Raw genomic sequence first — 57,671 nt, 5'->3', positions numbered from 1 at the left:
GCACCGCCTCGGCGTAGTCCTCCTCGGCGAGCAGCCGGCGCTCCTCCAACTGCGCCACCCGCCGGGCCAGCGCCGGCCGCAGCGGCAGGTCGGACAGCGAGTCCCCACGCCACAGGCCCAGCGCAGCGGAGAGCTCGGCCTCGGCCCGGTCCGCATCTGAAGCGGCGAGAGCGTCGCGGCCCCGTGCCGCCGCGGCGTCGAACAGGTCCAGATCCCGCTCGCCCGGCCCCACCCGGACCAGGTAGCCGCCGGCCGCAGCGGTTATCCCCTCCCAGGGCGCCCCGCCGCCCAGCGACTGCCGCAGCCCGCGTACGTAGGTGCGCAGGTTCGCCGCGGCCGACGCCGGCTGTTCGTCGCCCCACAGCATCGCGGCCAACTCGTTGGAGCCGACGACCTCATTCGGGCGCAGCAGCAGGGTGGCCAACAGGAGACGTTGCTTCACCGAGCCCAGCGGAACTGGCTGGCCTTCGCGGTACACGCGGAGCGGACCGAGGAGGTCGAAACGCACAGGCACCTCACATGTGGCGCTGCTATCTGTCACCAGGTGCACCGCACCCGGATGACGGGGGCGGATCGGTGATCTATACGCCAGTTGTGCGGCGATTGTACGGGCCCCACCGTACCGTTCTACCGTCCGCACTGCCCAATCGAGCTTCATGCCCTGGATGCGCAACGACGCGCGAAGCCCAAGCGGGACCGTTTAACCACCCTGCGCGGCCACCGTCGCCTCGTCCTGCCGGGCCGGCTGCGTGGCCGGCCACCGGAGAGCCGACCTGCCCAGCATGTCCTTTTGTCATCGTTCCGACAAGTAACCGAGGAGATTGATGTCTTCGCACCGCTTCATCTGCCGCCTACTCCGTCAAGCCGCCGTCCCAGCCGTCGGCGTAGCGTTAGCCCTCGGCATGAGCGCCACGCCGGCCGCGGCGAGCGGCTCCTACAGCGGCCGGGCGTTCGTTTACGGCAGCGGCGGGGTATCTGATGACTTCGATGACGAGGGCGTCGTCAACGTCACCACGCACCGCTCCTCAAACGTTGCCTGTCTGTGGCAGACCATTCTTTGGGCAAATGGTTACCTGCCCTCGTCCGGGATTGATGGCGTCTTCGGCGACCAGACCGATGCCGCAACGAGGAATTTTCAGCGCGACAAGGGCCTCGTCGCGGACGGCTCCGCCGGCCGGAACAGCTGGACAAAGGCGGGCGACAGGATCTCGCAGCACGACAACCAGAACGGGTGGCTGTATGTGGTGTTTGACGGGGTGACGGGTTCTAGGAGCCCGTACAGCTCGCACGATTTCGTGTTGCAGCGTTCGCCCGACGGGAATTACAGGTTCTACCCGCCTCAGAGCGGGGGCCCCTATTGGGCCGCCTACAACTCCCGCACCTGCTGACCTCGCCCTCGCCTGAGCCACGGTAATCCGGGCCTTCGTGGGGCCCCGCCGGCCCCGGGACGCCCAGACACATCATCCGACCGTGCTCTTACCACCTGCATTTCGGCGAGGCAGACGTTGGCAGTGACCGAGTTGGATGGTCTCGAACGGCCGCAACGCAACCACGGTCAGGCTGGGCACCGATGAGCCGTCTCGCCGAGACTCTCAGCGCCGCATGGTAAGCGGCAACTCAGCGCGGCTGCGCGGGCACGTGGCAGGGGGCAGCGGCCCGCGTAGTGCGCGGCAGGGGAGCGCCAGGTACCTGGGTCCACGTCGGCCTCCTGGGTGCTGTACGCAGGTCGGCGTGCTGGCGTTCCACTGGAAGTCGGCGGCCTGGGTGGTGACGCCCAGGCCGCCGACGCAGGCAAGGCCGGGCATGTGAGGGCCCGGCGTGCTCGGCTTGCCTTCGACCGCCGTCGGAGACTGCTATGACAACATGATGGAATCGTTCTGGAGAACTCTGCACCTAGAGATCCTCGATCGCAAGAAATGGAAGATCCGCGATGAGCTTGCCAACGCAATCTTCGAATGGATAAATTGCTGGTACAATCCGGTAAGACGCCATTCCAGCCTCGGAATGCGCAGTCCCATCGAGTTTGAGAAGCTCCGCACCCCGTCTGATCACGACCGTTGACCCCACACCTCGGGTGTCCGGCCTACGGGGGGAAGCTCACCCAGCGCGACTGAGTCCGTATCTCGCGACCCGAACCCAGGACCTCTGACGGTGATCAACCGACAGTCGGCTCAACACCCTCCCCGGCCTGGATCTCCAGCACAGCATCCACGCCCGTGACCGCGAGCAACCGCGTAACTATTGGCCGACCTGTACTCCTCGGGGAGCGGCGGCGTGCAGACCGTGGGCCCAGTTGCGCAGCCACGCCGCGGCAGGGGCGACGTTGCCGAACATGTCGTGACCGAGCTCCGGGCGCACGGACGAGGCGCCGGTGGTGAACAGGATCGTGCACGCCGCCGTCCACCTGACTCGTCGGCTGCGCGCCGGCATGGCCGCGAGGGTCGTACATCACCGGATCGCGGCGTCCTCGAACCCAGACGCAGCCAACCCGCCGTTCGTTCACTGAGGGCGGTGATGGTCATCGATCCCTGAGGCACGTAACCTGGGAAAGCGGTCATGTACACCGCCACGTGATGGCCATTCGTTGAACGCCGGCCGTGACACTGCGTCGCAGATGGCCTTCCCCACGGTAGACGTGGCGGTTGACCTGATCGTCTGGCACTCCAGACCCGAGGAGGCAACCCTTGCTAAGCAGAATGGCAGCGATCCTGTCCACCCTGGCACTGACCATCGCGATGGCGGCATCCGCCGCACCGGCCGCGGCGGCACCCGCCATCGAGTATGTCGCCACGATAAACGTCGGCAGCGGCAGCAACGTCGAGTACTTCCGGATCCACCTGGTCCAGGCCACCGACATCACCGCCGCGTTCGCGAACATGAACAAGCAAAGCAACCGGCATCCGAACGGTCGCATCGTGCGCACCGGGCCCGAGCTCAACATCGGCTACAGCTGGCACATCGACCCGAACGACGTGAACTTCGTCGACGTCAGCATCGCGGCCTGCGACCGCCGGCCATCCGAAGTGGAACGCGGCGCGCTCGCCAGCGGCCGGTACTGCCCCTGGTCCGCGCGGGTAGTCCAGATGACTCCCCTCCTCTAGCGACGGACCGGCGTCAACCAGCCTGGGCGAGCCCGGGGCCGAGCACGGCCATTAACACCGGCCCAACCCGCGAGGACCTCCATGGCCACCAGCCCGACCCAACACGACCACAACCAACCACTGCCACTACTGCTCAAAATCGGCGAGGACTTCCTCACCACACCAGCCCAGCCATCCGCGCGGTCGGGGCCGTGGGTCTGTCAAACCAATGGCTCTGGCACAGAGACGGTGGTGGGGTCTGTCCTTAGTGGTCGGAGGCGGTAGGGCACACTCCGTGCTGGTGTGCCTCCGACGTGATCAAGATGTTGTTGCCGCAGCTGTCGACGTTGTTGATCGACGAGGTCGTGGAGGATGGCGGAAGGCTGGTCGTACGAGCCAGAACGTCATCGGTCGCGGTGGCCTGCCCGCAGTGCGACCGACCGTCGCAGCGGGTGCACGGGTATCAAGTTCGCCGTCTGGCGGATCTGCCGGCCGCTGGCCACGCGTCCCCGGTTCTGGATTCGAACTCCTGCCTCAACTGGAGGCCGTATTTCGGGCCCTCGCTGAGCAGGGCCAGCAGGGCGTGCCGGAGTGTCATACCGAGTATGATACTCAGTATATGTCCTCGTCATCATGAGCGGCAGGCTTTGCATGGAGGTGCAACAAATTCCGGATATTCTCCGCGCGGTGCGGTTCTTGGGTTGTGAGTGACGAATCGACGGCTCTACCTTTCCTGCCGTTCATGCACGTGGGAAAGGGGTCCTCGTGACCGGTCGGAAACGCCATGTCGGATTGCTGCTGTGCGCGATCCTGGCCGGTGGTGTCCTCGTAGCTTCGCCGGAATCCGCGCAGGCGGAAGAGCTCCCGGCGGTGCCGTGTCCGGAGTTCGACGGTCCACCGGCCGCGGACGACGAGTTCACGGCCTACCAATATGCCTTGGCCTGCGACGTGGACGTCGAGGTGATGAGCCTGCGCGACGTGGACCGCCAGGTGTTCGCCACCCCCGAGGACGAGGGCCGGCTGAAGGCCCACGTGGCGGTCGAACCCACCTGGGTGAAGAACGCCGCAGGCACCTGGGTGGACATCGACCCGACGTTCGTCGCGCGGGCGAACGGGTCCGCGGCCTCGGCGGCGACGCTGATCGGGATTACCGCCGGTGCCGGAGGTCAGAGCACGTTCGTGACCGCGGCCGATCCCGGCCGCGGATCGCTGTCGCTGACCTGGCCACTGGGCGCCCTGCCGACCCCGGTGCTCAGCGGATCGGTGGCCACCTACCCGGAGGTGCGGCCCGGGATGGACCTCGCGGTGCAGGCCGAGGCGGCGGGCTTCTCGTGGGTCCTAGTGCTCAAGACCCCCGAGGCGGCCGACGATCCGATCCTCAAGGAGATCGCCATCGGGATCCAGTCGGACGGGCTGTCGGTCGTCGAGGACCCCGAAACCGGCCGCATCGATGTCGTCGACGGCGCCGGTGAAGTGGTGTTCGAGGCCGGTCAGGGCATCATGTGGGACTCCACACCGCCGAGCGGACAGACCGCGGGCGCGTCGGCCTTCTCCACCACCACCGAGACCGCGGCGGCCGAGGACCCCAGCCAGATCGGCGACGTCGCGGTGGACGTGACCAAGAGCGGCATCACCCTCAAGCCGGACGTGCGGATGCTCGCCGACGACTCGCTCACCTTCCCGGTCTACATCGACCCGCCGTTCACCTCGACCCGCAAGGCGTGGGCCAACGTGTACGCGGGCTCGCCGAGCAAGGGCTGGACCGGTGATACGAGCTGGCCACGGTCGGGCGGCATGCGGGTCGGCTACAACACCTGGAGCGACTGCGGTAACGGCTGCGGACTGTGGCGGTCGGTCATCACGCTGAACGTCGGGAAGCTGAAGGGCAAGTACATCGACACGGCTGCCGTGAAGGCGTTGCAGACCCACACCGGCGGCTGCGGCACCTACGGGTTGCAGCTGTGGCGCACCAAGCAGATCTCCAACGGCGTCTCGTGGAACGGTGTGAGCTGGCTGTACGGCAGCCAGTTGCAGACCAAGAACCTGCCCTCGTCCAACGCGGCCGGCGGCTGTTCGGGTACCACCAACGAGTGGGTGTCGTTCGATGGCGCGAACATCAAGAAGCGGATGCAGTCGGCGGCTGACGAACGCGACGACACCATCTCGTTCGGCTTCCGTTCGTCCAGTGAAGGCGACCGTAACGCCTGGCGGCGTATCCAGACCAAGTCGGTACGCCTGGAGGTGACCTACTACATCTATCCGCCGAAGCCGGACCAGCTGGCGATCGACGGCGACGACTGCGTCACGAGCCCGTCCGCTACCCGGTGGGTGACCTCCCGGAAGCCGACGCTCTCCCTGCGGGCGAAGTCGTCGGAGTCCGAGTCGGTGTACGTGCGGATGCGCATCCGCAAACAGGGTTCGGACACCGACTTCGCCGCGTACCGGACCCCGGACGCGGTCGCGGCGTACTCGCCGCTCAGTTGGCCGTTGACCACCTCGCTGCCGGACGGGGCATACACCTATTCGGCCCTTTCCGAGGCAAGGCAGTCGCCGGCGGTGAACTCCGGCTGGACCGCGCCCTGCTACTTCAAGGTGGACGCCACCCTGCCACTCCAGCCGACCGTGGCCGCACGGGAAGGCCCGTACACCGAAGGCCAGAACGTGACGTTCACGCTCGCCTCGTCGGACCCGGTCGCGGGCGGCGTCTCCTCGGGGCTGCGCAGGTACGAGTACTCGTGGAACTCGCCGATCTTCAGGCAGTCGGCGACGCCGTCGTCGCCCACGATCACCCGCGTGGCCTCGGCCGGACGGCACGTGCTCTACGTGCGGGCCGTCGACGGCGCGGGCAACCGGTCACTCACACGGGTCCACACCTTCTTCGTCGGCAACAACATCGTGGCGGCGCCAACGGGCATGTGGCGGTTTGAATCCGAGGCGTTCGACGACTCCGGACTCGACCACCACCTGACGATGGCCAAGGGCAGCGGGCCGCTGTACGGTCCCGACAACACCGGCCGTGCGGCGTCTGCGGTGGAACTCGACGGCGGCTCGTGCCTGACCGGCAAGGCCCCGGTACGCACCGACGCGGCGTTCAGCCTGGCGCTGTGGGTGCGGATGGACGCCGAGCCGGAGGCGTACGCGAAGATCCTGACGCAGGGCAACACGGCGCATTCGGCGTACCAGATCCAGTACTCGACCGCGACCAAGATGTGGTCCTTCTCGCTGCTGAACACGCCCGGCACCGACGCCGACTGGATCAGCGTGAGCGCGGTCAGCCCGGTCGCCTTGGGCCAGTGGCTGCACATCGCGGCGGTCTACGACCCCGACGGCGACCGGCAGCGGCTGTACTTCAACGGCAGCCTGGCCGCCGCGCAGGGGGTCCGCTTCGCGCCGTGGAACGGCAAGGACACGTTCAGCGTCGGGTGCCTGCGGAGCAGCGGCGGAGGGACCGGGCACTTCCTGGACGGCGCGATCGACGGACTCGGCATCTGGCAAGGGGTGCTGTCGCCGACGCGGATCCAGCAGTCCATGACCGATCTGCCGGAAGGGACGGAACTGGCCCGCTGGGAGTTCCGCAACGGTGGCGAGGACACCTCGCGCTACGACCACCCAATCGTCATTCCCGCGAACGTCACCGCCGGCTACGACCGGTTCAACCGTCCCCGCGGCGCGGTCGACCTGGGCGGCCAGAGCTGCCTGGAACAGCCGGGTGCGACCGTCCCGATCGACAGGTCGTGGTCGGTGTCCACCTGGGTCAAGATACCGGCGGCCACCGGCACCCACACCCTGGTGTCGACGATGAACGACACCGCCACGGCGGGCTTCGAACTGCTAGCGAAGCCGACCACGACCGGCGGCAACCTGCAATTCTCCGTCATGACCACCAACGCGGGCGGTGTCCGCAGCGGGGCGGCTTTCGGAAGCGTGGCCCCCGGCGGGTGGCACCACGTGGCGGCCGCTTTCGACCTTGCCGCCGGTGTCCGGCGGCTCTATGTGGACGGTGAGCTCGTGGTGTCCTTCGCGTGGGGCAACTTCGCGGCGCCCAACGCCGGTCACGTCCTCATCGGATGCACGAAGAGGATGCTCGGCGAAACGCTCCGGCGAACGGACTACCTGCGCGGCTCACTGCAGGACGTGCGGCTGTGGCGTGGCCCGCTCGACGCCGACGACCTCGTGGCGATGATGGGGTATCCGCCACCGGACTTGAGCGGCCGATGGCGGCTCGCCTCCGGCGCTGGCACCGATACGTCGGGCAAGTCCCACAACGTGGTCCTAGAGGGCAGGACCCAGGTCACCGACGGAGCCAGGTGCGAGCCGGACAACGCGATCGAGCTGACCGGCGCCGGCTCCCTGGCGACCACCGGTCCCGTGGTGGCGACCGACGATTCGTTCACCGTCTCGGCCTGGGTACGCCTCAGCCGCCTCGACACCGACATGACCGTCGCGTCGGCGGTCGGCCAGCAGGCCACCGGATTCCTGCTGCGTTACAGCGCGAGCCTGCGTCAGTTCGGGTTCGTCATGATGAACACGGACACCGCCGACACCTCGTGGCTGACCGCGTACGGCGGTCCGGCGCCCGCCGTCGACACCTGGTACCACCTGGTCGGCGTGTATGACATCGCCGGCGGGAAGCTGCACTTCTACACCAGCGGCCAGCTGATCACGACCCGGGACGGCGGCCCGGCGACTCCCTGGAACGCCACCGGTCCGCTGGTGATCGGCGCCACCGGAATCGCCGACGGATCACGGGCGCGGCGGCTTCAGGGCGCCATTGACGACGTGCTCGTGTGGCAGGGCGCGCTGCCCGCCGAAGCCATCGCCGACATGTCGGCGGCGCCGATCCCCATGTGCGTCGACTGATGACGGGCCGACTGATGAGGAGCATGACCATGTCTCGCAGGCTTGTCGCTGGACCGGTCGCCGCCGTGCTGGTCGCGGCCCTGATCGTGACCGGCTCCCCGGCTGCCGCCGAAGACGGGTTCTCCCGCAGCCCGCAGCCGTTCGACTCCACCCCCGTGCAACCGGTGTCCGGCGCCGGTTCGGCGTTCCAGGACACCGCGGCGAACTGGAACGGCGGCGCGGCCGACGCGGTGGGCGCGTCGGGCAGCGGCGACTGGACCGCCACCGATCTGTCGCACGCGGGTTCGTGGACGCACGGCGGATCGTCCGGCGAGTTCACCTACAGCTACGGCATGCGGACCCCGCCGGCGGCCGGGCCCACGCCGGGACTGAGCCTGGCGTACTCGTCGGCGTCGCACGATGGGCGGACGTCAGGGACCAACAACCAGGCGTCGTGGATCGGCGACGGCTGGAGCTACTCGCCCAGCTTCATCGAGCGCACCTACGTGTCGTGCGGCGCCGAGTCCGAAGAGGACGGCAACCAGGGTAACGACCCGACCGGCGACTTCTGCTGGGAGGGCGAATCGCCATCGCTGACCATCTCGCTCAACGGTGCCAGCGGCTCGCTGGTCCGCGACGACGAGACCGGCAAATGGCGAGCCGCCGCCGACGCCAACATGCGTATCGAGCCGGTGGGCAGTGCGGCCAGCGCCAGCGCCGCGTCCACCGAGCGATGGGTGGTGACCACGACCGATGGCACCAAGCACCATTTCGCCTCGGTCGCGTCGAGCCGACTGACCGTGCCCGTGTTCGGCAACCACTCCGGCGAGGCGTGCTACAAGTCCGGCGACTTCAAGGGTTCGCGGTGCGACCAGGCGTACCGGTGGCTGCTGGACTCCAGTGTGGACGTACACGGCAACCTGATCCGCTACACCTATGGCACCACCACCGGCCGGTACGCCGCGGCGGTGTCGGCCGACACGACCGCCACCTACCTCCGGGAGGCCTGGCTACAGAAGATCGAGTACGGTCTGCGCAACGGCTCGACCGCTGGTCCCACCGCCAAGGTCGAATTCACGACCGCCGACCGCTGCCTGTCGGACTGCCGTGACGCGAGCAACAAGCCGAAAAAGTCCAACTGGCCGGACACTCCGTGGGATCTGGACTGTAAGTCGAGCACCGGCTGCGAGACGTACTCGCCGGTGTTCTTCTCCACCAAGCGGCTGACCGGCGTGACCACCTACGTCGCGAACGGGACCGGCTTCCGCAAGGTGGACTCCTGGGCGCTGACCCACAAGTTCAAGGACTACGGCGACGACGAGCAGGTCGTGCTGTGGCTGGCCACCGTCCGGCACACCGGACACGTCGGCGGCACCGCGACCGAGCCGCCGGTCGCGTTCGGCGGCACCTTCTACGAGAACCGCGTCGACCTCGGCGAGGCGTGGCCGGCGGTCTGGCGGCCCCGGCTGACCTCGATCAAGAACGAGGCCGGTGGCGTCACCACGATCAACTACTCGGAGCCGGACTGCGGCCGCGGCAACGTGCCCGCCGACCACCACGCGAACAGCCGCCGCTGCTATCCGGTGAAGTACACCCCAGAAGGGCTCAATGAGCCGGTGGACGCGTACTTCCACAAGTACGTCGTGCGGTCCGTCGCCGAGGCCGACGCCTCCGGCGGCGGCGCCGTGGTGTGGCGCTTCTACGACTACTCCACGGCGGGCGGTGGCGTGTCGGCGCTGTGGGCCTGGAACGACGCCGAGTTCGTCGAGGACGACGACCGGGACTGGAACCAGTGGCGCGGGTACGCCGAAGTCACCACCCGCGTCGGTGACCCGGCCGACGCCGGGGCGCAGCAGCGGTCGCGCACCCGCTACTTCCGCGGCCTGAACGGCGACAAGCAACCCAGCGGCACCCGATCGGTCAGCGTGACCGACTCGGACGGCAACACCGCCGTCGACCACCGGTCGCTGGCCGGAATGGTGTGGGAAACCGCCACCTACGACGACACCACCATCATCGGCTCCACGACCACCCGGTACTGGCACTCCCGGACCGCGGTCCGCACCTATGACGGCGGGAAGGTGGAGGCGTTCCTCACCGCCGCGCAACGCGTCGACTCGCGCACACACCTGACCGGATCGTCGTGGCGGCGCACCCGCACCCAGAACACCTTCGACGCGTACGGGCGGGTGCTGACCGCAGAGAGCAGCGGTGACCTGGCAGTCACCGGCGACGAGAAGTGCGAGCGCACCACGTACGCCGACAACACGTCCGCCTGGCTGCTCGGCTCGGTGGCGACGATCGACGCGGTGTCGGTGACCTGCTCGGCGACGCCGAACCGCCCGGCGGACCTGCTCGGTTCGGTGCGCGCGTACTACGACGGGAACACCTCGTACACCGCCGCTCCGACGCGGGGCCTGATGACGAAGGCCGAAGCGCTCGACTCCTGGAACAACGGGGCCGTGTACGTCACGACCGGCTCGTCGACGTTCGACGCGCTCGGCCGGGCTCGGACCGCCACCGACGCACTGGGCGCGACCACGACGACGACGTACACCCCGGCCGGGGCAGGGCCGGTGACGCAGACGACGGCGACCAACGCCGCCGGGCACGTCATGACCACCACGCTGGAGCCCGCGTGGGGCGCGACCACCAGGACGGTCGCGCCCAACACGGGTTCGACCACGGTCACCTACGACCCGCTCGGCCGCACGACGGCGGTGTGGACCCCGGGCCGGGATCCGGCGACCGTCGGGGCGACGAAGCTGTTCAGCTACAAGGTGTCGCAGACCGAACCGTCGGCGGTCACCACGAAGACGCTGCTGCCCGACGAGACGTACCTGACCGCGGTCACGCTCTACGACTCGCTGCTGCGCGAACGCCAGACGCAGGCCCAGACCTACGGCGGGCGGCTGATCTCGCAGACCGTCTACGACTCGTACGGCCGCACGAAGGTCAAGTCGGGGCCGGTGTTCAACAACCAGTCGGGACCGACCACCGCCCTGGTCTGGATCTCGGCGACCAACGACGTGTCCCGCACCGAGTACGCGTACGACCAGGCCGGGCGGGTCAGCGACGAGATCTTCCTGATCAAGGGCACCGAGCAGTGGCGGACCAGCCATCGCTACGGCGGCCACAACTCGCAGTGGATGACAACGACGATCGCGCCAGAGGGCGGCATCTCGACCGCGACGCTGAGCGACGCCCAAGGGCGCGCGGTCGAACTGCGGCAGTATCACAACCGCGACGCCACCGGCGACTTCGACGCGACCACCTACGCGTACACGACGAACGGGAAGCTGAAGCAGGTCACCGACCCGGCCAAGAACACCTGGCGGTTCCGGTACGACCTGCGCGGACGGCAGACCGTCGTGGACGACCCGGACACCGGGCTCACCACTCGGGCGTACAACGTGGCCGGGCAGCTCACCTCCACCACCGACGCCAACGGCGCCAAGCTGTCCTACGCGTACGACACGATCGGGCGGCCGACCAAGGTGTGGCAAGGTGCCGCGAACACCGGCCAGCCGCTGATCGAACGGACCTACGACGGCACGACCCGCGGCATCGGCCACCCGTACGCGTCGACCCATTGGATCGACGGCCAGGCGTGGAAGAGCGAGATCCGCAAGTACACCCTCGACGGCAAGCCGCAGCAGGTCTACACCTACCTGCCGGCCGCGGCCGGCGACCTGGCCGGGACCTATTGGCAGTCCTACACCTACTACCCGAACGGCTCGTTGCTGACCTCGACGGCGAGCGCCGCCGGTGGGCTGGCCGAGGAAAGCATGAACTACTACTACGACGCGATGGGCCAGCCCACTCGAGTGACCTCCAATGGCGACGACTTCGGTGAAGGCCACGTCTACGTGGACGCGGCCGTCTACTCGCCCTACGGGCAGCTGTTGCAGCGGCGGCTCGGCGACCCCGACGACGTCGGCGGGATCAGCGGGCAGGCCTGGCAGACCTGGATCTACGAGGAGGGCACGGGCCGGCTGCGCGAGTTCTACTTCGACAAGGACGCCGCCGACTCCGAAAGCGCCACGAACAACGGCGTCGCCGCCTTGTCCTACAAGTACGACGACGCGGGCAACGTGCTGTCGATCACCGACAACCCCGTGCACACCTCCCCGGAACTGGATCCGGAGACCCAGTGCTTCCAGTACGACCACCTGAGCCGGCTGACCAAGGCGTGGGCGCAGGCCGGGACGAGCGCGTGCGCGTCGACCCCGACCGCAGCGGCGGTCGGCGGGCCGGGCGCGTACTGGTCGAACTACGAGTACGACCTGACCGGCAACCGGGTCGCCGAGACAAAATGGAGTCCGGCCGGGTCCGTCAAGAACCAGTACGCTTACCCCAAGCCCGGTCAGGACCACCCGCACGGGCTCACCTCGGTGTCACCCACGACGGGTGGCGCGTCGACGGCGTTCACCTACGACGCCGCCGGCTACACGACGAAGATCCAGCGGGGCAGTGAGGTCGACTCGCTGAGCTGGACTGCGGCCGGGCGGGTCGCGACGATCGCGGGCGGCGACGGCACCACGAAGTTCTTCGACGGCGCCGACGGCAACCGGCTGCTGCGCGTCGACCCGAACGGCGACATGACGGCGTGGGCAGCCGGCTACGAGCTGACCTACACCGCGGCGACCGGCACCGTCGCGGCGACCCGCTACTACCAGCACGGCGGTGGCGTCGTCGGAATCCGCGTCGGCCGTGGCGACATCCAATGGCTGGCCAGCGATCACCACGGCACCGGCCAGTGGGTCGTCAACGGCGACACGCTCACCGCCACCGTGCGCCGTTACGACCCATTCGGCAACCCGCGGTCGGCCAGCTCGTCGGGCTGGCCCGATCAGCGCGGCTTCATCGGCGGCATCGACAACGCCGACGTTGGGCTCACCACGATCGGCGCCCGCGAGTACGACCCGACCGCGGGCCGGTTCATCTCCGCCGACCCGATCGCCAACTACCTCAACCCACAACAGCTCAACGGGTACGCGTACGCGTCAAACAACCCGATCGCCAAGTCGGACCCGAGCGGCCTTTACGAGATGGCCTGCAACGCGGACTTTGGGTGCAAGGATGCGGGCGGCCCTGGCCCCAACACCCCCGCCGGAACCGGCGGATCGGGCGGCGACTCCACCTACAACCCCGGCCCGGACGGCTGTAGCGGCAGCGCGTGCTCGGACAGCATGTCGCTCGCGTGCCAGAGCACTGCGGACATCATGGGCAGCATCAACGGCTCGTACTCGTGTCCCCGGGACGACACGGAGGTTCCGTACAACTCACTGGAGATTCCGGACTGCGAGTTCGCGGGAGACACCGAGGAATGTGATCGCTACTCCAGCGCCGAGTCCGCGGTGTGGCTCTGGACCGCCCTGTCGTGCTGGTCCCACTTCGCGGGCAAGACCAACGGGCTGGCCTGCGATCTGTACAACCACTACATCGAAGCGACCGGCGCCGACTACTACCTCCTCACCGTGGACATGCTGATGGAGGCGCCCGAGTTCAGCGGCAGCGTCAACGGCACCCTCCACGAGATCGACCAGATGGCCCGGGACATGTGTGCGGCCCCACCGTGCTCGTACTCGTTCGACTCCGGCTGGATCGCGATGGAGTTCCAGGAGGACCAGAGCGAGGGGTTGTACTACGGCCTCCGGGGGATGACCTACCAACTGGAGGGCTCGGTCACGGTGACAGGTGATTCGACGACCGTCACCTACACCACGACCGCGTACAAGTCCTGGAACTTCGACCCCGACGAGCAACTGCAGGGGGTGCCCTTCGCTCCCATCGCCGACGCGGCGGGGTATGGGCTGGCGCAGGAGTTCGCCGTGGTCAGCCGCAGCACCTGGGATACCGTGCGCTTCTCACCGCATTCATAGGCCCCGCCCTGAACCCACCGGCCCCGAGCCCAGCCTGTGGGTTCCGATAATAGGGTGAGCGCTATGCGGCCTGCGTGTATTCGTGGATGACACCGCCGAGTCGATCTCGACGAAGGACGCGGACGCTGCGCTCACCAGCGGGGTGGGGGATCCGCCTCTAGGAGGCGCTGGCCGCCGCGGCCGTGGCTACCGCGGGAGAACGTCGTACCCAGCGCCGGAGCAGGATCGCTGCGCCGCTGACCGTGAGGATCAGAGCGACGATCGCCAGGGATGCCTGGGACATGAGCACGGAGAGGTCGTCTAGGGAGCTACCACCTAGATAGCCGGCCAATACGTACGAGGTCGACCACGCCAGGCCCGCCGGCACGCTCCACCGTGCGAATCCCCAGGCGGAGGTTTCCCCTTCGCCGACTAGGCGGGGTACGAGAGTCCGGGCACCCATGATCCAGCGGGCCAGGAAGATCGTCCGGCCGCCGTGGCGGGCGACCAGCCGCGCGGCACGCGGGCGGTGGACGGTCCCGATGGACCGCTGGATTCGGCCGTACAGGCGGGTCCAATACCGGTTCGGCTTGCCGCTGGCCAGGTGGCCAACGGCCGGGGACTGCTGCGTGGCTGGCCTGCGTCGTGCCTGCCGTCGTCCGGCGAGGTAACCGATCGCGTCACCGCAGATGACCGCCGCCGCCGCCGCCGTTGCCAACACTACGGGCAGCGGAACCACCCCGGTGTAGGCGAGAAATCCCAGTACCAGTGCCGCGGTGACACTGGGAAGGACGACGCCGGCGAGCAGCGCCGGTTCACCGATGAGGATCGCCGCCGCGACAACCAGCTGGATCGGTGCGGGCGGGGTCGTCAGGATACTCAGGACGCTGGTCATAACGGTTCACTCCAATGTGGCCGGTCGGGCATAGGCGTCCGTGCCACAAGACGATCATCGGTGTCGTCTTGTGTGGGTGCAGGACATATCAGGGGCCCTACGCCGCCTGCGGCTGCTTCGGCTCCGTCGGTGCGGGCGTGTCCAGGACTGAGCGGGTGACCAGCTTGGCGATCGCGGTGACGAGTCGGCGGGGGCGTCGAGGTGTCAGGTGCGCGTTGAGGGAGTTGCCGAGGCCTGGTACGACGTACGCCCGGTCGCGGTCGAGGGCGGCGAGGGCGGCGTGCACGACCGTGTGCGCGGGCATCATTTTCCCGCCCAGGGCGGCTCGTTCGCCGACTGTGTCGAAGAAGGAGGTCCGGGTCGGGTCCGGGCAAAGCGCCAGTACACGTACGCCGCGGCCGCGGTATTCCGATCGCAGCGCGAGGCTGAAGTTGAGCACGAATGTCTTGCCCGCGCTGTAGGTGGCGAAGTAGGGCGAGGGTTGGAATCCTGCCGTCGAGGCGACGTTGATGATTGAGCCTTGGCCCCTGGCGAGCATGCCGGGAACGAGGGCGCGGGTCAGGCCGACGAGGGCCACGACGTTGACCATCAGTTGCTCCTGGTCCCGCCCGCCGGGGATCTGTTCGAACCGGCCGGCGGTGCCGAAGCCGGCGTTGTTGACCAGTACATCAATGGTGAGCCCGGCGGCGGCGAGGTCCGCGCTGATCCGGGCTGTGGCGTCCGGTGCGGTGAGGTCCTGGACGATTACATCGACCCGTACGCCATGCGTGGCGCGTAGGTGCTCGGCGTGTCGTTGCAGCCGGTCCGCGGAGCGGGCCACGAGGACGAGATTGTGTCCTCGCTCGGCGAGTTGGGTGGCGAATTCAGCGCCGAGTCCTGCCGACGCCCCGGTGACGAGGGCAGAGGAGAGTGCGATGACCAGGCCCTTGCGTGCCGACGCCGAGCGCAGCGTGCGCTCGATCCTGGAGGCTGCCGACCGAGTGCTCAGCGCCAACCCAGCCGCGTCGTTGGAGCAGGTCGCCGAGGCCGCTGGGGTGGCTCGCACGACGATCCACCGGCGGTTCGCCAATCGGCAGGCGCTCGTAGACGCCATGGCCGCCATGGCCGTGCAGCAACTGATCGAGGCCATCGAGTCCGGCCGGCCAGAGACAGCGCCTCCGCTGGTGGCGTTGCATCAGATCACCGTCAACGTCCTGCGCACCAAGGTCAGCTGGGGGTTCGCGCTCGGACAGTCGGCCCCTTCCGGCTCAGTCGTCGCCGAGATGCAGCAGCGGGTGGTACATCGTTGCCTGGAGCTGTTGGGTCGGGTGCGGGACCTCGGCGTGCTCGACGCGCAGGCAGATCTCGACTGGACCCGACGGGTGTACTACGCGCTCATCGGCGAGTCCCTGCACGGCGACGACACCGAGATCGACCCCGATGTCCTGGCCAGTCGGATCATCGACACGCTCCTATACGGCGCCGGCCCGCGACAACATGGTTCCCATCGAACCGCCGCTATCGTCAACGACCACCGCGAGCTTGACGGAGTTCAGTGAAGCCAACCGTCGTTCTCCAGACTTCGGCCGTCTCAGTGTGACGGCGGACCGGGTCGATTCCGCCAACGGGTTCCGGTTCAGGTACAGCGGGCTCCGGCCGGATCCGATGGCTCGCCGCATCATTCGCCAGTGCAGACGACGCATGTCCCGCACAAGGGGTCGTCGGTTCGAATCCGGCCGTCCCGACACGACACAAGCCCCGACCTGCGGAAACGCGGTCGTGGCGTTTGTATTCTTCGATTGGTTGTGGGTCAACCCCTCGAAACCCTCCGCTTTCGACAGACGCGGTAGCCCGGTCGTCCAGCACGACCGCGTCGGCTAGCTGAGACACGCGCCGGCCACAACTCCGTACCGTGATTGTTCGATTGCGCGTCGTGATAGTGTCCGTGCCGTTGCGCCTGCGTGACTTCCAGATGTGTCAACGACGGCACCCCTCGCCGCCCGCTGAAGGATGTTCATATGCGAGGGGAAAGAGATGACCGGTCCGCCCGTTGTCGGCACGAGGCTAGCTGGCCACGCTACGTCGCGGGCTACAGCTGGGAGGGTGGAATTCACCCGCGTTGCGGAAGCAGTCGGTCGAGGGCGGGCCCGGGTGGTTGTGCTGGAGCCGCGTACCACGGAGTGCCCGCCGGACCGGCTGGACGAGGAATTCGACGTCGCGTTCCGCCTGGCCTCGTCAATGGAACCCGAGCAATTGCACGCGTTACTTGCTCAGTGCCGGCCGAGGTTATTGCTGGTGAAAGGCTCTCTCGACAGTATCGATGCGCGGCTGACAGCGGTGTGCCTGGCGCATGACGTTGAAATCATGATTCTGGCCAAGCCTGTCTACGGCCTGCTCGGGCCGGCGCGTGTGCGCCGGTTCGGTGGGCTGCCGTGGCTACGGCTGAGGTGTGGAGCCGGCCGGCCCGGTCACGCGCGGGTAAAGAGATGTCTCGACCTGGCGTTGGTGCTGCTGAGCCTGCCGCTGTCGATACCGCTGATGCTGCTGATCGCGGGCGCCGTCAGCACGAGTGGCCCTCCGCTGTACCTGCAGCGCCGGGTAGGCGAGGGTGGCCGGTTGTTTCGGATGGTCAAGTTTCGGACGATGCATGTCGGCGCCGAACGGGAAACCGGTCCAGTGCTGGCCGGTCCGAACGATAGCCGAATAACCCGAGTGGGGCGCCTCATGCGTCGGTCGCGGTTGGATGAGCTACCGCAACTGTGGAATGTGCTGCGGGGGGAGATGAGTCTTGTCGGCCCGCGTCCAGAGCGGCCTGAGTTCATCGCCGATATCCGGCTGCAGCTGCCAGACTACGACCTGCGGCACCACATCCGGCCGGGCCTGACCGGGATCGCCCAGCTCACCGGAGGCTATGCGGCCACTGTCGAGGAGAAGCTCCGCTGTGACCTGCTCTACCTGAATTGCCGATCGTTGCGGCTAGACCTGTCGCTGCTTGTGCTGACGATCCTGGATCTGCTCCGCGGGTTCCGGCGTGGCTGATCCGAGTTCGACGGCGATATCGACATCGACTGCGACGGCTGGCCGGCGGATTGTCCACAATTCGTTCAGCATGCTCGTCGCCCGTGCGGTCATGGCCGGAGCCGGTCTCGTGTCGCTGCCGGTGGTGTACCAGCGGCTCGGCAGCCGAGAGTTCGGCGTATGGGTGTTGCTGTGCAGCCTGATGGGCGTCTTGTCGCTCGTCGACCTGGGACTCGGTTCCGCACTGGTACGCGAGGTCGCCGAGGCGGTCGGCGGGGCACAACACACCCGATTGCCTGCCTTGCTCGCGCTGGGCCTTGCCTGGGCGGTGTTTGTCGGGTTGCTCGCCTTGGTGGGGTCCGTGGTGTGCTGGCCGTCATTGGTCGGGCTGTTGCATCTCGGTGAAATGGCTGGCGAGACGTGGCAAGCCACGCTGTGGCTGGCGCTCGGACTGCTGTTCAGCGGCATCGAGATGCCGTGGCGGTCCATTTTGGAAGGAACACAGCGGTACACAGAGATCGCCTGGATAACCGGCATCGCCGCGGTGTTGGGTGCCGGACTCGCGATCCTGATCATGCGTCTGGGTGGAGGTCTGGCGGCTCTGGCGGGCACGGCGGCGGCGACCAGCGCAATACGAACCGTGTCGATGGCCGTGACCGCACGACGGTGCCACCCGTTGTTGGCCCCGAGCATACGAGCCATCCGGCGAAGCGACCTGCGGTTTGTGCGAGGCTATGGGCTGCGGGTACAGGTGAGCAGCGCAGCATCGGCGGTCAACACCGAACTGGACCGGCTCGTCCTTGGCAGCTTCTTCGGCCCGGTCACCACAGGCAGCTTCGATGTAGGCAGTCGGCTCCTCAATCTGCTACGGCTGCCACCTGGCGTCGTCCTCATCGCGCTCTTTCCCGTGGCGGTGGCCGGCGCGACCAGGAATGGGCCTGATTGGCTGGATCGGTTTTATCTCATCACGACCAAATATGTGGCGTTCTTCGTCGCGTCCGGCGCTGCTGCACTTGTCGTATGCGCGGATCCACTGGTGCGGCTCTGGCTGGGCCATGAGGTCGCGCTGGCCGCCGCCAGCATCGCGATTCTGGCACCCAGCTATGCGCTCAACCTGGCTGCGGGCGCGGCAACCATCGTCACCCGTGCCGAGGGGCGTCCGGGGCGGGAGACCCGATACGTGCTGATGTCAGTTGTCCTCAATGTCGCGCTGACCATCCCGCTGCTACAACTTCTCGGTCCAGTCGGGGTGCCGCTGTCCACGGCGTTAGCGGTCATGCTGAGCACCGGCTACTTTCTCGCCCACTTCCATCGCGTCACACGGCGACCGATCGAGCCTCTACTTCGGGCGATGGTGCCGCCGATAGCGGCCGCCGTCATCGCGGGCGCGATCGGCTGCCTTATGGCCCCGCACCTACCGGACGGCCCTGGACGAATGGCTGCGGGGCTGGCCGTGCTCTGCCGGTCCTGGCTCACGCTGCTTGTCGCCGCCGCGCTGCTTGTCGCCATCGGGTTTGTCGACGCACGGGATTGGCGGCGGCTACTTGCCCTGCTGCGTAACAGAAAGCAGTACGTCGCAACGACAACCCAGACGAAGTCTGGCGTCCGATGACGACTCATGTGGATCTCACGGCGTGCCTGGTCTGCGGGTCAGGGCCGGACAACCAGCCTGTCCTAGGTGTCCTGCGGCGCTGCGCGTCCTGCGGATTTACCTGGACCAGCCAAGCCATGGCGGCACCGGCGGAGCTTTACGACCAGGCGTACTTCGGTGGCGGGGGCTACGAAGACTACTTCCTCGCCACACCACGTCGTTTTGAGGCGTCTCGGCGGTTGCGGTGGTTGTTGTCGGTGGTGCGGCCGTCGTCGTTGCTGGAGGCGGGTCCGGCGGGTGGGTTTTTTCTTGAGGCGGCGCGTCGGGTCGGGATTTCCGTCGCGGGTGTCGAGGTGTCGGAGGTGGCTGCTCGGTTCGCGCGCGAGGAGCTGGGTGTGCCGGTGCGGCAGGGGTGTTTCGAGACGGTAGCGCCGGTTGATCCGGTGGAGGCGGTGTGCGCGTTTCACGTGTTGGAGCATGTGGAGGATCCGCGGGTGTTTCTGCGGGCAGCGCGGGACGCTCTGGTGCCGGGTGGCTGGTTGGCGTTGGAGGTGCCGAACATCGCCTCGGCCGCCGCACACCGGCTCGGTAACGCGTGGGCGGGTCTGCAGCCGCAATATCACCGTTGGCATTTCACTCCCGAGTCGCTCGTCCGGCTCGTGACCGCGTCGGGCTTCCGGGTAGTCCGCCAGGATACGACGGTCTTCCGGTACTACATGCCGGCCTGGTACCGGCTGCGCCACATCCGGCAGCTGCTGCCCGCCGACTGGATGGACATCGGCTCACCCCGGCTCACCCACCCCCGGCTCGGTGACCTGCTGCGGCTCGTCGCCCGGCTGACGCACAACGATAGGGCAAACTGATGACAACCGATCAGATGGAGTCAGTCCAGTGCCTGCTTTGCGGAGAGGCCGGCGGCGACAGCCCCGTTCTTGGGGGGCTGTTGCGGCGCTGCGCATCCTGCGCATTCACGTGGACCGCCAACAGCTTGCCGCCTCCGGCGCAGCTGTACACCGAGGCGTACTACGAGACTGACGGCTACGAGTCGTACTTCACGTCCGCCGGGCAGCGTCGTTTTGAGGCGTCTCGGCGGTTGCGGTGGTTGTTGTCGGTGGTGCGGCCGTCGTCGTTGCTGGAGGCGGGTCCGGCGGGTGGGTTTTTTCTTGAGGCGGCGCGTCGGGTCGGGATTTCCGTCGCGGGTGTCGAGGTGTCGGAGGTGGCTGCTCGGTTCGCGCGCGAGGAGCTGGGTGTGCCGGTGCGGCAGGGGTGTTTCGAGACGGTAGCGCCGGTTGATCCGGTGGAGGCGGTGTGCGCGTTTCACGTGTTGGAGCATGTGGAGGATCCGCGGGTGTTTCTGCGGGCAGCGCGGGACGCTCTGGTGCCGGGTGGCTGGTTGGCGTTGGAGGTGCCGAACATCGCCTCAGCCGCCGCACACCGGCTCGGGCGATCCTGGCCCGCCGTGGCGCCGGCGTACCACCGCTGGCACTTCTCTCCGCCGACGCTGACCCGGCTCCTCGCGGACTGCGGTTTTCTGGTCGTCCGCTACGACACCGTGTTCTCCCGGTTCTACTGGCGGCCCGGCGCCCGGCTGGCTCATGCACGTGAGCTTCTGATCGCCGACATGGTGGCGTCCCGTTCGCCTCGGGTCAGCCACCTTCGATTGGGCGACCTGCTACGCGTGTTCGCCCGCCGGGACCTGGGGGAATCCCGATGACCGATATCGATGTTTCGGTGCTGCTGGTGAGTTGGAACACCCACGACGAGACCCGTGATTGTCTGAACTCGCTGCCCGCCGCGATCGCCCACGAGCTGACCTACGAGGTGGTGGCGGTCGACAACGGCTCCCGGGACGGGTCGGCCGCGATGCTTGCCGGATATCCTCGGGTACACCTCGTCCGCAACGACCGCAATGTAGGTTTCGCAGCGGCCGTCAACCAAGCCTACCGGCGGGCGACCGGACGGCTGATCCTGCTGCTCAACAGCGACGTCCGGTTCCATCCGGGTGCGCTGACCACGATGGTCGACTTCCTGGAGAATCGGCCGGACGCGGCCGGAGTCAGCCCGCTGTATCTCAACCCGGACGGCACGTTCCAGCAGCACTACGTGCGCCTGCCGAGCTTTTCAGCAACACTCGCACTCGTCACGACATTGCGCCGACTACCGCGATTCCGGCGTGCGCTGCACACGTTCCAGATGCGCGGCGAGGACTTCACCCAGCCAAGGCTGCTGGCTTCCGGCAGTTGCATGCTGCTACGTCGTAGCGTGCTTGAGCCGCACCAGATTTTTGACGAGCGTTTCCCGATCTACTGGAACGATGCCGTTCTCGCCCGAACACTCAACGCCGCCGGGCACGACCTCTGGATGATTCCGGACGCAGTGGTCACCCACAGCCGCGGAGCGTCGTGTCGGCTGCTGGGTCCGACCATCCGGTTCCGCCATCTCCTCGGCAGCCTCGTCTGCTACCTGCGGCTTACCGAACCCGGACACCGACTGATCACGTTTCGAGTGCTGGTCTTCGCCGATTACCTGCTCAGGCGGCTGGTCGGTCGCCCGACGCCGATCGCGTTGAACGACCTGCGTGCCGCCCTTCGCGGCGATGTCGGCCCGCTGCCGGACGGCGATGTCCGCGACTGGTTGGTGCTCTTCAGCGCGGTTGGCTGGTCGACCACCCAACCACACGAGGCGCTGGGTGCCGCGGCAGCCGCCGGCCGCCGCGTCCTGTTCGTCGATCCACCCGCCAGACATCCCCGATGGCGCTGGACAATCCAACCCGTCGGGCCCTCCGTATGGCACGTCACGCCGCCGACCGTGCTGCCGTTCGCCCGGCGACTGAATCTGGCGAACCGGCTCAATCATCGGTTTACCGCGGCTCTGCTGCGCCGCTGGCTGGACAGGCATGCCGGCGCCCGCCTCCTGCTGACCGACGATGACCGAAGCGCTGCGGTGATCGGCCGTCTCGGGGAGGACGCCGTCCTACACGCCGGGCCGAACAGTTCATTGTTGGAGCCAGCCTGTGGTTAGCGAGGCCAGTCCCGCCGCGGCAATGTCGAAGGCGCTGCCCAGCCAGCACGGCACCGGACCGGCGGCGCCGCCGGCAGTTGACGCCCGAGACTGGGTCGTGATCTTCAGTGGAAGCCCGTGGTCGATCGGTGCTCACCGTCAGCACGCGATCGCCCGGGAGCTAGCCGTTGATCGGCGGGTCCTGTTCGTCGACCCGCCCGGGCAACGGCCCTGCTGGCGGCTAGCCGTAGAGCCGGTCGGTGATTCACTGTGGCACGTCACCGCGCCGACTCCGTTACCGTTCGGCCGGCAGATTCCGCCGGTCAACCGGCTTACCCGGTGGCTCACCGTGACCGTGCTACGCCGCTGGCTCGACCAGCACCCGGGCAGCCGGCTGTTGTGGATCGACGAGGACCTCGCCGCGTCGGTGATCGGTCGGCTCCGAGAGGTAGCCGTCGTCTACGACGCGACAGATCTGGACTGGACGTTCACCCGCCGCTGGAACCGTTGGCATCTGCGAGCCGGCCTGCGAAATGCCGTCGGCGCCGCCGACCTCGTACTCGCCTCCTCGACGGAGCTGCCACAGCGGCTGCCCGCCGCGCGCCGTCCTCCCACGGTGCTGCCCAACGGCTGCGACCCGGACCAGTTCGCGCCCGATGGCCCGATCGCACCATGGCTGGACCGGCTACCTCGTCCCCTGATCGGTTACGTCGGTGCGGTGGACACCCGGGCCTTCGACGCCAGCCTGGTCGCCGCCGTGGCGCGGTTGCACGATGACTGGACGTTCCTTCTCATCGGCCCATCGACCCGCGCCGGTCGGGCACCGTTCGCCGCGCTGCCCAACGTACGGCTCATGGATCCGGTGCCCTTCAGCGACGTGCCCGCGATCATGCGGGGCTGCGATGTCGGCATCATTCCTTACCGGGTAGGGGGCCTGGTGGACTATGTCCACCCGAAGAAGTATTACGAGTACCTTTCGCAGGGCAAGCCGGTGGTCGCTACGCCCTTGCCGGCGCTGGCCCGTGTCGACGGACCCATACGGCTCGCCTCGAACGCCTTGGCCTTCGCCGCGGCCATCGAGGAGGCGCTGCGCTGCGCCGGGTGTCCGGTGGCGGTGGCGCAACGCCGTGCGGTGGCCGTGCGCAACAGTTGGTCGGCGCGGGGGCAACAGCTGCGGGAGTTGCTCAGCGGTTTGGCGGCGCCGCGATGAGGGCGAGTGTCGTCGTGCCGCTGGTCCCACTGACCGCGGCGGCGCTCGGGGCGGCGACGGCGGGCCTGCTGGTGTCTTTCCCTGGCGACTTGGGCATTCTCGCCACGGGAACGGTCCTGTGCTGGATCGGTTTCATGCTGTGGCCATGGGCGGTGCTGCCGGTCGGCATCGTTGGCGGCGCGGTGGCGGGTGCCATGATCGGCGACGGCGAGGTGCGCTCGGTCGTCACCGCGCATGTGCTCGTCCTGGCAGCCGGTGGTGCCGCGCTGATGACGCGGCGGGCCGTCATCCCCGATGATGAGCGGCCCGCTCGAACCGGTGCCGACGTCCCCATGCTGGCGATCGTCGCGCTCACCGCGGCCGCGGCGGTGTACGGGCTTGCCGTCGGCAACCTGCCTATGCACGTCATGGTGGCGGCTTATCAGGTCGCGGTCATCCCGGCCTACTTCTTTCTCGCCACTCACACGTTGACCAGCGCTCGACGGATGAGGGCCGCCGGGATCCTCTACGTCGCCGCCGCGGCCGCCCTCGTCGGCACCGCGATGGCTGCCCCGGGTCGTCACGGGGGGCTCATCCCGTTGCTGGCGATACCTCCGATGATCGTTCTGGCCGGGCGCACCCGGGGCTGGCGTCGTGCCGGGCTGGTCGTGTTGGCCGCCGCGTTCACCACTGATGTGGCGCTGGCCTCCTACCGGGCCATCTGGCTCGCCGCGGGCGTCGCGGCGCTGGTGATGCTGATACGCGGTCGGGTGGCCATCCGCCGCTGGGTGGCCGCTGCTGCCGTGGTTGCCGGCGCCCTCCTGCTGGCCTGCCTCGTCGTTAGTTCGGGTGTACGGGACCGGGCGTCGGTTGCCGTGCAGGAGTTGCAACGATCCTCCGGGTACCGGGTATCGGAGTCGTCGGTTGGCCTCGACGTGTTTGCCGCTCGCCCGTTCGTGGGTGCCGGTTTGGGACAGTCCATACCCGACACCTACCTGGCTGGCTTCGCCGCCACTGACGTCGGCCCGACCTATCACGCGTTCTATGTGACGATCCTGGCCAATCTCGGGCTCGTCGGACTGTGCATAGTGCTGTGGCCGGTGTTCCGGGCGCTGCGGGCGGGGCTGGCCGAGCGAAGCGGCATGGCACTCGCCTTCGCGGCGCTGACCTGTGGCTTCCTAGCCGCGGCCCTGTTCGCCGGGCCGACCGACGGGCACTGGGAACTCGGACTGTTCCCCGCGCTGACACTACTGGCCAGTCGACCAGGGCTGACTACGCGACCATCAGGAGTGCCGAAATGACCCCGCTGGGCGCAACCGCGATCGTCGTCACCCACAACTCCGAGAAGCGCATCGGCGAGTCGCTGGCCGCGCTGTGCCGTGCCGGCCTGACCGTGCGGGTGGTCGACAACGCCTCCAGGGATCGGACCGTTGCACTGGTCACCAAGGATTTCCCGAGCGTCGAGATGATCGCCAACCAGGTCAACGTCGGCTTCGCGGCAGCGGTCAACCAGGCTCTCCACGGGGTCGACTCGGACATCACGTTGCTGGTCAACCCGGACTGCGTGCTGCCGGAAACCACGGCACGCGAGCTGGTCAACGTACTGCGCCAGCGGCCCGAGGTGGGCATCGTCGGTCCCCGCCTCATCGGTGCGGACGGGCGGGTGGCCATCAGTGCCCATCCATTCGAGTCCTTGGCCAGCGTCGTGGCCTCCCGGTTCGGCGGAAACCTGGCACCGGTGGCGCTGCGCCGGATGCTGAGCGGTAACCGGCGTCGGCGCGCCTATGACGCGTGTCGCGGATCGGGTACAGCGGTAAGCGTTGATTGGCTGTCGGGCGCCTGCCTCGCCGTGCGTACCTGCCTGATGACCGACATCGGCGGTCTCAACGAGAAGTACTTCCTCTATTACGAGGACGAAGAGCTGTGTCTGCAGGCCCGTCGGCGGGGAAAAGAGGTCGTCTACGTACCCACCGTGGAGGCGACTCATTCCGGCGGCGGCAGCAGCACCGAGGACCCGACTCAGACCTGGCCGCACCTGTACCGCAGCATGCTGCTGTTCTTCGCCCGACATCGACGTTCCACCTTTCAGCCGGTGCGGGTCGTGGTTCTGCTTCGCGCGCTCATCGGAATCGGACTCGCTGGCGTCCGTCTTCCCATGCGGCCACAGACGGCGGCTGCGCGGGCGCGCGCGTGGACCGAAGTGACCCGGATCGCCCTCACCGCGACCCGCAAGAGGCTGGAGGCGCCGTGATGCATTTACTGATCACCGCAGTGGGCAAGCGCACCGAGCATTGGACCGCGCTGTTCGCCGCTCTCTGCAAGCGGCCCGACGTCGCGGTCACGGTGCTTGCCGCCGATGTGTCAGAGGTGACGCGCCGGGAGCTACAACGCCAGGCTCGACAGTGCCCTCGGCTGCGGTATCACGTGCTGCCGCACCTGCTCGGCGAAGACCTCACCGGGCACATGGCCTCGGTGCTGTTCCGGCCCGGCGCCGGCCGCCTGCTCACCGGCCAGCGCCCGGACGTCATACACATCATCGGCGAAGCCGCCTACCTCAGCACCTGGCAGGTGCTCCGGCAGCGTCGGCGGCTGTGGCCGCGCGTGCCGGTAACGCTGTACGCGGCGCAGAACATCGTCATCAGGTTTCCGGTCCCGTTTCCGCTGCTCGAACGGCGGGCATACCGTGCGGTCGACCATGCTTTCCCGATCACCCCCGCCGCGCTCGATGTGTTGCGCACGAAGGGGTACCAGGGGCCCGCCGACATTGTCCCGCTGGGTGTGGACACCGACGTGTTCAAGCCGCGACAGGCCCCAGCCCGGCCCCCGCAGCGCTTCACCGCCGGATTCGTGGGGCGGCTTGAGCCCTACAAGGGTGTACGGGATCTCCTTCACGCGGTGGAGCTTGCAGACTGCGACCTGTTGCTTGTCGGCGACGGCAGCCTGACTCCCGAGGTCAGGCAAGCCGCCACTCGCCGGCCAGGCCGGATCAGGTTGCACGGCTGGGCAGACCATGCCGAGCTGTCCGGCCTGCTCGCCCAGATGGACGTCCTGGTCCTGCCCTCGATCGAGGTGTTGCAGCGCAACGTCGTGCCATGGATCGGTGTCCCGTTGCGGGAACAATTCGGACGGGTGCTGATCGAGGCGATGGCCAGCGGTCTACCGGTTGTGGGCAGCGACGTGGGAGAGATTCCGCACGTCATGGGCGACGCTGGCCTCTCGTTTCCAGCCGGCGATGCCGCCCGGCTGGCCGCCCGTCTGGCGCAGCTGCGAGACAGTCCCGATCTCGCGAGACGCCTTTCCGAACGGGGCATTGCGAGGGCGGCTACCCAGTTTGCCTGGGATCGGGTGGCCGACAGCCTGTGCCGCGTCTGGGAGCAGCTGATCGCCGGCAAGTCCGCTGACGGGACGCATTCATCCAACAGCGGCACCACCGCCGCACGGCCGACATCGGACCTGTCGGATCAGACGAACCAAGAGGCGATGATCTCATGAGCAAGTTCAGCTTCATCGCGGTGTCGCATGCCGTCTTGCGCCACGCCGGCCTCCCGCTGCTCGGCCTGTGCGTCGGCCTGGTCGGCGCTCAAGCAGTAACCGAATTCACACCGCCAACCTTTGAAGCGACCTCGTCGATGGTGGTCACGACCGAAGGCGTGAACAGGCGGGCCAACGAGGCGTTGGCCGGCCTGACCCTTGCCCAGAGTCTGGCCCCGACCATCGCTCAGCTGGCCGAGTCTCGCGAGGTCGCGTTGGATACCGCCAACGCTCTCGGATTACCGCCGGAAATGGTGGTCGGACATCTCGACAGCACCTTCGAACCAGGCGTCCAAATCATTTCAGTGCACGCGACCGCCCGCTCCGGTACGCAGGCCGCCGCGATCGCCAACGCCGCAATCGGTGCGGTCAGCCGCCAACTGGCTCTGCTACGAACCGGGGCGGGTGACACCATCACCACGCGCCCGCTCGACCGGGCGAGCCCGCCAAGCCGGCCCACCAATCCGAGGCCGCCGCTGAACGCTGCCTTCGGCGGGCTGGCAGGTCTGCTTGCCGGGCTAGGGCTGAGCAGAATGCGCGCTCGCCTCGACGATCGGCTCCGTGACCTCAGCCAGATCGAGGCTCAGCTTGGGCTGCCGGTCCTGACTGTGTTGCCACGCCTCCCGCGCCGATTCGCCTACCGTCACGCTCGCATGCTCTTTTCACGCAACGATGTCGCCGAGGCCATCAATGCTGGGGTAGCCGCGCTGACCGTGCTGACGACATCTCAACCGCGCCGACGGCTGCTGGTCACCAGCTCGCACGATGACGACAGCAAGGCGCTGGTGGCAGCGCTCCTGGCACTCGGGTTCGCTCATCACGATGATCGGGTCACGCTCGTAGAAGGGCAATTGCGGCGGCCCGCGATCAACGGGCACTTCCCGGAGGCGGCCGGACGCACCTTGCAGCAGGTCCTCGCCGATGGTCACGTACCAGCACCAACGGGACACGAAACAATCACTGTCCTCTGCGGTGACCCGAACGAATGCACTCCGGGCAGCGCCTCGACCTACGGCGAACCTCTCGGCGCATTGCTCAGAACACTCGCCGACCGCGATGACACCGTGATCGTCCACACGCCACCGGTGCTCGCCGGCGCTGACTTGGCAGTGCTCGCCCAGCATGTCGACGGGGTGGTGCTGGTCGTGCGGACCGGCGTCACCCGCAAGGCGCTGGCAAGGCGGGCCGCACTGCTCCTCCAGCGACTGGGCCTGCCCCTCGTGGGAGTCATCGCCGTCGGCGCTGACGGCCAGCGTTTTCCATGGGCATTCGCGCCACAGGACTCCCCAGCCAGCCGGTCAGCGGAGCCGCCGTTGCGCCGCACCGGTCAGCATCCACAGACTCCGTCCGTGCCGGGCGGTCGAACGCGCGAAGAAGCATCTCAGCCTAAGGAGTTCGCATGAGCGAGACAGTGTCCCTGACGCGGGTCACCGCGCCGGCGCTGGACGACCCGCGTCAGTTGTACTGCGACCTGTTGAAGAAGACCCTGACCCGGCACATCTTTGGGGAGATGTGGATGCCATATCATCCCCGCCGCCGGTCGTTGCACGGCGCGATCTACCACCGTGGGCGGCATCTGCTGCACCGGCGCGGTCTCGAGCTTGTTCGCCGGTTTCCCTTCGACGCCGAGGCGAGGGAGCACGGGCGAGACTGGCCGCCCGAGGCTGAGACGATGATCGGCCTGCGCAGGCTGGACAACCTTGAAAAGTGTATCGCCGACGTTCTGGACCGCGATGTGCCCGGCGATTTGATCGAGACTGGAGTGTGGCGTGGCGGCGCGGTCATCTTCATGCGCGCCGCGCTCAAGGCCTACGGCGACCGGGATCGGGTGGTCTGGGTCGCGGACTCCTTTCGTGGCCTGCCGAAGCCCGACCCACGGCGGGTCGAGGACGTCGAGGACGCACTGTGGAACCAGCCGTTCCTGGCGGTGTCACTCGACCAGGTAAAGGACAACTTTCGTCGGTACGGTCTACTGGACGATCAGGTCAGGTTTCTGCCGGGTTGGTTCGAGGACACGCTGCCCACGGCACCGATCGAACAGCTCTCCCTCATACGGCTCGACGGGGACCTCTATGACTCCACCATGGTGGCTCTGCGATCGCTCTATCCGAAGCTGTCCGTCGGTGGCTACGTCATCGTCGACGACTACCACGCGGTGCGGGGCTGCCGTCAGGCCGTGGACGACTTCCGGTCCGAATACGCCATCACCGATCAGCTTCAACAGGTCGACTGGACCTGCCGCTTCTGGCAGCGGTCGGTCTGACTTGCTGCGACAGCCGGGCCGCCCTCATTCGCTCACGCGTCCCGAAGTGCCGCGACCGTGTGGGCCAGCCCGTCGGCTAGCGAGGTGCGCGGCCGCCATCCGAGGATCTCGGCGGCCGCGCTCGCGTCGACCACCATTGCCGGCAGGTCGCCGAGGCGTGGCGGCGCCCGTTGCGGTTCTGGCGCCCCACCGACCGCCTCGGCCACTGCCCTGTGCAGTTCCAGGTCGGTGACCCCGCGGCCGGTGCCGACGTTGATCCGCTGCCCCGCGGCGGCGGGTCCGGCCGCCCTGACGAATGCGTCGACAACGTCGGCGACGAAGACGTAGTCGCGTCGGTTGTCGCCGTCGCCGAAGACCCACGTCGGCCGGCCGGTGAGCATAGCGGCGGCGAAGATGGCCACCACGCCTGCCTCACCATGCGGGTTCTGGCGTGGACCGTAGGTGTTGGTGAGCACCAGCGCGGTGGTTTCCAAGCCGTACAGGTCGTGGTACTGGCGCAGGTAGAATTCGCCGGCGAGTTTGGAGACCGCGTACGGCGACAGCGGGCGAGGCGGCGTGTCCTCTCGGACGGGCAACTGTTTCGGCGGCCCGTAGATTGCCACAGAGGAGGCGAGCACCACCTTCCGTACGCCCGCGTGGCGCGCCGCCTCCAGCACCGCCACAGTGCCGAGCACGTTCGCTGTCACGTCGCGCAGCGGGTCGGCGACGCTGGCCCGCACGTCGATCTGCGCGGCCAGGTTGAAGATCACCTCGGGCCGCACGGAGCGCGCCAGGGATCCGAACTGCGCGTCGACGACGTCGAGCTTGATCAGCTCACAGCGCCCGCTGGCGGTGGCCGCCGCCAGGTTTTCCATCCGGCCGTTGCTGAGGTCGTCCACGACGGTGACCTGGTGCCCGTCGGCCAACAGCCGGTCGGTCAGGTGCGAACCGATGAATCCTGCACCGCCGCAGATCATCGCGTGCACGCTCAGACTCGCACCAGCAGGCTGGACACCTGCGCCTGCCGGTAGACCGCAGCGACCCGCATGGCGTCCAGCCACGCGGTGTGCCGGCCATCGCCACGCCCACCGCCGCTGAGTACACCGGTAAGGCTCGCGGCGGGTGCGCTGGCCAACTCGGCTCGCGCCGCGGCGGTGCCCCACGGCTCGGGGAACGGGACCACCACCGAGGGCGTGATCCGCGCCAGCACGTCGGCTACGTCCCCGACGTCGACGCTTGTCACCGGCAGGCCCATCGGGGCAGCCTCCTTGACGACCTGATGCCCGGATTATCCGTTACATGCACTACCTGCAACTAGCAGCACACCAAAGAGATACGGGATTGCCGGGTCAGCGGTCGATCAGCCGTTACAGATGCTCGGGATACCGGTCGCCCTGCACCGGAATCTCGGCGGCGGCGCGGTCGATCTCGGCCAGATCGTCCGGGTGGGTTCGAGTTCGTCCGCGTCGAGACGCCCAAGCTGCGGCCGCAGTACTCCAAGGCGCTCACGATCACCGGCCAGACGCCGGAAGGCGGTCGGGGCGCGCATGGCGGAGGTTGGCTGGGGTCATGGCGCGATCACCACGCCGCCGCGAACGCCGCCTTGGGCCAGCCGGTCGTGAGCGGCCGCGGCGTCGGCGAAGGGATATACGCCGGCGACCCGAAGCGGGATGTCGCCGCTGGTAACGAGTTTGACCAGTTCACCCAGGCGTGATCCGTCCGGTAGCACCTCCAGCGCGAAGGTCCGGATTCCCCGCACCGGTTCCGGGCGAAGCGGAGGCGACGCGGCCACGTAGCCGCCGCCGTCGCGGATGAGGTCCAGCAGCGAGGGACCGATCACCGCCAGGTCGATGACCGCATCGAACATCCCCGTCAGGTCGTCGGAGCGCGCCAGGAATGCCGCGCCCAGCGACTCCACGAACGCGCGGTCGTCGATTCCGGCGAGTCCCGTGGCGTGCAAGCCGGCCGCTCGGGCCAGCGCCAGGACAAACCCGCCGACCTGTCCGGCGGCGCCGGTGACGAGCACCGTCGAACCCGCCGGGAGCGCGAGCAGGTCGAGGGCTTGGGCGGCGGCGAGGCCGTTGGTCGGCAGGGTCGCCGCCTCGGTGGCGGGGACGCCGGCGGGCGCGGGGGTCAGCCAGGCCGCGTCAAGCACCACGTACTCCGCGTGGGCACCGACCGTGGTTTGCAGCCATGGCGAGAAGCCGATGACCTCGTCGCCGATCGTGAACTGATCGACCGCCGAGTCGACCGCGTCGACGGTGCCGGCCACATCCCAGCCGGGCGTGTACGGCAAACCGGTCGGCAGCGGGGCGGGGAACCGACCGGAGCGGATCATCAGGTCGACCGGGTGGACGACGGACGCGGCGACCCTCACCCGTACCTGCCCCTGCCCCGGCTCGGGCACCGGCACGTCAACCACGTGCAGGACCTCCGGCCCGCCGAACTGTGCATAGCTGACTGCGCGCATCGCTGCCTCCTTGGTGGACTCTCGTGATCACCAAGACGGTACGAACCAGCGGGCACCATGAGAAAGTAGGTACCGCAAAGTACCTAGGGCACCGATGGAGGGCAAGATGGCGACGACGACCGCGGCACAACGCCGGGAACAGGCCAAACGCGACTACGACGCGTTCCTGCAACGGTGCCCGACCCGCGAGCTGCTGAGCAGGCTCACCGACAAGTGGGTCGCACTGGTGATCCCAGCCCTCGCCGACGGCCCGCAGCGGCACAGCGAACTCGCCAACCGCATCGCCGGCGTCAGCCAGAAGATGCTCACCCAGACCCTGCGCACGCTGGAGCGCGACGGCCTGGTCACCCGCACGGTCACGGCCTCGGTACCGGTCCGCGTCGACTACGAACTCACTCCGCTCGGCCATGAACTGTTTCCGGTCATGATCGCGATCAAGAACTGGGCGGAGACGCACATGGACCGAGTCTTCGAATCCCGCGCCCAATTCGACGCACGCCCCTAAACCTCCTCTAAGACGGTGCGTCGTGGCAACACCCGTGTCGACTGTCGGAGAGATTGGACTCGACACCGTCCGGATCGACCTTGCGAGTCGCTGGCGAGGGCCTTGATCATCCGCAGCCTTCACTTGGAGGCGACCGGCGCACTGTCCTGTCCGAGGGCACGCGGATTCCGGACTTACCTTGCGGTGCCATCCGCGGTGGTGGCCGCTGTCTGGGAGAGCAGGAGGGTGGCGGCCCGCTGTACGACATCGAGGTCATCCTCGGTGGGAGCGCCTGCGTCGTGCAGGGCGCGGCGCGCGACCGCATAGGGCATGTCGACCAGTGCGAGCACGATGTCGCGCAGACGGTGGCCGGTGGTATCGGCGATGGCGGTGAGGGCGACGGCGACGGCGCGTTGGTTTGCCTCGGCGCGTTCGGCGAGATCCGGTGAGATGTCACCGCGTAGCAGGTCGCGTAGGGCATGGCGCAGCAGCATGGCTGCGTCTTCAGGGTGATCGCGGCACCAGGTCAGCACGGTGAGCGCCGCGTGAATGCCCGCTGCGGTGCCTGGCGGGTCCAATGCGCCAAGGTACGCGCGTAGAAAGCGATCCTGGGCGCGCAGCCAAGCGGCAGCGACCAGGTCATCGCGCCGGGGGAAGCGGTGGTAGACCGAGCCGCTGGGGGCGCCGGTGGCCAGGCAAACCGCACGGGCGGTGGCGGCCGAGGGGCCGCCGGACAGGACCAGTGTGCGTACGGCGTCGAGCATCACATCCGGCGAGTGCTTGACGGGCTGTGGCATGAACCAGAGAGTACTCTCCAGTTGAAGTAGAGACAGTTCTCTAGGAGCGTTCATGGTCCTCAACATCCACGAACGGCGGCTGGCGGCGTCCGCCGCGGCGACCGGTGCCTGGGTTGATGCGAGCTGCCTCGCGGAGGATCTCGCAACGTCTAGACCTTGTGGACAGCGCGTTGATCTGCCCGTTGCCGACGCCAAGTGTGCTTTCCGAGCGGGACTGCTCGGTCGGTGTGGCCGCTGTTCTGGGGCAGAGCAGATTGAGCCGGACGAGGGGAATCTCGGACGTCCGGCTCAATCTGCTTTGATGCAGGCGTTCGAGGTTTTATGTCCGGCCGGTTCCGCCTTTGTTGGCAGGACGCCAAAAGTGGGGTCGGTGTGGCGCTCGGGTCGGCGAAGCGGAGGCGGCGGTGCGGTGTCGCTACGGTTGACGTCAGAGTTGACGGCAGCGCTTGGGGCGCTACGGGTAGCTGCGGAGTGCGGCGCGGACGGAGACGGGGGCCGATGGAGCCCAACGGCGAAGCCGAGGAACATCTGCTGGCTGGCTTCCGGCGCGGAGAGACAACAGATCTTGGCCCGGGTGAGCCGGCCGATCCGGCCTTTGGCCTTGATTCGTGGCCACCCAAGCGGGTGGTGCGGGCAGAATTCGTCCGTGCCCTGCTGCTGGATGCGGAGATGCTGGAGCCCAGCCACCCGCGGCTGGTCTCGCTAGCCGGCGCCCAGATAGTAGGGGCACTGCGGCTGAGCAACCTTGAGCTTACGGTCGACCTGGAGTTGCGCCGCTGCTACTTCACCGAACCCGTGGTGCTGACTAACCTCAGCGCGCGTGACCTCGACTTCACTGGTTGCCGGATGCCAAACCTCGCGGCGTCAGGCCTGGCAGCCGGCCTGGTGGAGTTGGCTGGCGCCCGTACTGGCCAGATCGACCTACGGCGGGCCCGCATCCGCGATGACCTGTCGCTGGATGCCGCAACCATCGGCGATGAATCCTATGTTGATGATCCCGACTACCTCGCGCTCTACGCCGACGGCCTTGCCGTCGAGGGCCACTTGACAGCTACCGGCCTCGCGGCCGCGGGCCAGATCCGCCTCGTCGGCGCACGGATAACCGGCAGCCTGGGCCTGAACCATGCACACATCGCCAATCCGGCCGGGGTAGGAGTGGACGCCAGCAGAATCACCGTGGAGGGCGGTGTCTACGCCACTGTCGAGATCGATGGGGAACTGGTCCTCACCGGCGCGGCGATCGGCACGCTGCTGAGCTTGCTCGAGGCACGACTGTCAGCGCCACACGGCCGGCCGACACAGGAGCCCGGCTGGGCAGTGCGAGCAGGCGGGCTTACCGTTGACGGGCACCTCATCGCGAATGGCGTACAACTGACGGGTTGGACCGAGTTTCAAGCTGCGGTGGTACGCGGCGTCTTCGAAATGGATCGCGTGTCGATCGGCCCGCACCCGTCCGAGGCAGTCGGCATGCTCGACCTCACAGGCATGGAAGCCCAATCACTGAGCCTGCGCGACGGACGGCTCAATACCTTTCTGAAGTTGGACCGGCTGCGGGTCGCCGGCAACGTGACACTGACCAATTCGACGATCGGTCCGGAAATCGCCGAGACAGGCCCGGACTGGCCGGGCCTCAGCGCCGATGCCGCCACAGTCGCCGGCACCTTCTCCCTGGAGGGTGTGTACAGGCCCGCGGCATCGTGTCCCTTGTAGACTGTACTGCGGACCGGCTGGACCTCCATGCCGCGCGATTACGCAGTCCCGGCGGCGTGGCACTGGACGCAAGCCGGATCAACATCAGTCACGGGATGCGAGCACCGCACGCCGAAGTGGACGGTGCAGTGATCCTGGAGGCCGCCCGCATCGGCGACACGCTTGAGCTGATCGACACCCGGTTGCTCGAGTCCTCCTCCACTCTGGCAACGCTCAACGCTCGCCGCCTTCTTGTGGACGGCGATCTGCGAATAGCGGATCTCTCGGCGACCGGCTCTCGGTTCGACCTCAGCCAGGCCCGGGTGACAGGACACAGCGTCATCGGACCGCTCAACCCGGAGGTGCCACTGCCCAGCACCGAGTTGATGACGCTTCACCTGGACAGCTGCCAACTCGACTCACTCGACCTCGTTGATGTCCTGGCCGAGATAGACCTGGAAGGCACAACTGTGCGGCGGCTCTACGTCCACACCGACAGCCCAATGAGGCTGTCCGGCCTGAGCTACCAGGACCTGGCGATCGGCCCTACTGGCGATCTACGCGAGGCGCTGGCCTGGTTGGCGCGGGACCCGGCTTTCATTCCGCAGACATACGAGCAGCTGGCGGCGTTCTACTCGGGCCAAGGTCGCGAGGCGGACGCCCGCGAGGTGCGCCTGGGCGCCCGTCGCCTGGCGCGGGCACGAGAACCCTGGCTGCGCCGCTTGCCCGGCCTACTGTCCGATTCGGTCGCTGGCTACGGATACCGGCCAAGCCGAGCCTTCGTCTGGCTGCTCATCTTCTGGTTGATGATGCTCGGTTGGGATGGAAGGAAAGTGGGAACCAAACGGCGATGTCAGCGAGCTCCTATCCGTGCTCGGGCAGGCCGCCGGGTATCTACTGACCATCCCAGCCATCGCAGCAGTCAACCGCGTCTTCACACGCAACTAGGAGACCACTGACCTCCGCCGTTGGCGTTGGGTGGAGGGCTGGATTGCGGCGGCGGTTCCGTCGAGGATGAGCTGTAGCCCGGCGGTGAATTCCTCGTCGGGTGGCATCGTCCAGCCGCCGTTGCCAATCAGCGTTGGATAGGCCGATGCGGGTGCGGCGGTGTCGAGTAGGTCGGTCCAGAAACTTGTCGAGTCGGGTGTGGTGACGGCGTGGCCGACCGTGTAGGTGAATGTGGCGCGGAGCGCTTGACCGGCGTGGGGTGGCGGTAGGCCGGCGCGTGTCAGCGCCGCGAGGGTGGTTTCCATCAGGCGCAGGGCGCTGGGTGAGTAGGGGCTGGCGGCCAGCAGCGAGACGGCGCCGGGATGGCGGCTAAGAGTCTGCCGCAGTTGCTCGCCGAGGCTCAGCAGTATTGCGCGCCATCCGTGGCCGGAGTCGACGGTGACGTGGAGGTGGCCGAGCAGCCGATCGGCGAGGCCGGTGAGCAGCTCGTCCTTGTTGCGGAAGTGCCGGTACATCGACGTCGGATGGGCGCCGAGGCGCTCGGCCAACGACCGCATCGTGAGCCGACCGACCCCGTCATGGCTGACGACCGCCAATGCCGAGTCCAGGATGGTCTCCCGGCTCAGGCTTCCTCGGGCCAGGCGCGATCCCTTGTCCATTGCCACCGGTGCAGACTATCGTCACCGCCATAGCCTACTTAGTTGACTAAGGAGTATGCGACGACGTGGGACAGCTATCGATGACGTGGGTGCGGCGGTGACCACGCAGCCGGCACCTGACTGTGACGTGGTGGTGGTCGGGGCGGGGCTCGCTGGCCTGACCGCGGCCCGTCGCCTGCGCGAGGCGGGCCGGACCGTCGTCGTCCTGGAAGCCCGTGACCGGGTCGGCGGTCGCGTCCTCGACGTACCGGTCGGCCCAGGCCCAGGCGACGTGGTGGAGCAGGGCGCCCAGTGGGCCGGGCCCGGGCAACACCGGATCCTCGCCCTGGCCTCCGAGTTCGGAATCGCGACCTTCCCGTCCTATACGCAGGGTGAATCGGTTTTGGCCTTGGCCGGGCGGCTGCGTCGATACCGCGGCACCGTGCCGCCGCTGGGCTGGTGGACGCTCGCTGGATACGCCCGGATGGCCCGCCGGATCGACTCGCTCGCGAGTGGTCTGCCAGCGGCGGCACCGTGGCGGGCGGCCCGGGCCCGCGAGCTGGACGCGCACACGGTGGCCGCCTGGGTCCACGCTCGCACCGGCGCTTCCCGCCTACGGTTGTTCATGGATCTCGCCGTCCGGATGGTGTACGGGGCCGACCCGGAGGAGATCTCGTTACTGGACTTCCTGGCGGCAGTACGGGCGGCCGGATCACTCGGCGCTCTCCTCGACGATGCACAGAGCCTGCGCTTCGCCGGCGGGCCAGCGCAGATCCCGGCCCGCCTGGCCACCGACCTGGGTGACGGGGTCCGCCTCAGGCAGGCTGTCCGGTCGGTGCACTGGGCGCCCGGGCACGTCACCGCGCACACCGACACGCTTTCCCTGCGAGCCCGCCGGGCCATTCTCACGCTGCCGCCACCGCTGGCGGCACGGCTGCTCTTCAGTCCACCGTTGCCCGCTGTTCGCGACCAGTTGCTGCAACGCCTGCCGATGGGGTCGGTCAGCAAGGTGAACGTCTTGTACGAGCGGCCCTTCTGGCGTTCGGCCGGACTCAACGGCTTCGCCGTCGCCGACCGCGGGACCGTGCGGACCGTCGTGGACAACTCGCCACCCTCGGGTCGGCCGGGCGTACTCCTCGCCTTCGTGGCCGGCAGCCACGGGGACGACTTCCTCGGCGATCCGCCGACGCGGGACCGGGCGGTGCTGCACGCGCTCACCGGATTCTTCGGCCCACCCGCGGGCGAACCGGTGTCGATCCACGCCACTGACTGGGCGGCCGAACCATGGACCCGCGGCGGATACGGCAGCTACAGTCCACCCGGCGCGCTCACCCGCTTCGGCGACGAGCGCATCCGACCCGTCGGGCCGATTCACTGGGCCGGCACCGAAACCGCAGCCGAGTGGCCCGGATACATGGAAGGTGCCATCGCGTCCGGAGAACGGGCCGCCGCCGAAATCCTCGCCGAGGCCAACGGACCCACGACATGACCGGTGAACCCCGGCCTGCGGCGGCGGGTGGCGGCCTTCTTCGCCGACCGGAATCCCGACGACGTCCTACTCCTGCATTTTTCTTGCCATGGGCTCAAGGACCAGCGCGGCAGGCTCTATCTGGCCGCCGCCGACACTGAACTGAGCTTCCTGGCTGCCACTGGACTGCCGGCATCGTCTCCGGGCACGAGGGCAGCGCGTACATCGAGTTCAGTCCAGACCACGCTTTCGGGCCACGACAACGGGATCCAGAGCATGGGTTTCAGCCCCGATGGGAAACTGCTGGTCTCAAGCGCCGCCGGTGGCACGACGAGGATCTGGGACGTGGCGACCCGCACGGCCACGGCGACTCTTCCCAAAGTCTGGTTCCCACAGTGGATCAGCCCGGACGGCGGAACGTTCGCCGTACACAAGATGGACAAGAGCTTCGAGCTGCGCAGCCTGCCCGCGGGCAAGCTGATGGCGACCGTCGCAGACGCCGGCGAGTTCGCCGGCTTCAACGCGAACGGCTCCGCATACGCCACAGCCACCGCGGGGACGGTGCGGCTCTACGCCGTAGCGACCCAAAAGGAGTTGATCGACACGCCGCTGACCGTGCCCATCAAGGGCGACGTGGCGGGTCAGGGCCTCATGCCGCTCACCGGCCATAGCGGCACCGTCACCGACATGGTGTTCACCCAGGGCGGCGAGGTGCTCATCACCACCGGCACCGACAAGACGGTGCGCCGCTGGTGGGTCCGCCTCGTCCAACCCACCCGGTACTACGCGGTGTGGAGCTGCGAGTACTGGCGGGAGTGCGCGCCACTACGGCTCGCTGGCGCCGCCGGACGCTCGCCGGCCGGGCGGTTAGCGCGGCCGGCGAGCCGGAGGATGACCTAGTCCGCAGCGGGGAACGGGAGGAGCCCCTACCGGCGGCCGGATCCGTCGCTGGCGCGTTTGCGGACTGGCTACGCCCCAACGCGCTATCGGACTACAAGGTTGGCATCAATCGTGCAGAGAACCGACGGCACCAGTGACGCCAAGATCATCAATAGGCAGCTGAGTCCGCCGCCGAGCGGTCTGATCTCCGTATTCCCAATCCGCATGAGTCACTGATGCCCCGCGTCGCTGTCTGGCGACGCGGGCTTGGCCGCCGGAGCGTTGATCTCTCCCGCGGACAGTGGAGCACCGACCCGTGATCGCGCCGGAGAAGGTTCACGCCAGGCCGCAGGTGGCGCCGTTCAGGGTGAACTCGGTCGGGTGGACGTTGTTTCCCGCCAGGCTGGCGGTGAACCCGAAGCTGACCGAGCCGCCGGCGGGGATGGTGGCGTTCCAGCCCGCGTCGGTGACGGTCACGCCCGGACCGTCCTGTGTGTACGTGCCGTTCCACATGTCGCTGATCGTCTGGCCGGACGCGAACGACCATGCCAGGTTCCACGGGTTGACCGGTGCCGAGGAGGTGTTGACTACCTCCACACTGGCCTGGAACCCGCTCGACCACTGGTTGACCACGGTGTAGTCGACCTCGCACTGGCCGACCGGAGCGCCTCCGTCTCGCCAAGACAGCAACTCCGCCATGGCCTCCGGGGTGATCCGCGACCCGCTGGCGTAGTCGGTTCCGGACCAGGCTCCGCTTCCGAGCGAGTGCACCGCCACCACGCAGGCGCCCTCGCAGCCCGGGCTACCCGCCGGCCGCTCGGTGTAGACGGGGGACCCGCTCAGGCCTCCGATCGTGTAGTGCCCGTACGCGACTCGGTCCCCAGCAGCGTTCACGGCGCGGATCTCGTCCTCGCTGAACCACTGCTCGGCGTTGACCGATCGCGCCGGCTTGTCCTGCGGGTAGCCGCGGTTTGTGGTCGGCGCGCCAAGCACGTCGCTGCCGGCGGCCGGCGCCCACATGCCGTACCAGCCGACCGTGTCGCCGATGTTGCAGTCGAGCCGTACGGCCGCGTAGTCGGTCGACCAGTCAATGTTGTTGGCGTCGGCGCTCTCGATCCATCCCGCCGCGATGTACTGGTCGATCGCGCGGCAGGACCCGAACGGGGCGTCCGCGCCGTCCCGTGCCGGCCATGCCCACAGCTCGTCGACCGGACGCTCGCCGGGTGGGTTGAAGCTGGCCTCCTTGTAGAGGCAGTGCGCCGCGGTGGCCACGATGTCCGGCCCGTAGAGCCAGCCGGTGCAGGCGCGGCTGTGGGTCACGCCGCCGTTGGTGGATCGGGTGAAGTAGACGGTCGCGCTAGCCGGATACGCGGTCGTGTCCGGTACCGCCATCCGGTTGTCCGGCAGCGCGAGGGCCCCGAAGCCGTTCGGGTTCGGAGTAACCGGCTTGCCGCCGCTGGTCGGCACCGGCGGCAGGCCACCGGCGTCCACCAGCGGCGCGGCCCAGTCCTGATATGAGGATGTGCTCCCGGTGCCGGCGCGGCCGGACACTCCGGCGTCCTGCGGGGACTGTGCCGCCGCCGGCGTGCCGGCGACCCCCAGCGTCAGCAGGCCGCCCGCCCCTGCGGCCAGCATTGCTCTCCATCGAAATCGCACGTTGCTTCCTCCCGTGTCATTGCCCGTCCCAGGTCGGTCGGGCAGGGGCCGGGCGCAACGATGCCGGCGAAGCCTTGCGAAGAACCTGTAGATATCTTGATCCGCTGGTAGCCGGTTGGTTGCGATGGTTTCGCGCAGACCTGGCATTGACCCGGCGTGTGACATTCGATCCGTGGCCGCGGTCGTTCGAGCGGTCTCGTAAATGGCTCGCCGCAGGGCCTGAAGATGCTCCCCTGGTCATGGACGGGATGCCAGCGCGATAAGATGATCTTCCGTGTTACCAGTCGTATTCATTCACGGACTCATTGGGCCCTTCTCCGACACCCGCACGGTTTCTCTGTTGCACCCGGCTCCCGTCGTCTGCCCTGACCTGCTCGGGTACGGAACTGAAGCGGGCACGGATCCTGCCCGGATCAGCATCGAAGCCCAGGTGGACTATGTGCTTGCCGCGGTGGACAGCGCAGCGCCTGGCGCTCGGGTGCACCTGGTCGGGCACTCGGTTGGCGGCGTCATCGCGATGGCGTTCGCCGACCATTTCCCCGATCGGGCGGCGTCGGTGATCAACGTCGAAGGGAACTTCGCGTTCGCCGATGCCTTCTGGTCGGCACAGCTTGCTCGCAAGAGCCGGGATGAGGTGCACGACCTGCTGGAAGCTGACCGTGCGGACCCGGCCGGCTGGCTCCGGGACGGCGGGGTCGAACCGACCGAGGAGCGCATCCGATCCGCGCTCGAGGCGCTCGCCTACCAGCCGGCCACCACCGTTCAAGCCATGGCGCGCACGGTCGTGGAGTTCACCGGCCGGTCTGACTACGAGCCGTTGCTTCGCGGAGTGTTCCAACGTACGCCAGTGCACCTCGTCGCCGGGGCTCGCTCCCGAGCCGGGTGGCACGTGCCCGACTGGGCATTGACGGCGGCGGTCCGCTACAGCGAGATCGCGGACGCCGGCCACATGGTGATGCTGGAAGCGCCTGAAGTGTTCGGCAGGGTGCTCGCAGACCTGCTCAGCGGTGAGGCACCTTCATCGTGAGGCTGCGGGCCACGGCAGGGGCTGGGCCCTAGTGTCGACATAGGACGATGCTGGACTGGGCGGAGTTGGCCGACGCGATCGGCGTGTATTTCCCGGGTCGGCCAATCGTCGGCTACGAGCGTGGGGACGCCCTCGCCGCAGCTCTTGATGGTGGGTTTGTGCCCGTCGGTGAACTCAGGGTATGGGTGCGCTGACCTGGACGTGCTGGCCAAGGGAGCCCGAAAGGGCGTTTTGCCGGTGGCGGGTTGTCATGCAGGGCCAAGGTAGGGACTGAAGTGCTCGGCCACGACGTCGGCGATGCCTTCGCCGTCCAGGGCGCCGTCTACCTTGATAACCAGCATGCCGTGCTCGGACGCGGTGCGGACGGCGTCGTCGGCAACCAGGCGGTCCCGAGCGATCCGGTTGCGTTGCGCACGTTCGGGATCACTGACGCCTGCCGAGAGCGCGCCGGCTCTCGGCAGGGTCTGGAGTTGGCGTCTGCGGAAGTCTTCGGTGGGCACCATGATGATCATCCGGCGTGGCGAGTCGACGATCGGGGCGACGAGATCGGGTCGCAGGCCCCAGCCCTCGGCAATGATCGGGCGACCGGAAACAAGAGCACGCAGGTCGTCCAGAGCCCACTCGAAGCGGGTGGGGAAGCCGGCAAGTGTCTCGGCAGCCATCACCTCCGGGCTTAGGTGCACCCATACCTGGTCGGGATCTAGAGGGGTCGGCGGCTGGCCGAGCCGGAGCCGGGCCGCGATCCTGCGATCGTCATGTCCACGCGCGTCGTGATAGTCGTAGTGGTAGGCAGTGAGACCGTGCCTGACAGCCAGAATGCGGGCAACCGTGGACTTGCCGGCCCACTGGCCGCCACCGATCCACAGAGTCTGACGCAGCGTGCCAAACGGATCCCAAACCATGGTCTGAGTGTCAGTCCACCACAGAACAAGATCAAGTCTTGTTCTTGCGCATCAATGATGATTAATTAAAGTTATAGGGTCGGGTATGACGTGAGGTCCCACCTCCGACAGCGACACCGTCGTCCCGGCTGCCCGGAGCGGGCCGCTGAACGCTGGCCCTCGCTTCACCCATCGCAGCCATACTCTGCCGACGAGGGCGTCGACGTCGGGCCGCTGAGCAAGCCGGAGGTGTTGGCGGCCTTCATCGCCCCGCCAACCCCCGCGGCGGGCTGAGCTGGCGCGGCCACCGCGCGGCGGGCGGAGCCGATGTCGAGGACCCGATCGTCCGGGACAATCGCCCGGCGCCACCCAGCCCATCCTCATCCCGCCCGGCTCGGTGGGAACCGAGATCATCGAGCAGGTCGATGTGAACGAGGGGAGTGGTGCGAGGGCGCTGACAGCCTGTGGCCTGCCGCGCGATGAAGTTTGGGAGCCAGGGCCTGATCGAGCGCACGGTGATTCCCAAGATGGCCGCGACGGTTTGCAACGTTCATGCGTCGCCACTGCGGTGGCGATCACTCCGTCGGGTGGAGCGCTCCGGGCCGGTCGAGGAGGGTCAGACCGGTCTGGGTCGGGTTGTGGAGGACGTTGCCGTGGTGCCGGCGGGTCGTGATCAGGCCGGCCGCCCGCAGGACGGCGGTGTGCTGGCTGACCGCCGCAGATGAGACACCGAGGCGGTGGGCCAGGGCGCCGGTCGTGGCGACGCCGTCGGCGATCGCGGTGAGCACCGACGCGCGGGTGCGCCCGAGGAGGTTGGCCAGCGCCGGCGTCGAGGTGCCGGCCGTCCAGACGTCCGCGGCCTGGTCGAGGTCGACCGAGGCGGGATAGATCAGGGTGCAGTCGGTGGGATCCACCGGTCGTACATCACCACCGGCGCCCGCAGGAAGAACGACGGCACCAACCGTAGCCCGCGCCCATCGAGGAAAACGTCGCTGTCGCACGGGTACTCGGTGGCAATGTGGAGGGTCGGCGGCGTCCATCGGATGTCCGGGTGCAGGCCAGCGAGCAGTCCGTCGACGCCGTTGTCGAGCAGGATCGTGCCGCGGTGTGCACGATCCGCGTCGAGGTGCGCACGCATGCGACGCCAGTGCGGGCCCACGGCGATGCGGTGGTAACTCTCCATTGTGGACAGAATTGTCCGCCGTACGGCGAGAGCGTCGGCCAGCCCGGCCAGTGCGGCCGGCACCCGGCCGTGATGGTCGGCGTAGAAATCCAGCTCGGCCCGGACGGCCTGCCGGGGGCCGGCCAGGAATGACTCGGCGCTCTCGGCCAGGTTGCGGCCGGGCCCGGCGAGCAGGGCCATGTCGAGATAGGGCATCCGCGCGGGCGCGATCGCGGTCAGGACCGCGAACCGCGAATCGAGCGCACTGCGTACCCGGCGTCGCCACCCGCCGAACATTCGTGTCGTGCCCTCGGCCGCTCAGCTTGAGCAAGCTGAACACGGTCTCGGCCAAAGGGCCCAACGTCGGCGCCACCCGCACCCGCACCCGCGCCAAGTCGGCGGCAGACAAGTGAATCCGGTACATCCGCCCGGCTGAGGGACGTGGCCGGCGTACGCGTCATGGAACCGCCGTACAGCGCGGTACCCCTCCACGAAGCCCTGTGGTGGCACCCTGTCCACACCCATGACGCCGGCCACGTCTGGCTCCGGGAGATCACCGCGCGAGTGGCGGCCAGGATGAAAGAACAACCACGGCAGGGCTGACCAGTATGTCGTCAGGCACAGACTTCGGGTTGCCCGGCGCCGACCGGTTCGAACTGGACAACCATCGCCAAGGTCGAGGTCTGACCGCCCGCGACCGCGACCCACAGCACCTGGCCGGTGGGGATCAGGTCTGGTCGGACGGTGAACGCCCGTTCCTGAGGTCGTAGCGTCTCGCCGGTGATGGGGTTGCTGCGCTGTTGTTCGTCGCCGATCACCGGCCAGAATGCGAGGAACTCGGGGTGGTCCTCCTCGTTCGGAGGTCCGCTCGGCGTCGGATGCGGCGGCGATGTCAGCTGCGGGGCGTTGAGGACGCCGAGGCAGTCCATGGTGGCCGGGATGAGCTCGATGCGGGCGCCTTTGCGCTGCAACTCTTGTTCGGCCTTGGCGAGGTCGGCTGCGTCGGTGCTGTACAGCACCACGGCGAAGCTGCCGTCGGGCTCAGCGCGGATGGCATAGGCCGGGTTGGCTGCGGTCACGATGAGCGCGCCGACTACTGCGGTCGCCGCAGCGGCGACCGCTGGCGCCGCGATACGCCGCAGCATCCGGCGCCGGTGACTGGCGCCGGTCGCCTCGGGGCGCGAATCCCGGGGAAAGTCGGCGCGCAACTGCTCTAGCAGCCGATCCTCGAACCGGTCGGTTCCGGTGGTGTGGTCGGTGGTGTTCATGTCATCTCCCAAAGCGGTTCTTGCGACGGGGCGGGACCGGTGTCCGCCCTGAGGGCACGGCGGGCGCGGTACAGCCGCACCCGGGCGGTGCCGGGCCGGATACCCAGGGCGGCGGCCGCGGAGACCGGCAACCCATCGACCGCGACCAGTTCGAGCACCGCTCGCTCCGCCTCTGGTAGTTGTTGCAGCCGCCGGTACAGCTGGCGGGCGGCCCGGCTGGCGTCGATGCGTTCCTCCAGCCGCTCGATGTCCTGGTCGTCGAGTAGACGCCGGCCGGCAAGTCGCTGCCGCCGAACCGCCTCACGGGCGTGTTGCCGGGCGTGATTGGAGATCTGGTTACGAGCTATCCCGTACAGCCACGCGATCTCTTCACCACGCTGTGGTCGGTAGCTGGCCGCTGACTGCATGACGGCGTAGAAGACGTCGGCCGTGATGTCGGCAGCCAGGTGCGGATCCTCCACCCGGCGGGTGACGAAACGCAGCACGGCCTCGACGTGCGCCCGGTAGAAGGCGGTGAACCTGTCCGGGTCAGTCAGGGGTGGGGGTCGACCCATGGGCGGCTCCTCACATCGGCAGCGTTGCCTCTACTTGGCTGCGAGCCCGTCCGGCGTTACCAGGTTGTGCGTTGGACGACATCCCCAACTTCGAAGATCGCTACTGACTCGCCGGTAACGTCGCGGACGCCAACGACCTCATGCTGCCGGGAGCCGGCTAGAGCCAGCCTTGCTCGCGGGCGAGGGTGAGCGCCTCGGCGCGGTTGCGGGTGGCGGTCTTGCCGATCGCCGACGACAGGTAGTTGCGTACGGTGCTCGGTGACAGGTGCAGTCCGGTCGCGATGTCGGCGATCGTCGTGCCGCCGGCGGAGGCGGCCAACACTTGCCGTTCGCGGTCTGAGAGTGGGTTCGGGGTGGCGGACAGAGCCAGTGTCGCCAGGTGGGGGTTCACCACGATCTCGCCGGCGCGAGCCCGGCGGATCGACCTGGCGAGTTCTTCGACCGGATCGTCCTTGACCAGGAAACCCCTGGCTCCCGACTCGAGTGCCCGTCTCAGGTAGCCGGGTCGGCCGAACGTGGTCACGACGATGACGACGCACCCGGGCGCGGTGGCGGCCAGTTCGCCGATGATGTCGAGGCCACCCCGGCCGGGAAGTTCGATGTCGAGCAGGACGACATCGGGGGTGTACGCGCCGACGGCCGCGATGACCTCGTCGCCGCGGCCTACGGTGGCCACGACGCGCATGTCTTCCTCGAGGTTGAGCAGGGTCGCGAGCGCCGATCGCATCATGCCCTGGTCCTCGGCGATCAGGATGGTCGTCGGGGGCTGGGTCGTCATCGTCGTCCCGCCGCGGTTGGGGTGGGCACCGAGACGGCCAGCCGGAATCCGGATGTCGTGGCCGTCGCTGTCAGCACGCCACCGAGGTCTTCGACACGCTCCCGCAGTCCGTGAAGCCCGGAACCGTCCTGCCGGGAGCGGTCCTGCCCGGTGTCGCCTCGCCCGTCGTCGATGATCTCCACGTCGGCCGTGGCCGCCCCAGATGTCACGGTGATCCGGCATCGCCCGGCCGCGGCGTGCCGCAGCACGTTGGTCGTCGCCTCGCGGACCACCCACCCGAAGAGGGAGTCGATCTCGTCGGGCAGGTCGCCGTCCGGCCCGGTGATGTCCACCCGTACGTTGGCAGCGGTCAGAGCCGTACCCGCGTTGCGCAACTCCTGCGCCAGCCGGACCGTCCGGTATCCGGTGACAGCGGCGCGGACCTCGGTCAGGGCCTGCCGACCGATCGTTTCGACGTCGCTGGCGTGCGCGGCGGCGGCGGACGGGTCGCGCTCGGCGAGCCGCCGCACGGCCTGCGCCTTGACCACCATGACCGACAGGGTATGCCCGAGCAGGTCGTGCAGGTCACGGGAGAACCGCGACCGCTCCTCGTCGACCGCGAGGCGGGCCAGTCGCTGCCGGGTCCGGGTCAGCTCACCGACGACGCCGACCAGGTGGTGCACGAGGAAGGTGGCCGCCCCGGCGAAGTAGGTGGCGAACGCCAGCGCCAGGGCGGTGGCGACCGAGCGGTCCTCGACCCCGGCGGCGATGGCTCCGCTGACCGCCAGTGACCCGATCAAACCCAGCGCCCACCGCGGCCGGACGGCCGTGGCGACGGCGATGGCCAGGAGCGGGAACAGGAACTGCCGGTCCACCCGCCAGATCACCAGGTACGCCGTGCACAGTGCGCCGAGGAGCAGCAGCGCCAGCTCGGCGGGCCCTCGGCCGCGGTCGACCGGGCCCCAGGGCAGCCGGACGGTCACGGCGTATACCAGGCCCACGACCAGCAGCGCGCCGGTTCGAGCGAGCTGGCGGTCGACCAGTGAACCGGCGAGCGGGGCGGCCAGCAGCAGTGGGGCCCAGACCAGCGGGAACCAGGGGCCGGAATGGCGTGTGATCCACGCTGTCCACGGCTGCTGTTCGACGCAGTCCGTCGTCTCGTCGTCGGCTCTCATCATCCTGTCACCGCCCCGGCCGGGCGAGGCCGACGATCAGCGTCATCCCCACCACCATATGCATGGCCAACAACGTGGCGAGCACCCCGCCCGTGGCACCCGTGCCGACCGGACCCAGCAACGACAGCGTGAGCACGGCCCAGGCCGTGATCCGCCATGCCCGGCGACCGCCGCGGAACCGCGCCGCCAGGAACGCTAGCAATGCCCAGGCGGCTCCGCCGGCCAGCAGGGACACCACCGCGACAGCGCCCGGCCCGACGGACTGCCGCGACGGCCCAGAGCCGACCACGAGCTCGACCCCAGCGACCGGCACGCTCAGCACCCACACGATCAGCGCCGCGCCTGCGGCGGCCGCGATCGTCGCCCAAGGCCGGAGCCAGTTGGAGCGTGAGGTCATTGTCTGCGTCATGATGTGTCCCTTCTCGTGACTAGTGACGGATTTCGCGGCGGTCGTCGAGCCGCGACCGCACCCAGGCGGTGAACGCCACGACGCCGTCGATGACGGCCTCGAACCGGGGGGAGCGGAACAGATCGAAGGCCTGCTGGCCGCCGGGGAGCTCGGCGTACACGACCGGATTCGTCGACATACTCCGCAGCCGGGTGGCCAGCAGCCGGGCCTCGGCCACCGGCACGAGGGTGTCGCGGTCGCCGTGCGCCATGAAGATCGGCGGTGCCTGCGTTGCCGGGTACGCGAACGGGGTCGACGGGATCTCCTCGCCGGCGTCTCTTCCGTAGTAGCGACCGTAGTATCCGTACAGCGAGACCACGGCCGTGACCGACGTGTCGGCGCCCCTCGAAGCCGGGCTGCAACGGGATCGGCGCGAACAGGTCCCGGCCGGATGGAAGCCGGCGCACTGGCAACTCGTTGTATGCCAACCCGAGCCGATAGCTCACAGCACCGAACGGGCCCCGCCAGCGCGGCGCGAGCAGCGCGAACGCCACACAGATGCCCGTGACTACCACTGCCGTGACGTATCCGATGAACACCGGCGCTCCCTTCCTCGACCCTCAGCGGACGTCATCCACGCTAGGAGCCGGCGTGTGCGCGGGAGCAGGCCACAACTTCCCGTCATCGGTAGGACATTCGTCCCACGCAGCACGGGAGGCGGGTAACTCCTGCCGGGCTCGTTGGCGGGGAGACCGTGCGGTGACAGAATCGGCCGGTGGTGAGCAGCGACGCACCGTCGTCGGGAGTTCCGCTCGTCGTCGGCAAGATCAGCGTGCCGCCGCGTCGGGCCGGCACCGTGTCGCGACGCCGGCTGACCGACGTCCTCGGCGAGGGCACGCCGCTCGTGGTGGTGGTCGCGTCGGCCGGCTGGGGAAAGACGACGCTGCTCACCGACTGGGCGCACACGGTGGCGGGCGAAGGCGGTACCGCCGTAGCGTGGCTGACCCTCGATGAGGCGGACGACGAGCCGTCCCGGTTCTGGACCTATCTGGTTTCGGCCATCCGGATGGCCGATGGCACACTGGGCGAAGCGGCATTGGCCGCGCTGCGGGTGCCGGAGGTGGACCCGCTGGAGGTGGCGGTACCCGCCCTTCTCAATGATCTGGCGACGCGGCCGGGTCGCCTCGCCGTCGTCGTCGACGACCTGCACGTCATCCGGGATCGGTGGATCCACGAGGGCCTGGAGTTCCTGCTCGCCTACCTGCCGCCGGGCGCACGACTGATCCTCGCCGGCCGGTCCGACCCGCCGCTTCCGCTGGCCCGCTTGCGCGCGCGTGGAGAGTTGACCGAGATCAGAGCCGCCGACCTGCGGTTCACCGCCGACGAGGCGCGCCCACTGGTCGCCGCCGTCAGCCGCCGCGGCCCGCAGCGAAACGAGCTGCCGGAGGACGTGGTCGAGGAGGTGGTCACCCGCACGGAGGGCTGGGCGGCGGGTCTCAAGCTGGTGGCGCTGGCCCTGCGCGGCGCGCCCGGCCGGCCCCCGGACCCAGCCGGGCCGGTGGACGATGACCGGCATGTGGTCGACTACCTCACCGCGGAGGTGATCGAGGGCTTGGCGCCCGAACAGCGCGACTTCCTGCTGCGTACCTCGGTGCTGGACCGGCTGGCGGGCCCGCTCTGCGACTTCATGCTTGAGCGGCGCGACTCGGTGCGGATCCTCGCCGAGCTGGAACGCGCCGACCTGTTCCTGGTGACGCTGGACACCCGGCGGACGTGGTACCGGTACCACCGGCTGTTCCGCGAGGCGCTGGTGCGGGAGTTGCGCGCCACCCGCGCGAGCGAGGAACCGGCGCTGCTGCGGCGGGCGGCGTCGTGGCACCGGTCGGCGGGCGATCGGGAGGGTGCGTTCCGTTGCCTGGTCGCGGCGGGAGACCCGGTGGCCGCAGGTGAGTTACTCGCCGACAGCGACGACGATTTCCTGGCGCGGGGCGCGCTCGGGACCCTTCTGCGACTGGCCGACGCTTTGCCGCCGGAGGTCGTCCGAGCCAGCCCCAAGCTCGGCATCGCCATCGCGGCCGCGGCTGCCTTCACAGGCCGGCTCGACCGCGTCGCGCCAATGCTGGACGCCGTCGATTCGACGCTGACCGACGACTCTCCGCCCCCGGCCGGCTGGCACTCGGCACGCGCCGCCGCCGCCACGCTACGAACCGTCTACGTCAACCCCGGCGAGGACGCCGCGCAAACGCTCGGCCTGGCGCGGCGAGCGGTGGCACTCGAGTCCGACCCCACCCGGCAGGGCTGGGTAATCTCCCGGGTCGCGCTGGGCAGCGTTCTCAGCGGCATGGACCACGACGACGAGGCCGCCCAACTGCTCGGCGACGCCGTCGGCCGGGCGACCGCTGTCGATCTCCCCACGTTCAGCCGACTACAGGCCACTGGACTGCTCGCCGTGTCGAAGTTCAAGAGCGGCAAGGTCGAGGAGGTCCGGCGGCTGCTGCGCACCGCCCTGCCCGAGGCGGCCCGGATGGAGGACGCCCTCGGCGTTGCTGCCGCGCCGGCGATCGCGTACCTGCGCCTTGCCGAAGGATTCCTCCTGCACCTCGACGGCGACGTCCCGGGCGCCCGCGCCGTCCTCGCCCGCGCCGCGGACCTGGCCGTGGCCACCGGCCACCCGAGCCAGTCGGTGCGGGCGCTCACCGCGCGGGCCGAAGCGGAACTCGCCGGCGGCGACCGCCGGGCTGCCGCCGCGGCCCTGTCCGAAGCCGACGAGATCATGCGCGCCGAGCCGGTGCTGCCCGGTGTGGCGGCGGCGCTGCGTTCCGCCCAGGCTCGCATCGGCCGGGGTGCGGTGGCCCTGGCGCGCCGGGACGGCGCGCTCGTCGAGCAGCTCACCGAGCGTGAGCTGACCATCCTGCGGGCCTTGCAGGGTCCGCTCAACCGGCGCGAGATCGGCGCGGAGCTCTACCTGTCGGTCAACACGATCAAGGGTTACACCAAGAGTCTCTACCGAAAGCTGGACGCGGACTCCCGCCCTGAGGCGGTCCGGCGCGGCCGTCAGCTGGGCTTGATCTGAGCCGTCCACCCCGGGTGGTTCTCCGCCGGGGTGGTGCGTCACCACCCCGGTGCGCGTGATGGTCGTCCTCGACGAAGAGGAGACCGAAATGACGTTGCGCTACCGGGTGGAGATCCGCGGCGCCCTGCCCGGCGGGCTCGCCAACGAGCTACGCCGCCGGTTCGGCGAATTCACCCACCACACCGAGAACGGCCGGACCGTACTGACCCACCTGGAACTGGACCAGGCCGCCCTGCGCGCCCTGCTCGACCAACTCTGGGACGCGCACAGCGAAATCCACCTGGTTACCACGATCGACGACGAAGTCACCCGGGAGCACTGATGATGTCCTGGCTTTGGCTCGCTCTCGGAGCGGCCCTGTTGCCCTTCACCTTGATGCAGACCACGATCCCGCTCGCGGCGTGGCTCGCGCCTCTCCTGCTGCTGCGGTTCAGCCGCACAGTCCGGGCCCGGTGGGCCGTGCCCGCACTCGCCCTAGTCGGCGCGCTCAGCACGTATGCGAGCCTCCGCAACGGCCTTATGCAGACCGACCAGATGCACCTCGCGACCGCCGCCGCCGGCGCCGTCCTGACCCCGATCCCGTACGTGATCGACCGGCTGCTCGCCGGCCGGCTCACCGGGATCGCCCGCACGCTGGTCTTCCCGATGGCCGACACGGCCCTGGCGTTCGTCTTCGGCACCGGCGACTTCGGCACGACCGGCCACGTCGCCGGCACGCAGGTGGGTAACCTCCCGCTGCTGCAGTCGGCCGCGGTCGGCGGGCAGTGGATCATCGGCCTGCTCATGGCCTGGACCGCCGCGGTGGTCAACGAGGTCTGGCAGCGGCGCACGACCGCGGGCGCCGGGCGGACGCTGCTCATCTTCGGCGCGGTGCTCGGCGCGGTGCTCGCCCTCGGCGGGGCTCGGATCGCCCTCGACCCGCCGGCCGCACCGACCGTGCGGATCACCGGACTGGCGCCGAACCGCGCCGCCAGCGACGCGTTCGCGAGCGCGAGGCAGGCACCGGGTCCCCGCTCCGCGGCGCAACGCGCCGAGCTGCGCGAGCGGTATTTCGCGCCGCTGCTGGACGACCTGGTCGCCCGCACTCACAGGGCCGCCCAGGCCGGTGCACGGATCGTCGTGTGGGCCGAGGCGTCGGCGTACGAGTTCGTCGAGGACAAGGAGGCGGTGCTCGAACGGGCCCGGTCGGTGGCCCGGAGCGAGGGCATTTACCTGCAGATCGGCGTGGTGTGGCTGCTGCCCAGGCAGCAGTATCCGCTCAACGAGATCCGGGCGATCATGTTCGACCCGAGCGGCGCCACCGTGTGGGACTACCTGAAGACCGTCGAGGTGTTCGACGACGGCAACCTGCTCGGCTCCGGCATCGTGCCCACCGTGGACACCCCGTACGGGCGGCTGGCGACGGTGATCTGCTTCGACGCGAGCTTCCCCAAGCTGGTCCGCCAGGCCGGTCGCGCCGACGTGGACATCCTGCTGGTGCCCTCCAGCGACTGGGAACCGGTGACCGACGCCCTCAACCAGCAGGTGGTGCTGCGCGCGGTCGAGAACGGGTTGAACCTGGTACGCACGGTGCGCAATGGCACCTCGCTGGCGGTGGACCACCAAGGCCGGATCCTCGGGCAGGACGCGAGCTGGTTCCGGACCGATCCGGTCACCACCGAGCACACGCTCACCGTGGCGGTGCCGGTCCGCGGGGCCAGGACGCCGTACGCGCTGTTCTTCGGCGACGTACTGGGCTGGCTGTCGATCGCCGGGCTCCTCTGGGCCGCGACGGTCGTCATCCTCCGCCGGCGGGCGGCCCGGACAGCTGCCCCGGCCCGGCCGGCCGACGACGAGCCGAAAGCCCGCACGCCGGCGCCGGCGCACTAACGGCCGGCTAGCCCGCGGTCCTCCATCACCAAGCCCACCCGCCGCCGCGGGTGGGCTTCGGTCGCGTTCCGATGGTACGGAAGGACTATGGACGGCGTTCACCGATGGGCCGCCCATGGGTGGTCGACCAGCTATGGGTCGGTCCTACATCTCGCCGCTCCGCTCGCCATCCGCGTGTCGGAAGCGGCTGACCGACGAGTCTCGGGACGCCAGCTCACCGAGCTCCGTCGCTGCGCGGTCGAGCACCGCCGACCAACCCAGCTGCGCCGCTTCGTTGCGTACGTGCTGCAGCTCGTCCTCGCCCACGGTCTCCTCCACGCGCACGAACGATCGCGCGCTGTGTCGGGCGATCTCCGGGCTGACGGCGGCAGCCCCGGGGATGGCGTCGGCAACGACCAGCAGCAGGGCCGCGGTTGACGGGCGGCCGGCCGAGGCGAGCAGCTCGGCCGCGTTGCGGGCGGTGGTCCATAGCTGGGTCGTCTGCCCGGTGCGCCGCCAGAACTCAATGAGGTAGGCGAAGCCGTTGGCCGCACCCGCCACGTCCCCGGTCCGTGCCTGTGCCGACGCCAGGGATACCCGGGCCACCCCCTCGATGAAGCTGCAGCCCACCGAGACGGCTTCCCGGATGGCGGCCGAGTAGCACGCGATCGCCTGCGCCGATGGCAGCAGCTCACCCTCGACGTAGGCGACGAAGGCGCGGTGCGATCCGCACCGGGAGGTCACCCGCGCCCGATCTAGCAGCGAACGAGCCGATGCACGGTCACCGTCGTACGCCGCGGCGAGCGCGGCGGAGCCGACGAAGGTCGCCTCGTCGGGGCTGGGTGTCGCGGCGGCCCGCAGCCAGCCGTCGCGAGCCGCGCCGAAGTCACCACGGAAGTGCGCGACAACCCCGAGGACACTCCAGCCGCGGATCTCGTCGCCCGCGTCGATCGCCTCGCGGGCGAGCCGTTCGGCCTCGTCCAGCTCGCCCGTGAGACGCGCGGCTTCCGCCGCGGCGGCGAGTATGGCCGGGCGCGAGGGGTGACCGACGATCGTCGAGTCGGCGGCGAGCTCCGTGCCCCAGGACCAGATTTCGGGTAGATCGCGCCACGTGGCCACCTGGTTCACGCCGAGCGTGATCGCCACCCGGTCGTCGAAGGACGCCAGGTCGCGCGCGGCGCGTAGATTGTCGAGCTCGGCCCGCAGCCTCCGATCGACGCGCGCCTCTTCCGCCCCCGGCATCTGGGTGCCGATCTCCTCGGCGACGACGCGGCACCGGGACACGAACCGTGCGGATGCCTCGTCGCGCTCGGCGAGGAGCTCGATCTCGTCCTGAAGGAAAGCGCGGACCGTGAACAGCAGCCGGAAGCGACCCGCGACCGCATCCGCGACCAGCAGCGACGCGTCCACGAGCCGGTGCAACAGGTCCACGGGGTCGTCGACCAGCCCGGCGCTCAGTGCTTCGACCGTGGCGACGTCCACTCCACCGGCGAAGGGTGCGATCGCGCGCAGGAGCCACTGCTCGTCGGGTGTGAGCAGGCGATACGACGAGGCGATCGTCGCCCGCAAGGTCCTCTGTCGCTGGGCCTCCGGGCCCTCGATCCCGGTCGCGAGGTCGAGGGCCCGGTCCAGGCGCGTGAGTACATCGCGCATCGGCATCAGTCCCACCTGTCTCGCTGCGAGCTCGATGCCGAGCGGCAGACCGTCGAGGCGTTGCAGGATCTCGACAAGATCGGCCGCTTCCTCGGCCGCCAGCTCGTAGGACGGCCGGCGCCGCCGAGCGTGCTCCACGAAGGCGCGCACGCTCGGCCTGCGACGCAACGCCTCGAGGTCAGCCGCATCACGAGGCACCGGGAGTGTCTGCAGCCGCACGACGTACTCCCCCGGCACCTGCAGCGTCACGCGTGAGGTGGCCAGCACGCGCACGCCCGGCGACGAGCGGCAGACGGCGACCACCAGATCGCGACAGGCTGCGGCGACGTGTTCACAGTTGTCCAGCAGGAGGAAGAGCGACCGGTCCGCCAGAGCGGCCGCGATGTCGGCCGGGTGGACCTCGCCGGTCATCCGCAGCCCGAGCGTGGAGGCCACCGCCTGGCAGACGTGTTCGGCCCGGTCGACCACGGCCAGCGGTACGACCACCGCCTCCTCGGCGTCGGCCGCGATGTCGAGCCCCAACCGGGTCTTGCCGACCCCGCCCGCGCCTGTGAGAACCACCACCGCGTGATCGGCGAGCAGTCGAAGCACCTCCTCGCGCTCGTGCTGTCGGCCGACCATCGGACCGCTCGGTCTGGCGACACGCGCGGCGACCGCGGGGCGCCCGAGGGATCCGGCCGCGACCCGCTTCTCCAGCTCGGCCAGTGCGGGCGTCGGGTCCAGCCCGGTCTCGTGGGCCAGCCGGCGGCGGAACGCCTGGGCCGCCGTCATCGCCTCCGCTGCGCGGCCCTCGGCCGCCAGCGCGCGGATCTGTAGGAGCGTGGTCCGTTCACGCAGCGGCGCGGCCGTTGCCGCGGCCACAGCGTCCACGGCGACATGCTCGCCTGTGGCCAGGCGTCGCTCCAGGAACTCGTCGACCAGCTCCAGCTTCAGCTCGCCGAGTCGGACCGATTCACTCTCCAGCTCGGGCAGCGAGCGGAACTCCTCCAAGGCGGGCCCGCGCCACAGCGACAGCGCCGCCCCGGGATCGTCGGGAGCGAGGCGTCGTACGGCATCGACATCGAGCTCCCACGGCTCCAGGTGGAGGCGGTAGCCGTTGGCTCGCCGTTCCAGCCGCCCCGCCAGCGAACCGAGGTGACCGCGCACACGGGAGATGTGGTTGTAGAGCGCATGCACCGCGTTGTCGGGCGGGTCGTCGGGCCACAACGCTTCGATCAGCCGCTGGACCCCCACCGTCCGCCCGGCCTCGAGAGCGAGCAGCACCAGCAGGGCTCGCCGCCGGCTGCCGGGGACGTCGACGGTTCGGCCCTCGACCATGACGGCAAGCGGACCGAGGAGGTCAACGCGTAGCGGGAGCCGGGATCGGTCCATTTCCCGCACTTTGCCGCAGCGCGGGCGCGGAGTCACGCGTTTTGCAGCGGCGCGGCGAAGGCTTCGTGTGACACCCAGGTCCGGAAGCGATCCAGCCCCACCGCCTCGACCAGGCCGCCGGTCTGTGACCACTGGCGGAGCAGTGCCTCGACCTTGCGGTCCAAGAGCTCGCCGTCAAGCTCCAGCAGCAGCGCGAGCTCATCGTCAGCGCACACCCGTGGACGACCGAGTTCGAAGACGTTGAAGTTCTCGTCCAGGTCCGCGTCGAGCGGCTGGGACCGCGCGACCGGATGCAGCAGCAGCGGTGTCTCGCGGGCGCCGCGGATGGCAAGGTCGGTCCACCCGTTCACCGCCCGGTGGTCGGGGTGGCCCGTGAAGCCGTCCTGGCCGAAGGTGACCACCGTGTCGGGCCGGACGTCATCGAGCAGGCGGCCCAGCCGGGTTGCGGCCTCAGCCGGGTCGACCGTGGCGCAGGCGCCATCGTCGTACTCCAGCCAGTGGTGCTCGGTCACTCCGAGCACCGTCAGGGCTGCCTCCAACTCGGTGCTGCGCACGCCTGGGTCGCCGCCGTCAGCGCCGCGGGTAGCCGTCACGCACACGACACGGCGACCGGCGTCCGTCAGCGCCGCCGACAACCCGCCGGCCAGATAGGTCTCGTCGTCCGGATGAGCCCAAATCATCAGGACCGTTCCCAGGTGTTCCATGGCCACGAGGATCCCGGCGACACCTGTCACGGCGCTGTCACCGCAAGGACAGGGCCGTGGGATCGGGCTCCTCCACACTCGTCGACAGCGCAACCTGGCGCCCCGACGAAAGGCAACAACGCATCATGACTGCACAGCTCGACGCACCCGTCCTGGACTCCGGCAGGCTCGAGGAGTTCGCCGGCAAGGTCGCCGGCGACCAGGCGGCAGCGTACAACGCGATCCTTGTCTACCTCGGCGACCGGCTGGGGATCTGGCGATCACTCGCGACGCTCGGCACGACCACCGTGGCCCAGCTCGCCGAGCACGCCGGCGTCGCTCCGCGATACCTCCAGGAGTGGCTGGCGGCCCAGGCCGCCAACGGCTACGTGACCTACAACGCCGCCGGGAACACGTTCACCCTCTCGCCCGAGGCGGCCTCCTGCCTAGCCGAGGAGGAGAGTCCCACTGCGCTGATGTCCGGTTTCGAGCTCATCGCCGCGGTGTGGGCCGCCAGCGACAAGCTTGCGAACGTCTACACGACCGGCGAGGGGCTCGGCTGGCACGAGCACGACCCCCGCCTGTTCACCGCCGTCGCTCGCTTCTACGGAACGATGTACCGCAACTCGATGCTCAGCGAGTGGTTCTCCGCGGTGGACGGTTTGATCGAGCAGCTTGAGACCGGCATCCGCGTCCTCGACGTCGGCTGCGGTCTGGGCGTCCCGACCATCCTCTTGGCGGAGGCGTTCCCGAACTCCACGTTCATCGGCTTCGACTACCACGAGGACTCGATCCGGCAGGCCGTCGCTGCGGCGGCGGAGGCCGGTGTCTCCGACCGCGTGGAGTTCTTCGTCGGTGACGCGACATCGTATGGCGGCACGTACGACCTCATCCTGTTCTTCGACGCGGTTCACGACTTCGGCGACCCCGTCGCCGCCCTCGCGCACGCCCGGAGCGTGCTGGCGCCTGGTGGCCGGGTCGTGGCGATCGAGCCGTATGCCGAGGACATGCTCGAGGCGAATCTGGCCAACCCGATCGCCGCCGTGTTCTACGTCGGCAGTTCGGCGCTGTGCGTCCCACACAGCGTCTCCGACGGCGGCGCGGCGTTCGGCGCCCAAGCCGGCCCAGCCCGTCTCACCAACGCGTTCCGGGACGCCGGCTTCACCTCCGCGCGCGTCGCCGCGTCGACGATGACCAACCTGGTCATCGAGGCCCGCGCCTGAGCGCGGGCAGACTCACCACCACATCACCGGCTGAGCAACCGCATCCCAACACCGGTTGATGAGCAACCGTAGGCCTCGTTCCGGGTCGAGCATCGTGACGTGACCCAGCCGCGCCCGTCGGCGGTGCGGTGGTCATCGTACGCCTTCGACCTGACGCGGTCGTCGTCGTGTTCGGACGGGAGGCGGCAGAGGCGCCGCCTCCCGTGGCAGGGTGGAGGATCTTGTTCGGGTGGCGTGGCCGTCAACCGCAAACACGGTTACGCCGCTCCTCTGAACTTACTCAAATGTCGTTGCGACACGAGGTCGCACTTTGCGAGTGGACTCGCAGTTAGGAGGACCGGCGTGATGTCG

48 protein-coding genes (1 of these 48 running past the window's edge) are annotated in these 57,671 nt (G+C 68.8%); 27 read left to right on the top strand and 21 right to left on the bottom strand.

All coding sequences use genetic code 11. The features are described from left to right. Positions 1–442: the 5' portion of an AfsR/SARP family transcriptional regulator gene (locus V6V89_RS26220; RefSeq protein WP_334622014.1), read on the bottom strand. The gene continues 1,499 nt to the left of window position 1, outside the view; the window shows 442 of its 1,941 coding nt (coding positions 1–442); it begins with the start codon at positions 440–442; the stop codon falls past the left edge of the window. Between the two features lie 460 nt (positions 443–902). Between V6V89_RS26220 and V6V89_RS26215 the strand changes: the two genes are divergently transcribed. Then, positions 903–1,388, top strand: coding sequence for a peptidoglycan-binding domain-containing protein (locus V6V89_RS26215; RefSeq protein WP_334622013.1), 486 nt, complete (start codon positions 903–905; stop codon positions 1,386–1,388). A 430-nt stretch (positions 1,389–1,818) separates the two neighbouring features. After that, positions 1,819–2,061, top strand: coding sequence for an integrase core domain-containing protein (locus V6V89_RS41840; RefSeq protein ID WP_442935217.1), 243 nt, complete (start codon positions 1,819–1,821; stop codon positions 2,059–2,061). A 177-nt stretch (positions 2,062–2,238) separates the two neighbouring features. Here the strand turns inward: V6V89_RS41840 and V6V89_RS26210 are convergent, their stop codons facing one another. Beyond that, complete coding sequence (locus V6V89_RS26210; protein ID WP_334622012.1) at positions 2,239–2,430, bottom strand: hypothetical protein; 192 nt, start codon at positions 2,428–2,430, stop codon at positions 2,239–2,241. 266 nt (positions 2,431–2,696) lie between these two features. On the opposite strand from V6V89_RS26210, the gene V6V89_RS26205 reads away from it, so the two are divergent. From V6V89_RS26205 to V6V89_RS26195, 3 genes are all read left to right on the top strand, one after another. Then, entirely contained in the window at positions 2,697–3,101 is a 405-nt protein-coding gene (locus tag V6V89_RS26205) for a BP74-related protein (RefSeq protein WP_334622011.1), read from the top strand. Positions 3,102–3,845: 744 nt separating this feature from the next. Continuing rightward, on the top strand, positions 3,846–7,940 hold the full coding sequence (locus V6V89_RS26200) for a LamG domain-containing protein (protein ID WP_334622010.1): 4,095 nt from the start codon (positions 3,846–3,848) through the stop codon (positions 7,938–7,940). Positions 7,941–7,969: 29 nt separating this feature from the next. After that, positions 7,970–13,804, top strand: coding sequence for an RHS repeat domain-containing protein (locus tag V6V89_RS26195; RefSeq protein WP_334622009.1), 5,835 nt, complete (start codon positions 7,970–7,972; stop codon positions 13,802–13,804). Between the two features lie 157 nt (positions 13,805–13,961). Here V6V89_RS26195 and V6V89_RS26190 read toward each other — a convergent pair whose 3' ends face one another. Then, entirely contained in the window at positions 13,962–14,678 is a 717-nt protein-coding gene (locus tag V6V89_RS26190; RefSeq protein WP_334622008.1) for a DedA family protein, read from the bottom strand. Positions 14,679–14,775: 97 nt separating this feature from the next. Then, positions 14,776–15,672 carry an SDR family NAD(P)-dependent oxidoreductase gene (locus V6V89_RS26185; protein WP_334622007.1) on the bottom strand — a complete coding sequence of 299 codons (897 nt, stop codon included), beginning with the start codon at positions 15,670–15,672 and terminating at the stop codon, positions 14,776–14,778. Between V6V89_RS26185 and V6V89_RS26180 the strand changes: the two genes are divergently transcribed. The 12 genes from V6V89_RS26180 (at position 15,593) to V6V89_RS26125 (ending at position 29,249) form a co-directional block, all read left to right on the top strand. Then, positions 15,593–16,216 carry a TetR/AcrR family transcriptional regulator gene (locus tag V6V89_RS26180; RefSeq protein ID WP_334622006.1) on the top strand — a complete coding sequence of 208 codons (624 nt, stop codon included), beginning with the start codon at positions 15,593–15,595 and terminating at the stop codon, positions 16,214–16,216. The genes V6V89_RS26185 and V6V89_RS26180 overlap by 80 nt on opposite strands. Before the next feature lie 592 nt (positions 16,217–16,808). Further along, positions 16,809–17,696, top strand: coding sequence for a sugar transferase (locus V6V89_RS26175; RefSeq protein ID WP_334622005.1), 888 nt, complete (start codon positions 16,809–16,811; stop codon positions 17,694–17,696). Beyond that, positions 17,689–19,287 (top strand): lipopolysaccharide biosynthesis protein, encoded by a 1,599-nt coding sequence (locus tag V6V89_RS26170; protein WP_334622004.1) that lies wholly within the window; start codon positions 17,689–17,691, stop codon positions 19,285–19,287. Before V6V89_RS26175 ends, V6V89_RS26170 begins: the two co-directional genes overlap by 8 nt. A gap of 116 nt (positions 19,288–19,403) precedes the next feature. Continuing rightward, entirely contained in the window at positions 19,404–20,129 is a 726-nt protein-coding gene (locus V6V89_RS26165) for a class I SAM-dependent methyltransferase (RefSeq protein WP_334622003.1), read from the top strand. Between the two features lie 125 nt (positions 20,130–20,254). After that, a complete protein-coding gene (locus V6V89_RS26160) occupies positions 20,255–20,980 on the top strand; it encodes a class I SAM-dependent methyltransferase (protein WP_334622002.1) in 726 nt (241 codons plus the stop codon). Next, a complete protein-coding gene (locus V6V89_RS26155; protein WP_334622001.1) occupies positions 20,977–22,287 on the top strand; it encodes a glycosyltransferase family 2 protein in 1,311 nt (436 codons plus the stop codon). Before V6V89_RS26160 ends, V6V89_RS26155 begins: the two co-directional genes overlap by 4 nt. After that, complete coding sequence (locus tag V6V89_RS26150) at positions 22,280–23,476, top strand: glycosyltransferase (protein ID WP_334621999.1); 1,197 nt, start codon at positions 22,280–22,282, stop codon at positions 23,474–23,476. Before V6V89_RS26155 ends, V6V89_RS26150 begins: the two co-directional genes overlap by 8 nt. Next, a complete protein-coding gene (locus V6V89_RS26145; protein ID WP_334621998.1) occupies positions 23,473–24,756 on the top strand; it encodes an O-antigen ligase family protein in 1,284 nt (427 codons plus the stop codon). Before V6V89_RS26150 ends, V6V89_RS26145 begins: the two co-directional genes overlap by 4 nt. Beyond that, a complete protein-coding gene (locus tag V6V89_RS26140; RefSeq protein ID WP_334621997.1) occupies positions 24,753–25,706 on the top strand; it encodes a glycosyltransferase family 2 protein in 954 nt (317 codons plus the stop codon). The genes V6V89_RS26145 and V6V89_RS26140 overlap by 4 nt, the downstream gene beginning before the upstream one ends. Then, positions 25,706–26,947, top strand: a complete 1,242-nt coding sequence (locus tag V6V89_RS26135) for a glycosyltransferase family 4 protein (protein WP_334621996.1) — start codon at positions 25,706–25,708, stop codon at positions 26,945–26,947. Before V6V89_RS26140 ends, V6V89_RS26135 begins: the two co-directional genes overlap by 1 nt. Then, on the top strand, positions 26,944–28,389 hold the full coding sequence (locus tag V6V89_RS26130; protein WP_334621995.1) for a hypothetical protein: 1,446 nt from the start codon (positions 26,944–26,946) through the stop codon (positions 28,387–28,389). Before V6V89_RS26135 ends, V6V89_RS26130 begins: the two co-directional genes overlap by 4 nt. Next, entirely contained in the window at positions 28,386–29,249 is an 864-nt protein-coding gene (locus V6V89_RS26125) for a TylF/MycF family methyltransferase (RefSeq protein ID WP_334621994.1), read from the top strand. The genes V6V89_RS26130 and V6V89_RS26125 overlap by 4 nt, the downstream gene beginning before the upstream one ends. 32 nt (positions 29,250–29,281) lie before the next feature. On the opposite strand, the gene V6V89_RS26120 is transcribed toward V6V89_RS26125, so the two are convergent. The 3 genes from V6V89_RS26120 to V6V89_RS26110 all read right to left on the bottom strand — a co-directional run bounded on the left by V6V89_RS26120 (position 29,282) and on the right by V6V89_RS26110 (position 31,698). Further along, positions 29,282–30,205 (bottom strand): NAD-dependent epimerase/dehydratase family protein, encoded by a 924-nt coding sequence (locus tag V6V89_RS26120; protein WP_334621993.1) that lies wholly within the window; start codon positions 30,203–30,205, stop codon positions 29,282–29,284. Positions 30,206–30,216: 11 nt separating this feature from the next. Next, on the bottom strand, positions 30,217–30,483 hold the full coding sequence (locus tag V6V89_RS26115; RefSeq protein WP_334621992.1) for a hypothetical protein: 267 nt from the start codon (positions 30,481–30,483) through the stop codon (positions 30,217–30,219). Between the two features lie 312 nt (positions 30,484–30,795). Continuing rightward, the gene (locus V6V89_RS26110) at positions 30,796–31,698 is read right to left on the bottom strand and encodes an NADP-dependent oxidoreductase (protein WP_334621991.1); all 903 of its coding nucleotides are present in this window, start codon (positions 31,696–31,698) and stop codon (positions 30,796–30,798) included. Positions 31,699–31,804: 106 nt separating this feature from the next. Between V6V89_RS26110 and V6V89_RS26105 the strand changes: the two genes are divergently transcribed. Next, positions 31,805–32,203 (top strand): winged helix-turn-helix transcriptional regulator, encoded by a 399-nt coding sequence (locus V6V89_RS26105; protein ID WP_334621990.1) that lies wholly within the window; start codon positions 31,805–31,807, stop codon positions 32,201–32,203. Positions 32,204–32,376: 173 nt separating this feature from the next. On the opposite strand, the gene V6V89_RS26100 is transcribed toward V6V89_RS26105, so the two are convergent. Next, positions 32,377–32,979, bottom strand: a complete 603-nt coding sequence (locus V6V89_RS26100; protein WP_334621989.1) for a TetR/AcrR family transcriptional regulator — start codon at positions 32,977–32,979, stop codon at positions 32,377–32,379. Between the two features lie 498 nt (positions 32,980–33,477). On the opposite strand from V6V89_RS26100, the gene V6V89_RS26095 reads away from it, so the two are divergent. Then, a complete protein-coding gene (locus V6V89_RS26095; RefSeq protein ID WP_334621988.1) occupies positions 33,478–34,689 on the top strand; it encodes a hypothetical protein in 1,212 nt (403 codons plus the stop codon). Between the two features lie 56 nt (positions 34,690–34,745). Then, positions 34,746–35,627: a hypothetical protein gene (locus V6V89_RS26090; RefSeq protein ID WP_334621986.1), complete on the top strand. Its 882-nt coding sequence runs from the start codon at positions 34,746–34,748 to the stop codon at positions 35,625–35,627. On the opposite strand, the gene V6V89_RS26085 is transcribed toward V6V89_RS26090, so the two are convergent. Beyond that, the gene (locus V6V89_RS26085) at positions 35,613–36,275 is read right to left on the bottom strand and encodes a TetR/AcrR family transcriptional regulator C-terminal domain-containing protein (RefSeq protein WP_334622016.1); all 663 of its coding nucleotides are present in this window, start codon (positions 36,273–36,275) and stop codon (positions 35,613–35,615) included. The genes V6V89_RS26090 and V6V89_RS26085 overlap by 15 nt on opposite strands. A 97-nt stretch (positions 36,276–36,372) precedes the next feature. On the opposite strand from V6V89_RS26085, the gene V6V89_RS26080 reads away from it, so the two are divergent. Together V6V89_RS26080 and V6V89_RS26075 are read left to right on the top strand one after the other, a co-directional pair. Next, on the top strand, positions 36,373–37,743 hold the full coding sequence (locus tag V6V89_RS26080; protein WP_334621985.1) for a flavin monoamine oxidase family protein: 1,371 nt from the start codon (positions 36,373–36,375) through the stop codon (positions 37,741–37,743). Positions 37,744–37,746: 3 nt separating this feature from the next. Further along, positions 37,747–38,622: a hypothetical protein gene (locus tag V6V89_RS26075; RefSeq protein ID WP_334621984.1), complete on the top strand. Its 876-nt coding sequence runs from the start codon at positions 37,747–37,749 to the stop codon at positions 38,620–38,622. Between the two features lie 315 nt (positions 38,623–38,937). Here the strand turns inward: V6V89_RS26075 and V6V89_RS26070 are convergent, their stop codons facing one another. Then, positions 38,938–40,236, bottom strand: a complete 1,299-nt coding sequence (locus V6V89_RS26070) for a cellulose binding domain-containing protein (protein WP_334621983.1) — start codon at positions 40,234–40,236, stop codon at positions 38,938–38,940. A 295-nt stretch (positions 40,237–40,531) separates the two neighbouring features. On the opposite strand from V6V89_RS26070, the gene V6V89_RS26065 reads away from it, so the two are divergent. Further along, positions 40,532–41,284, top strand: coding sequence for an alpha/beta fold hydrolase (locus V6V89_RS26065; protein ID WP_334621982.1), 753 nt, complete (start codon positions 40,532–40,534; stop codon positions 41,282–41,284). Positions 41,285–41,532: 248 nt separating this feature from the next. Here V6V89_RS26065 and V6V89_RS26060 read toward each other — a convergent pair whose 3' ends face one another. The 9 genes from V6V89_RS26060 to V6V89_RS26020 all read right to left on the bottom strand — a co-directional run bounded on the left by V6V89_RS26060 (position 41,533) and on the right by V6V89_RS26020 (position 47,848). Beyond that, positions 41,533–42,186, bottom strand: a complete 654-nt coding sequence (locus tag V6V89_RS26060; RefSeq protein ID WP_334621981.1) for a hypothetical protein — start codon at positions 42,184–42,186, stop codon at positions 41,533–41,535. A 554-nt stretch (positions 42,187–42,740) separates the two neighbouring features. Further along, positions 42,741–43,079, bottom strand: coding sequence for an ArsR/SmtB family transcription factor (locus V6V89_RS26055; RefSeq protein WP_334621980.1), 339 nt, complete (start codon positions 43,077–43,079; stop codon positions 42,741–42,743). Continuing rightward, entirely contained in the window at positions 43,055–43,624 is a 570-nt protein-coding gene (locus tag V6V89_RS26050; RefSeq protein WP_334621979.1) for a hypothetical protein, read from the bottom strand. The genes V6V89_RS26055 and V6V89_RS26050 overlap by 25 nt, the downstream gene beginning before the upstream one ends. 317 nt (positions 43,625–43,941) lie before the next feature. Then, a complete protein-coding gene (locus tag V6V89_RS26045; protein WP_334621978.1) occupies positions 43,942–44,595 on the bottom strand; it encodes a hypothetical protein in 654 nt (217 codons plus the stop codon). Next, positions 44,592–45,149, bottom strand: coding sequence for an RNA polymerase sigma factor (locus V6V89_RS26040; protein ID WP_334621977.1), 558 nt, complete (start codon positions 45,147–45,149; stop codon positions 44,592–44,594). Before V6V89_RS26040 ends, V6V89_RS26045 begins: the two co-directional genes overlap by 4 nt. A 157-nt stretch (positions 45,150–45,306) precedes the next feature. Beyond that, positions 45,307–45,927: a response regulator transcription factor gene (locus V6V89_RS26035; RefSeq protein ID WP_334621976.1), complete on the bottom strand. Its 621-nt coding sequence runs from the start codon at positions 45,925–45,927 to the stop codon at positions 45,307–45,309. After that, positions 45,924–47,084, bottom strand: a complete 1,161-nt coding sequence (locus tag V6V89_RS26030; protein ID WP_334621974.1) for a sensor histidine kinase — start codon at positions 47,082–47,084, stop codon at positions 45,924–45,926. Before V6V89_RS26030 ends, V6V89_RS26035 begins: the two co-directional genes overlap by 4 nt. A 4-nt stretch (positions 47,085–47,088) precedes the next feature. Further along, a complete protein-coding gene (locus tag V6V89_RS26025; RefSeq protein WP_334621973.1) occupies positions 47,089–47,490 on the bottom strand; it encodes a DUF6069 family protein in 402 nt (133 codons plus the stop codon). A gap of 19 nt (positions 47,491–47,509) precedes the next feature. Next, positions 47,510–47,848 carry a hypothetical protein gene (locus V6V89_RS26020; protein WP_334621972.1) on the bottom strand — a complete coding sequence of 113 codons (339 nt, stop codon included), beginning with the start codon at positions 47,846–47,848 and terminating at the stop codon, positions 47,510–47,512. Between the two features lie 396 nt (positions 47,849–48,244). Between V6V89_RS26020 and V6V89_RS26015 the strand changes: the two genes are divergently transcribed. Genes V6V89_RS26015 through V6V89_RS26005 form a run of 3 tightly spaced genes read left to right on the top strand, consistent with a single transcriptional unit; the run spans position 48,245 to position 52,411 of the window. Then, the gene (locus tag V6V89_RS26015; RefSeq protein ID WP_334621971.1) at positions 48,245–50,542 is read left to right on the top strand and encodes a helix-turn-helix transcriptional regulator; all 2,298 of its coding nucleotides are present in this window, start codon (positions 48,245–48,247) and stop codon (positions 50,540–50,542) included. Between the two features lie 58 nt (positions 50,543–50,600). Beyond that, positions 50,601–50,864, top strand: coding sequence for a hypothetical protein (locus V6V89_RS26010; RefSeq protein ID WP_334621970.1), 264 nt, complete (start codon positions 50,601–50,603; stop codon positions 50,862–50,864). Next, a complete protein-coding gene (locus V6V89_RS26005) occupies positions 50,864–52,411 on the top strand; it encodes a nitrilase-related carbon-nitrogen hydrolase (RefSeq protein WP_334621969.1) in 1,548 nt (515 codons plus the stop codon). Before V6V89_RS26010 ends, V6V89_RS26005 begins: the two co-directional genes overlap by 1 nt. Before the next feature lie 144 nt (positions 52,412–52,555). Here V6V89_RS26005 and V6V89_RS26000 read toward each other — a convergent pair whose 3' ends face one another. Both V6V89_RS26000 and V6V89_RS25995 read right to left on the bottom strand, forming a co-directional pair. After that, complete coding sequence (locus V6V89_RS26000; RefSeq protein WP_334621967.1) at positions 52,556–55,360, bottom strand: BTAD domain-containing putative transcriptional regulator; 2,805 nt, start codon at positions 55,358–55,360, stop codon at positions 52,556–52,558. A gap of 86 nt (positions 55,361–55,446) precedes the next feature. After that, positions 55,447–56,118, bottom strand: a complete 672-nt coding sequence (locus V6V89_RS25995; RefSeq protein WP_334621966.1) for a PIG-L deacetylase family protein — start codon at positions 56,116–56,118, stop codon at positions 55,447–55,449. A 125-nt stretch (positions 56,119–56,243) separates the two neighbouring features. On the opposite strand from V6V89_RS25995, the gene V6V89_RS25990 reads away from it, so the two are divergent. Further along, positions 56,244–57,320 (top strand): class I SAM-dependent methyltransferase, encoded by a 1,077-nt coding sequence (locus V6V89_RS25990; RefSeq protein WP_334621965.1) that lies wholly within the window; start codon positions 56,244–56,246, stop codon positions 57,318–57,320. Positions 57,321–57,671: the final 351 nt, after the last annotated feature.

Source organism: Micromonospora sp. CPCC 206061, from assembly GCF_036906915.1.
Taxonomy (GTDB): domain Bacteria; phylum Actinomycetota; class Actinomycetes; order Mycobacteriales; family Micromonosporaceae; genus Phytohabitans.
Note: the sequence above shows the minus strand (reverse complement) of the source record. Positions and strands in the feature narration are given on the sequence as shown.

What these genes read in the sequence shown, in the direction of transcription:
- V6V89_RS26060 (WP_334621981.1), bottom strand. Translation starts at nt 42,186, where the DNA reads ATGGTTTGGGATCCGTTTGGCACGCTGCGTCAGACTCTGTGGATCGGT.
- V6V89_RS26195 (WP_334622009.1), top strand. Translation starts at nt 7,970, where the DNA reads ATGTCTCGCAGGCTTGTCGCTGGACCGGTCGCCGCCGTGCTGGTCGCG.
- V6V89_RS26205 (WP_334622011.1), top strand. Translation starts at nt 2,697, where the DNA reads ATGGCAGCGATCCTGTCCACCCTGGCACTGACCATCGCGATGGCGGCA.
- V6V89_RS26110 (WP_334621991.1), bottom strand. Translation starts at nt 31,698, where the DNA reads ATGCGCGCAGTCAGCTATGCACAGTTCGGCGGGCCGGAGGTCCTGCAC.
- V6V89_RS26095 (WP_334621988.1), top strand. Translation starts at nt 33,478, where the DNA reads ATGGAGCCCAACGGCGAAGCCGAGGAACATCTGCTGGCTGGCTTCCGG.
- V6V89_RS26100 (WP_334621989.1), bottom strand. Translation starts at nt 32,979, where the DNA reads ATGCCACAGCCCGTCAAGCACTCGCCGGATGTGATGCTCGACGCCGTA.
- V6V89_RS26125 (WP_334621994.1), top strand. Translation starts at nt 28,386, where the DNA reads ATGAGCGAGACAGTGTCCCTGACGCGGGTCACCGCGCCGGCGCTGGAC.
- V6V89_RS26010 (WP_334621970.1), top strand. Translation starts at nt 50,601, where the DNA reads ATGGTCGTCCTCGACGAAGAGGAGACCGAAATGACGTTGCGCTACCGG.
- V6V89_RS26070 (WP_334621983.1), bottom strand. Translation starts at nt 40,236, where the DNA reads ATGCTGGCCGCAGGGGCGGGCGGCCTGCTGACGCTGGGGGTCGCCGGC.
- V6V89_RS26190 (WP_334622008.1), bottom strand. Translation starts at nt 14,678, where the DNA reads ATGACCAGCGTCCTGAGTATCCTGACGACCCCGCCCGCACCGATCCAG.
- V6V89_RS26035 (WP_334621976.1), bottom strand. Translation starts at nt 45,927, where the DNA reads ATGACGACCCAGCCCCCGACGACCATCCTGATCGCCGAGGACCAGGGC.
- V6V89_RS26145 (WP_334621998.1), top strand. Translation starts at nt 23,473, where the DNA reads ATGAGGGCGAGTGTCGTCGTGCCGCTGGTCCCACTGACCGCGGCGGCG.
- V6V89_RS26000 (WP_334621967.1), bottom strand. Translation starts at nt 55,360, where the DNA reads ATGGTCGAGGGCCGAACCGTCGACGTCCCCGGCAGCCGGCGGCGAGCC.
- V6V89_RS26050 (WP_334621979.1), bottom strand. Translation starts at nt 43,624, where the DNA reads ATGTTCGGCGGGTGGCGACGCCGGGTACGCAGTGCGCTCGATTCGCGG.
- V6V89_RS25995 (WP_334621966.1), bottom strand. Translation starts at nt 56,118, where the DNA reads ATGGAACACCTGGGAACGGTCCTGATGATTTGGGCTCATCCGGACGAC.
- V6V89_RS26120 (WP_334621993.1), bottom strand. Translation starts at nt 30,205, where the DNA reads ATGATCTGCGGCGGTGCAGGATTCATCGGTTCGCACCTGACCGACCGG.
- V6V89_RS26025 (WP_334621973.1), bottom strand. Translation starts at nt 47,490, where the DNA reads ATGACGCAGACAATGACCTCACGCTCCAACTGGCTCCGGCCTTGGGCG.
- V6V89_RS26005 (WP_334621969.1), top strand. Translation starts at nt 50,864, where the DNA reads ATGATGTCCTGGCTTTGGCTCGCTCTCGGAGCGGCCCTGTTGCCCTTC.
- V6V89_RS26165 (WP_334622003.1), top strand. Translation starts at nt 19,404, where the DNA reads ATGGCGGCACCGGCGGAGCTTTACGACCAGGCGTACTTCGGTGGCGGG.
- V6V89_RS26045 (WP_334621978.1), bottom strand. Translation starts at nt 44,595, where the DNA reads ATGAACACCACCGACCACACCACCGGAACCGACCGGTTCGAGGATCGG.
- V6V89_RS26085 (WP_334622016.1), bottom strand. Translation starts at nt 36,275, where the DNA reads ATGGACAAGGGATCGCGCCTGGCCCGAGGAAGCCTGAGCCGGGAGACC.
- V6V89_RS25990 (WP_334621965.1), top strand. Translation starts at nt 56,244, where the DNA reads ATGACTGCACAGCTCGACGCACCCGTCCTGGACTCCGGCAGGCTCGAG.
- V6V89_RS26210 (WP_334622012.1), bottom strand. Translation starts at nt 2,430, where the DNA reads ATGCCGGCGCGCAGCCGACGAGTCAGGTGGACGGCGGCGTGCACGATC.
- V6V89_RS26215 (WP_334622013.1), top strand. Translation starts at nt 903, where the DNA reads ATGAGCGCCACGCCGGCCGCGGCGAGCGGCTCCTACAGCGGCCGGGCG.
- V6V89_RS26115 (WP_334621992.1), bottom strand. Translation starts at nt 30,483, where the DNA reads ATGGGCCTGCCGGTGACAAGCGTCGACGTCGGGGACGTAGCCGACGTG.
- V6V89_RS26180 (WP_334622006.1), top strand. Translation starts at nt 15,593, where the DNA reads ATGACCAGGCCCTTGCGTGCCGACGCCGAGCGCAGCGTGCGCTCGATC.
- V6V89_RS26040 (WP_334621977.1), bottom strand. Translation starts at nt 45,149, where the DNA reads ATGGGTCGACCCCCACCCCTGACTGACCCGGACAGGTTCACCGCCTTC.
- V6V89_RS26030 (WP_334621974.1), bottom strand. Translation starts at nt 47,084, where the DNA reads ATGATGAGAGCCGACGACGAGACGACGGACTGCGTCGAACAGCAGCCG.
- V6V89_RS26140 (WP_334621997.1), top strand. Translation starts at nt 24,753, where the DNA reads ATGACCCCGCTGGGCGCAACCGCGATCGTCGTCACCCACAACTCCGAG.
- V6V89_RS26135 (WP_334621996.1), top strand. Translation starts at nt 25,706, where the DNA reads ATGCATTTACTGATCACCGCAGTGGGCAAGCGCACCGAGCATTGGACC.
- V6V89_RS26155 (WP_334622001.1), top strand. Translation starts at nt 20,977, where the DNA reads ATGACCGATATCGATGTTTCGGTGCTGCTGGTGAGTTGGAACACCCAC.
- V6V89_RS26130 (WP_334621995.1), top strand. Translation starts at nt 26,944, where the DNA reads ATGAGCAAGTTCAGCTTCATCGCGGTGTCGCATGCCGTCTTGCGCCAC.
- V6V89_RS26105 (WP_334621990.1), top strand. Translation starts at nt 31,805, where the DNA reads ATGGCGACGACGACCGCGGCACAACGCCGGGAACAGGCCAAACGCGAC.